Source organism: Microbacterium aoyamense (assembly GCF_023155855.1).
Taxonomy (GTDB): Bacteria; Actinomycetota; Actinomycetes; order Actinomycetales; family Microbacteriaceae; genus Microbacterium; species Microbacterium aoyamense.
Genome location: NZ_JAKNUT010000004.1, coordinates 339,581 through 396,329 on the forward strand (window position 1 = coordinate 339,581; position 56,749 = coordinate 396,329).

The window sequence follows — 56,749 nt, forward strand, 5'->3', positions numbered from 1 at the left end:
ATTCCGGTCGAGACGTTGCCCGAGAGCCTTCGCGGCGAAGGCGGATTCGGCTCGACCGGCTACACGAAGGACGGAATCGTCGCATGACGGATGCCACTCCCACCCCCGCTGCCGGCGTAGAGAAGTCGGCGCTCGAGGACCGCGCGACGGCTGGTCCGTTCGACGAGTCCGAAGCCAACCCCGTTCGCCCGTACATCGACCTCGGCGGCATCAAGATCCTTCCGCGCGAGGGACTGAACCTGCGTCTCGAGGTCGAGGAGCAGACCAAGCGCATCGTCGCTGTGGGCCTGGACTACGCCGACTCCACCCTGCAGGTGCAGCCGTTCGCCGCGCCCCGGACGACCGGCCTGTGGGATGAGACCCGCGAGCAGATCAAGCAGCAGGTGCGCCAGCAGGGCGGCCGCGTCGAGGAGCGGCAGGGTCCGCTCGGCCCCGAGCTTCTCGCCGAGGTCCCCGTCGTGGCAGGTCCCGGCGGCACCGCCGGCAAGCGCCTCGCGCGCTTCGTCGGCGTCGACGGACCGCGCTGGTTCCTGCGAGGCGTCATCGGGGGTGCTGCGACGGCGGACGTGGATGCCGCGGCGAAGGTCGAGGACCTCTTCCGCTCGATCGTCGTCGTGCGCGGCGGAACCCCTATGCCCCCGCGCGATCTCATCCCCCTGAAGATGCCCGCGACACCGGGCACAGCGTGAGCGATCGCCCGGATCTGACGCCGCCCGAACCGGAGCAGCCGTCGGCCTCCGACGTCCTCGGAGCCGCGCTCGGCGGTGCCGCGCGGCGAGCGGGGCTCGATCCCGCGGACGGCAAGAGCACGGGCCGCGTCGTGTGGGCGGCGATCGGGGGAGTCCGCGGCATCCTCGAGTCCGTCCTTCCGGGACTCGTGTTCGTCGTCGCCTGGACGCTCACGTACGACCCCGCGACGAAGGACGCGAACCTGCCGTTGAGCCTCGGGCTGTCGGTCGGTCTCGCCGTCGTCTTCACGGCCGTGCGGCTCATCCAGCGCCAGTCCGCGGCCGCCGCGATCGGCGGTCTGGTCGCGACGGGTGTCGCGGCCGCGCTGTCGCTCCTCACCGGTCGCGGCGAGGACAACTTCATCCCGGGATTCATCACGAACATCGCGTACGGCTCGGCACTGCTCATCTCCGCCGTGATCGGCTGGTCGCTCATCGGCCTGGCCGTGGGCTTCCTCATGGGCGAGGGCACGGCGTGGCGGCGCGACAAGCGCAAGCGTCGCGTCTTCTTCTGGCTCGCGATCGTCTGGGCGGGTCTGTTCGCGGCGCGCCTCATCGTGCAGGTGCCGCTCTACTTCGCGGGCGACGTGACGGCCCTCGGCACGCTGAAGCTCATCATGGGGCTTCCGCTGTTCGCGCCCCTCATCGCCGTCACGTGGCTCGTCGTGCGAGCGCTCTACCCCCGTGCGGCGAAGCCGTCGGAGGCAGCGTCGGAGTGATACGATTTATCTTGACATCAAGATAAATCGCGCCGCATCGGTGGTTAGGTGAACCTCACTAGCCATGCCGCCGATGCAGGGGAAAGATGGGGAATGCGCGCCAGTGCGCTGCGCTCCGCCGCCGACGAAGGAGACACACGTGTCCACGGTTGACAGCTTCGGTGCCAAGAGCACCCTGACGGTCGGCAGCACCGACTACGAGATCTTCCGCATCGACACCGTCGACGGCTACGCCAAGCTCCCGTTCAGCCTCAAGGTGCTGCTCGAGAACCTGCTGCGCACCGAAGACGGGGCGAACGTCACGAAAGAGCAGATCCAGGCCCTCGGCTCGTGGGATCCGGCGGCAGAGCCCGACACCGAGATCCAGTTCACGCCGGCACGCGTGGTGATGCAGGACTTCACCGGTGTCCCCTGCATCGTCGACCTTGCCACGATGCGCGAGGCCGTGACGGCGCTCGGCGGCGACCCCGACAAGATCAACCCGCTCTCGCCTGCCGAGATGGTCATCGACCACTCGGTCATCGCCGACCTCTTCGGCACCGAGAACGCGCTCGAGCGCAACGTCGAGATCGAGTACGAGCGCAACGGTGAGCGCTATCAGTTCCTGCGCTGGGGACAGACCGCCTTCCAGGACTTCAAGGTCGTCCCCCCGGGAACGGGCATCGTGCACCAGGTCAACATCGAGCACCTCGCGAAGGTCATCTACGACAGGCCGGTGAACGGCGTGCTGCGCGCATACCCCGACACCTGTGTCGGCACCGACTCGCACACGACGATGGTCAACGGCCTCGGCGTCCTCGGATGGGGCGTCGGCGGCATCGAGGCAGAGGCCGCGATGCTCGGGCAGCCGGTCTCGATGCTGATCCCGCGCGTGGTCGGCTTCAAGCTGACGGGTGAGATCCCCGCCGGCGTGACCGCGACCGACGTCGTGCTGACGATCACCGACATGCTCCGCAAGCACGGCGTGGTCGGCAAGTTCGTCGAGTTCTACGGCGCGGGAGTGGCATCCGTCCCCCTCGCCAACCGCGCCACGATCGGCAACATGAGCCCGGAGTTCGGCTCGACGGCCGCCATGTTCCCGATCGACGACGTCACGCTCGACTACCTGCGCCTGACAGGCCGCAGCGAGGAGTCGATCGCCCTCGTCGAGCAGTATGCGAAGCTGCAGAAGCTCTGGCACGACCCGTCGCACGAGCCCGCCTTCAGCGAGTACATGGAGCTCGATCTCGCGACCGTGGTGCCCTCGATCGCCGGTCCGAAGCGCCCGCAGGACCGCATCCTGCTGTCGAACGCCAAGACGCAGTTCGAGTCCGACATCCTCAACTACGCCGACGCGACCACGTCGGAGGACATCGTCGACCTCGAGTCGAAGCACTCGTTCCCCGCCTCCGACCCCGGTGCCGCACCCGGTGACGAGCATGAGGAGACGCGCGTCGTGCACATCTCCAGCGGGGGACCTGCCGCAGCATCCAAGCCCGTCAAGGTCACGACCCCCGAGGGCCAGTCGTACATCCTCGACAACGGCGCGGTCACACTGGCCGCGATCACGTCGTGCACCAACACGTCCAACCCGTCGGTCATGCTCGCTGCGGGGCTCCTCGCACGTAACGCGCTGAACAAGGGCCTCAAGCAGAAGCCGTGGGTGAAGACCACGCTCGGCCCGGGCTCGAAGGTCGTGACCGACTACTACGAGAAGTCGGGCCTCGACAAGGCGCTCGAGGGTCTCGGCTTCTTCACGGTCGGCTACGGCTGCACGATCTGCATCGGCAACTCCGGTCCGCTGATCGAAGAGGTCTCGGCCGCGGTCAACGACCATGATCTCGCCGTCACGGCGGTGCTCTCGGGCAACCGCAACTTCGAGGGCCGCATCAGCCCCGACGTGAAGATGAACTACCTCGCGTCGCCGCCGCTCGTCGTCGCCTACGCCCTCGCCGGGTCGATGCACTTCGACTTCGAGACGGATGCCCTGGGCAAGGACCAGGACGGCAACGACGTGTTCCTGCGCGACATCTGGCCCTCGACCGACGAGGTCCAGGCCACGATCGACTCGTCGATCTCGCGCGAGCAGTTCATCAAGCAGTACGCCACCGTGTTCGAGGGCGACGAGCGCTGGAAGAACCTTCCGACGCCCGACGACTCGATCTTCCAGTGGGACGAGAACTCGACCTATGTGCGCAAGGCGCCGTACTTCGAGGGGATGTCGATGGAGCTCACACCCGTCGCCGACATCACGGGCGCGCGCGTCATGGCGTCGCTCGGCGACTCGGTCACGACCGACCACATCTCGCCCGCCGGCAACATCAAGGCGGGGACCCCGGCAGCGCAGTACCTCACGGAGCACGGCGTCGCGCAGAAGGACTTCAACTCCTTCGGCTCGCGCCGCGGCAACCACGAGGTCATGATCCGGGGCACGTTCGCGAACATCCGCCTCAAGAACGAGCTCGTCGCCGCGGTGAACGACGGTCAGATCGTCGAGGGCGGCTTCACCCGCGACTTCACCCTCGAGGGCGGCCCACAGTCGTTCATCTACGACGCGAGCATGAACTACCAGGCCGCGGGAGTCCCGCTCGTGATCTTCGGCGGCAAGGAGTACGGCTCGGGCTCGTCGCGCGACTGGGCGGCCAAGGGCACGAACCTGCTGGGCGTCAAGGCGGTCATCACCGAGAGCTTCGAGCGCATCCACCGCTCGAACCTCATCGGCATGGGCGTCGTCCCGCTGCAGTTCCCGGCGGGGGAGTCGTGGAAGTCGCTGGGCCTTGACGGCACCGAGATCGTCTCGATCACGGGCCTCGAACAGCTCAACGAGGGCGTCACCCCCAAGACCGTGCGCGTGACCGCCGAGCCGAGCGAGTTCTCTCCCGAGGGCAAGCAGACCGTCGAGTTCGACGCGGTCGTGCGCATCGACACACCGGGTGAAGCCGACTACTACCGCAACGGCGGCATCCTGCAGTACGTGCTGCGCTCGCTCGTCTGAGCATCCATCGTCGAGGGGTCCGGGGCATCCGGGCCCCTCGACGTGTGTCCGGCTCCCACGCACACCCCGCGGTTAGGATGAACCCATGTCGCTGCTTCCCTCGATTCGCGAGCCGCGCGACCTCGATGCCCTGTCGGCCGAAGAGCTCGTGCAGCTCGCCGGCGAGATCCGCGACTTCCTCATCGAGAACGTCGCGCGCACCGGCGGTCACCTCGGCCCGAACCTGGGCGTCGTCGAGCTGACGATCGCGATCCACCGCGTCTTCGACTCCCCGAACGACCCCGTCATCTTCGACACCGGACACCAGTCCTACGTGCACAAGCTTCTGACCGGTCGTCAGGACTTCTCGCAGCTCCGTGCGCGCGGCGGCCTCGCCGGCTACCCGCAGCGCTCCGAGAGCGCGCACGACGTCGTGGAGTCGTCGCACGCCTCCAGCTCGCTCAGCTGGGCCGACGGCGTCTCGCGGGCTCTGACGCGCACGGGCCGCAAGGACCGCCATGTCGTGGCCGTCGTCGGCGACGGTGCGCTCACGGGCGGCATGACGTGGGAGGCGCTCAACAATATCTCCGACGACAACGACCGCAACCTCGTCATCGTCGTCAACGACAACGGGCGCTCGTACGCGCCGACGATCGGCGGGATGGCGCGCTATCTCAACCGCGTGCGCACCGCGGACGCGTACCGCAACCTCCACGAGGGCTCCGACAGCCTCTTCCGCAAGCTCGGGCCGGCGGCGCGCGCCGTCTACCGAGGGGTTCGCGGCGGCACGCACGGGTTCCTGTCGCGATTCACGAACAACACCGAGCTGTACTCGAACCTCGACATCAAGTACCTCGGCCCCGTCGACGGCCACGACCTGCCCGCGCTCCTCGAGACGCTCGAGCTCGCGAAGGAGTACGGTGCCCCGGTCATCGTGCACGCGATCACCGAGAAGGGTCGCGGCTACCAGCCGGCGCTCGACGACGAGGCCGACCAGTTCCACGCCGTCGGCAAGATCGACCCGGTCTCGGGCGAGGCGCTCGGCAGCGGCAGCGGGGTCCCTGCGTGGACCGACGTGTTCGCCGAAGAGCTCGTGCGGGTCGGCGAAGCGCGCGACGATGTCATCGCGATGACCGCCGCGATGCTGCGCCCGACGGGCCTGCTGTCGTTCGCGCAGCGGTTCCCCGACCGCGTGTACGACGTCGGCATCGCCGAGCAGCACGCCGTCGCCTCCGCCGCCGGGCTCGCCTTCGGCGGCCTGCATCCGGTTCTCGCGATCTATGCGACGTTCATGAACCGCGCGTTCGACCAGGTGCTCATGGATGTCGCGCTCCACCACGCGGGCGTGACCTTCGTGCTCGACCGCGCGGGGATCACGGGCCCTGACGGCCCGAGTCATCACGGCATCTGGGATCTCGCGATGCTGCAGATCGTGCCGCACATCCGCATCGCGGTGCCCCGAGATGCCGAGCGGCTGCGCGAGGAACTGCGTGAAGCGGTCGCGGTCTCGGACGCGCCGACCGTCATCCGGTTCCCCAAGGGCAGTGTGAGCGCGGACCTCCCCGCGGTCGAGCGGCTGGCGGACGGCGTGGACGTCCTCGTGCGCTCCGAGGCCGAGGATGTGCTCATCGTGGGCATCGGACCCATGGCGCACATCGCCGTGGACGTCGCGGGCAGGCTGCGCGCGCAGGGAATCGGAGCCACTGTCGTCGATCCCCGCTGGGCGATCCCCGTGCAGCCGTCGATCGTCGAGCTCGCGGCATCCCATCGCCTCGTCATCACGATCGAAGACGGTATCCGCGTCGGCGGCGTCGGCACGCGCGTGCGGCAGGTGCTGCGCGAAGCGGGCGTCGACACCGCGGTGGACGAGCTGGGCGTGCCCGACGAGTTCATCGACCACGCGAGCCGCGAGGAGATCCTGGAGGATGCCGGGCTCACGCCGGCGAAGATCGCACAGGACGTCGTCTCTCAGGTGCTCGGCACTCGGATTCCCGTCGCGCGGCCCGCGACGACCGAGCTGCCGATCATCGACCGCGCGCGGCGCTGAATCAGCCGACCGAGGTGAGTCGGCTGGCGAAGACGGTGGGGATCGTCGGATCCCAGTCATCCGGCGTCGTGCCCGTCGTGCCGCCGGGCGTGATCGCCTGCGAGAGCAGGTAGCCGTCGGTGAGGGCGTCGCCGGTCACCATGACGCTCAACAGCTCGATGCCGCAATCGCGCTGCACCTGATCGGCGCACGCGCCGACGATACGAGCCGACAGCTCCGCGTTCGTCGGCAGTGTGCCGCCTTCGAGCCCGTGGACGAGATCTCGCAGGGCCGCGCCGACGATGTTGCCCGAGCGCTCCTTGGGGTTGACGACGTCGAGTTCGAGGACGCGCAGGTCGTGGCCTGAGACGATCGGCCGCCAGTCGTAGGACGCATGCACGAAGTGCTGGTGACCGCCGTCGCCCGTGAGACTGCGCGCGGGCAGGTCGGTCGACCGAGCCCGCACGTCGACCATGCGGTACCAGTTGAAGATCGGGAACGCCGCGTGCGTTCCGGGGCGCAGGACGACCACTTCGCCGCGGTCGTCGGCCGAGCCCTTCACCTTGCGGATGATCGGCTTGCCGTTGCGCGTGCGGATCGCCGCCGACCCCTCGTCGACCGTCACGAGGAAGAGCTTCATGAGCGCCGGGATCACGACGAGCAGCGTCAGAGCCGCTCCGCTCGTCTTGACCAGCACGCTGAGCGCGTTGCCGCTGAACAGGCCCGAGATCATGTCGAACATGGTGACAGGATGCCTCGCCCGCGCGAGCATGGAACGCAGAACGGCGCGCGCGGAACAAGAGTTCACCGACCGTTCGCCGTCACGGGGCCGGAAGGTGAACGAACGACGACGGCCCCGAGCCGGAACTCGGGGCCGTCGTCTTGCCGTTGCGTCAGGAGGCGATGCCCTTGATCACGGGGTGGTGGAACGTATCGCCGAACACGCGCTCGGACGCGCCTTCGCGATCGAGGTACGGCGAGGCGCCGCCGTCGATGAACGGCCAGCCCGCCCCGAGGATGAGGCACAGGTCGATGTCTTCGACCTCGGGCACGACGCCCTCATCGAGCATGAGCTTGATCTCCTGCGCGAGGCCGTCCTGCACGCGCTGCAGGATCTCGGCCTCGGACGCAGGGGTCTTGCCGACTGCGCCGTGGAGCACCTTCTCGGCGGCCTTGGTCCAACCGGTCACACGGCCCGACTTGTCCTTCTCGACGACCTCCGGCAGCTCGGCGAGCTGGTGGAAGTTCTCGTTCGCGTAGAACCGGTCGGGGAACGCGTGCGCCATCGTGTCCTGCACGTGGGCGGCGACCTTCCAGCCCACGAGGTCGATGAGCGCGAACGGCGTCATCGGCAGACCGACGGGGGCGAAAGCCTTCTCGACCGTCAGCAGGGGCGTGCCCTCGTACACGGCTCGCGCCGCCTCGCCCATGACCTTCGCGAGCAGCCGGTTGACGACGAAGCCCGGGGCATCCGCCGTCAGAACGGCGTTCTTGCCCAGGCCCTTCGCGACGACGAACGCCGTCGACAGTGCGGCGTCCGACGTCTGCGGCGTCTTGACGATCTCGATGAGCGGCATGACGGCGACCGGGTTGAAGAAGTGGAATCCGACGAGGCGCTCGGGGTGCTCGAGCTTCTCGCCGATCTCTTCGACCGAGAGCGACGACGTGTTGGTCGCGAGGATCGCGTCCTCGGCGATGATCTTCTCGATCTCGCCGAACACCGTCTGCTTGACCCCTACCTCTTCGAAGACGGCCTCGATGACGAAGTCGCAGTCGGCGTAGAGGCTCTTGTCGGTCGTACCGGTGACGAGCGCGCGGAGCTTGTTGGCGGAGTCGCCGTCGAGGCGACCCTTCGCCTCGAGCTTGCCGATCTCGTCGTGGATGTAGGCGACGCCCTTGTCGACGCGCGCCTGATCCAGGTCGGTGATGAGCACGGGCACCTGCAGCTTGCGCACGAACAGGAGTGCGAACTGGCTCGCCATGAGGCCGGCGCCGATGATGCCGACCTTCGTGACCTTCTTGGCGAGCTCGCGGTCGGGGGCGCCGACGGGTCGCTTGGCGCGCTTCTGGACGAGGTCGAAGGCGTACATGGATGCCGCGAACTGATCGCCCGTGACGAGCTCGGCAAGAGCGTCGTCCTCGCGTGCGAACCCTTCGGCCTTCGTGCCGCTCTTGGCCTTGTCGAGGAGCTCGAGCGCCGCGTACGGCGACTTCGGGACGGTGCCGATGCGCGACTCGAGCATGCCGCGGGCCATCTTGATCGCGATGGGCCACTTGGTCAGTCGCTCGATCTTGCCCGGCTCGTTCTTGCGCTCGACCTTGACCTTGCCCGTCAGGACCGCGTCGGCCCACGCGAGCGAGTTCTCGAGGTAGTTCGCCGCCGGGAAGATCGCATCGACGATCCCGTAGTCGAACGCCTGCTGCGGCTTGAGCATGCGGTTCTGCTTGAGCGGGTTCGAGATGACCACCTCGAGCGCGTTCTCGATGCCGATGAGGTTCGGCAGCAGATACGCGCCGCCCCAGCCGGGGATGATGCCGAGGAAGACCTCGGGCAGCGCGATCGCGGCAGCCGAGGCATCCACCGTCCGGTACGTCGAGTTCAGGGCGATCTCGAGTCCGCCGCCGAGCGCGAGCCCGTTGACGAACGCGAACGTCGGCACCCCGAGGTCTTCGAGCTTGCCGAACACCTTGTGGCCGAGTTGCGCGATGAGCTTGGCGTTGGCCTTGGACCCGACCTTCGAGATGTCCGACAGGTCGGCGCCGGCCGCCAGGATGTACTGCTTGCCGGTGATGCCGACGGCCTGGATCTCGCCCGCCGCCGCACGTGCCTTGAGCGCGTCCAGGGTCTCGCCGAGCTGCGTCATCGTCGCGGGGCCCAGCGTGTTCGGCCGGTTGTGGTCGCGTCCGTTGTCGAGCGTCACGAGGGCGAGCACCTTGCCGGAGGCGAGACGGATGTCGCGCACCGTCGACTTCGTGATCACCTCACCATCGGTGAGAGCCTGAATGGGGGAGAAGTCGACGTCTGCGTACTGTTCGGAAACCGACTTCGCCATCACTTCTTCTTTCCGTTGTAGTGCGGGTTCTCCCAGATGACGGAGCCGCCCTGACCGAGGCCGACGCACATCGCGGTGAGGCCGTAGCGGACGTCGGGGCGCTCGGCGAACTGGGCCGCGAGCTGGATCATGAGTCGCACGCCGGATGCGGCGAGCGGGTGACCGAGCGCGATCGCGCCGCCCCACTGATTCACGCGGGGGTCGTCGTCGGCGATGCCGAAGTGGTCGAGAAGCGAGATCACCTGGATCGCGAAGGCCTCGTTGAGCTCGAAGAGCCCGATGTCGGCGATCGTGAGTCCGGCCTTCTTCAGCGCCTTCTCGGTCGAGGGGATCGGACCGATGCCCATGATCTCGGGCTGCACGCCGGCGAAGGCGAACGAGACGAGCTTCATCTTCGGGGCGAGCCCGAACTCCTTGACGGCACCGCCGCCGGCGAGGATCGACATCGTCGCGCCGTCGGTGAGGGGAGATGACGTGCCGGCGGTCACCCGACCGTGCGGGCGGAACGGCGTCTTGAGGGCCGCGAGGTCCTCCATCGTCGTCTGCGGGCGGCGGCCTTCGTCCTCGGTCGCAAGGCCCCAGGCGCCGTCGGCGTCCTTGACGGCGACCGAGACGAGGTCGGGCTGGATCTTGCCCGCGTCGTAGGCAGCCTGCGCCTTGTGCTGCGACAGCATGCCGAAACGGTCCGAGCGCTCCTTCGTGAGGTGCGGGAAGCGGTCGAAGATGCGCTCAGCCGTCACGCCCATGTTGAGGGCGCCGGGGTCGACCATGCGCTCCGCGACGAAGCGCGGGTTGGGGTCGGTGTTCGCACCGATGGGGTGGTGCCCCATGTGCTCGACGCCGCCGGCCAGGGCGATGTCGTACATGCCGACGCCGATCGAGCCCGCCATGGTCGTGACGCTCGTCATCGCCCCCGCGCACATGCGGTCGATCGCGAAGCCCGGGACCGTCTGCGGAAGACCCGCGAGGATCGCGACCGAACGGCCGAGGGTGAGCCCCTGGTCGCCCGTCTGGCTCGTCGCGGCGATCGCGACGTCGTCGATGCGGTCCGCGGGAACGTCGGGATTGCGCTCCATGAGTCCGATGGTCGCCTTGACGGCGAGGTCATCGGAGCGGGTGTTGAAATACATGCCCTTTTCGCCGGCGCGACCGAAAGGGGTGCGCATGCCGTCGACGAAGAAGACGTCCGAAAGCTCGGCCACTCTGCCTCCATTGTTTGGTATTCATCCAGACTATGGACGCCACGCGGGGGCGAGAAAGCGGGTGGCGGAAACCTACGAACCGCTTTCCGACGCCTCCGAAGCGGCTTGCACGGAACCCACAAACGCATCCGCGATCGTCTGTGCGGTTTCGGCAATCTGCCAGGGTCGTGCGCCGAGTGCGGCGAGCGATGCGGCGATGGATGCGGCATCCATCGTCTCCGGCGGCGTCCACGCGACGCGGCGCAGCGTGTCTGGCGTGAGCAGGTTCTCGGTCGGCATGTGCAGTGCTTCGGCGCGCGCTTCGACGAGCGGGCGGGCAGCCTTCAGGCGCGCGTCGGCCTCGGGGTTGCGGTCGGCCCATGCGCGGGGTGGGGGCAGAGTGTCGCCACCCGACGCGCGTTCGAGGGGGAGGGATGTCTCGGCGCGACCGGCTTCGATCGCCGCCCACCACCGATCGAGCTGCGTCCGGCTCGCGCGGCCGTTGAATTCCTTCACGGCGGCCAGCGCCTGCTTCGTGGAGGGGTTCGCGAGCACGGCGGCGACGAGCGAGCGGTCCGGCACGAGACGCCCGGGCGAGACATCCTGTTCGCGCGCGTAGTCCTCGCGCGCCTGCCACAGCGCGCGCGCCACCGCGAGGGGTTTGCGTCCGCGGACCGTGTGGAGGCCGCTCAGGCGTCGCCACGGCTCCTCGCGGGCGGGCTTGGGCAGACGCTCGAGAGTCGCCTGGAACTCCTCGGCCGCGATCGTCGTCTTGCCCTGCTCGATGATTTCGGCCATGAGGATGTCCCGCACGTCCACGAGATGCTCCACGTCGAGCGCCGCGTACTCGAGCCAGGACTGCGGGAGAGGTCGTGTCGACCAGTCGGCTGCGGAATGCGCCTTCGCCAGCGTGATCCCGAGCGTGTCCTCGACGACGGCGCCGAGCCCCACGCGCTCGTGGCCAAGCAGGCGCGCGGCGAGTTCGGTGTCGAAGAGGGTGGCGGGGAGGAGGTCGAGCTCACGCAGCGAGGGGAGATCCTGGCTCGCGGCGTGCAGCACCCACTCCTCGCCGCCGATCGCCTCCTGCAGAGCGCTGAAATCGCCGATCGGCGGAGGATCGAACAGGAAGACCCCGGCGTCGCGCCGGAAGACCTGGATGAGGTAGGCGCGCTGGGAGTAGCGGAATCCCGAGGCGCGTTCGACGTCGACGGCGACCGGACCGACCCCCGCCGCCAACGCCTCGGCTGCGCGCGCGAGGCCCGCTCCGTCGGCGATGACGTCGTACTCAGTCACGCGTCGACCTGCGAGCTGCGAGCATCGCTATTCCTTCCGATCCGGGCGGCAGCCCTGCGAGCATGCACACGAGCTCCGCCCACGCCTCGACGTGCGCCGTGAGAGCGCCGTCCGGAGACCATGATGCCCGCAGTTCGATCTGTGCGCCGTCACCTTCCGCCGCGAGCGAGCCGAAACCCTTCGAGATCGTCTTCGTCGCCGTCCCGGCCGCGGAGTGGAACGCCGCGTTGCGCGAGGCCAGGGCATCCGTCAACCACGCCCACGCGACGTCGGCGACGAGCGGATCCACGCCGATGTCGTGTTCGAGCGGCGCCTGAGCGAAGCAGACGATGCGCCACGCGCCGCCCCATGCGGTCGGCTCCGACGGGTCGTGCAGCAGGATGAACCGCCCGGTGCCGAAGACGGAGTCCTCGGCGCCGGGCTCCGGGCGCACATCGCCCGCGAGTGCGAGGGAGGCCGGTGCGAGGCCCTCGGGAGCAGGGATCTCTCGCACCGCCAGATCGTCGCGGAACGCAGCAGCGCGCACCTCGTCGGCTGCGAGCGCGAAGGTCGCCGGAAGGGCGGGGGGAGGCATCCTGGCCACGCCGACAGACTAGAGTGATGCCTCGATGCTCCCTCCCAGGCGCGCCGCGAACGCCGGCGCAAATCCCGGTCTCTTCGCCGGCGTCCGGGTCGCGCTCACGCTGCTGAGCGTGGCTCTCGCCGCGGCGCTCGCCCTGCTCGGCCTGACATCCGCGCGGCTGGCGCGCAAGGTGGTGACGCCCGCGCGGCGCGAGACCGATACCCGGATCCTCTCGCTCGACACCTCGGCGCAGACCATCACGCTGACCCGTACTCCCGACACGGTCCTGCCCGGAAGGTACGGGCTGTTCACGACCGGAACCGCGGAGTACATCAAGCTCGGGTCGGTGCTGGCAGAGGACGAGTCCAGCGTCAAGCGCAAGCTGCTGACCCATGTCGGCCCCACGAGCAGTCTGGGTGCCGAGGCGGCGTTCAGCGGGTGGTACTACCAGCGAGCAGACGAACTGCACCTGCCGTTCACGCCCGAGCTCATCGGCTCCGCCGTGGGCCCGTGCCCCGCTTGGCTGTTCCCGGCGGGCGACGGCGATGTGTGGGTCATCCAGGTGCACGGTCGCGGTACGACCCGCTCCGAGTGCCTGCGGGCTGTCCCCGTCTTCACTGCACTCGGCATCACGACGCTCGTCGTGTCGTATCGCAACGACGGCGAGGCGCCGCGGAGCAGGTCCGGCACGTACGGGCTCGGCTCGACGGAATGGCGGGACGTGGATGCCGCGGTCGGCTTCGCCCGCCGTCGCGGCGCGAAGCGCGTCCTGCTCATGGGGTGGTCGATGGGCGGCGCGATCGCCCTGCAGGTGTCGCTCAACTCGGCTCACCGCGACCTCATCGCGGGACTCGTGCTGGAGTCGCCGGTCGTCGACTGGAGGATCGTCCTCGACTACCAGGCCAAGATGATGCACGTGCCGACCGCCGTCACCGACCTCGCGATCGAGGCGCTGCAGCACGACTGGGCGAACCCCGTGACGCGATCGGGTGCGTCCATCCCCTTCGACAGCCTCGACGTCGTCGCACGCGCGGCGGAGCTGCGGCATCCCATGCTCATCCTGCACAGCGACGACGACGGCTTCGTGCCGTCGGACGCTTCGCACGATCTCGTGGTCGCACGCCCGGACCTGGTCGAGCTGCAGGTCTTCGAGGTCGCCCGGCACACGAAGCTCTGGAACTACGATCAGCAGCGCTGGAGCGACAGCATCCGCGCCTGGCTCACGAGCCGCGGCTTCGTGGCGGAAGAAGCCGCGTGAGAGTGCAGGTCGGTAATTGAGCCGCTGCTGATGGCGTCCCACGCACTCTTCGGCGAATCGTGATCCGACGATCTGCCATGCTTGCTCTCGTTGACGGTGAGTCACTGGGGATTACCGCACCTATTCGGTAGCGAGCAGCACTGGAGTATGGCGATGTCCGACGGCATGGTGACCGTAAATCTCGACCCTCGCGCGTCTGCCGGCGCGTCGATCTGGCGGATACCGGAGAAGATCATCGCGATAGCGGCGGGTGGACAACACAATCTGGTGCTCACCGCTGCTGGCCGGGTTCTCGCATCCGGCAGCAATCAGCGAGGTCAGGTAGAGGTTCCACCCGGCCTCAGCGACGTCGTCGCCATTGCTGCGGGATACGCCCACAGTCTTGCTCTGCGTCGCGACGGAACCGTGACCGCGTGGGGTAACAACACCCGCGGCGCAACCGACGTCCCGGAGGGTCTGACCGATGTTGTCGCAATATCGGGGGGTGGGGGCCACTCGCTCGCCGTTCGCCGGGACGGAACGGTCGTCGTCTGGGGTCAACTTGGGCGCGGCGACATCGAACCGCCGGCGGCGACGGGTGCGGCGATCAGCGTATCCTCCGGTTGGGAGTGCTGCTTCGCGATCCAAGAGAACGGTGAGGTCGTTGCGTGGGGTGAGACCCAGTTGGGCTCACCGAGGATGCCCGCAGGACTGACCGGCGTCGTCTCCATCGACGGTGGCGGCGGGCCTGGGCCGGGCTGGGTTGCGGCAAGAGATGACGGCTCGGTTCTTGCTGGAAGTTTGTATGACGACCCCCCCGCGCACCTTCTCTACGACGTCGACGAGGTGTCTGCAGGTGAGATGCACGCGGTAGCCCGCCGGCGAGACGGAACAGTCGTGGGTTGGGGTTCCAGTCCAGTGCGGCACACCGTACCCGCGGGTCTTCGACAAGTCACATCGCTGTCCGCAGGAAACGACCACTCGCTTGCGCTTCGCACAGACGGGACTGTCGTCGCGTGGGGGAAGAATGGATACCAGCAACTTCTGGGCCCACACGGCACCACTGCTGAGTTCGTCGAGTGGAGCACTGACGGCTACTACCTCCCATCAATCGCGGACCCAACTGACCCCTACGCAGCTGAATACGGGGAGCGGAATCCCCGGGGTGGCCACGGCACGCTGGGGAGTTCGCAGGAGAGTTTCGACCAATTCGTTCGTCGACGGCTCAAGGAGCGCCCCCGGCCAGCTGGGCCGGACACGATGACTCCTCGCTATTGGGTGGGCGCGGGCGAGGTGCTTCTCGATCTCCTTCTTGCCGCCACCAACCCGTCGAATAGCGACGAGGTGCTCGCCACGATTCACGCGGCTGTCGAGCGAGGGGATTCGGTCGCTGGGGTGGCCAATCAGGTTCTGGAGTTGTGGGCGTCCAAGGCCGCGAGTGGGGACACCACCAGCCTCAGCGACGTCGTGACAGACGAGTTCGCGCCAATGATCGTCAAGGCGTATCGGCGGCTCACGCTTCTCTATGTGGGAGCCGCGGACGCAGATCGATTCGCAATCCTCGATGCGACTTTGTCCGAGCAGATGGGTGGCGTCGACGACCTCCCCGCGGTGCTGAAGGTCATGCTGACTGCGGGCCTGAAGGACCTCGATGGCGTATCGGACCGTGTCGGCGAAGGCGCCGCCCCCGTCACCGCGACGGCCTCGAAGCCCAGCGGCGGTTGCTACGTGGCTACTGCTGTGTACGGCGCTTACGACTGTCCTGAGGTCTGGGTCCTTCGCCGGTTCCGTGACGGCTGGCTCGCGACCACGTCGTGTGGCCGCTGGTTCATCCGGGTCTACTACAGATCGAGCCCACGCCTGGTTCAGTACATCGGCGGCTATCCGCGGCTCGCACGAGCCATTCGTTCCGTGCTCAACCGTTTCGTCGCAATGTTGCGGCGGGCGGGGTATGAGAACACCCCGTACTCTGACCGGTGACGGCCCCGCGCTGTCCGCTATTCCGCGCGCTTCGCGCGGACCTGGCGCTTGGCGCGGGCGAGCATGCCCGTCATGCCCGAGATGCGCAGCGGCGACACGGCGCGCGTGAGGCCGATGCTCTGCGGGTAGTCGTCGGGGATCGCCAGCACTTCGTCGGCCGTGAGACCGGAGATGCCCTGCACCAGGATGCTGGCGAATCCGCGCGTCGTGGGCGCCTCGGCCGGAGCGGTCGCGTGCATCGCCACGACGTCATCGGCATCGACGTCGACCACGATGTAGACAGGGGACTGGCACTCCACGACACGTTCGCACAGCTCGGGATGCCCCTCGTACTCGGCGGGGATCGCGGGCAGCTCGTGCGAGAACTCGAGCAGCAGCTGCAGCCGGTCGGGTTCGTCGAGCTCGAGGAACTCGTCGCGGATCTCGGCGAGCTTGTCTGGGAGGGTCACCCTGCCGATTCTCCCACGCCGTCAGCGCGCGGGAACCTCGCCCGGCTCGGAGCCGGTCACGATCGGCACGCGCACCGCGCTGCCCCATTCCGTCCACGAGCCGTCGTAGTTGCGGACGTTCTCGAAGCCGAGCAGGTGGTTGAGGACGAACCACGTGTGGCTCGACCGCTCGCCGATGCGGCAGTACGCGATGATCTCGTCGCCGTCCTTCAGGCCCTTCTCTTCGCGGTAGATCGCGTCGAGCTCCGCGCGCGTCTTGAAGCCGCCGTCCTCGGCCACGGCGCGCGCCCACGGCACGCTCTGCGCCGACGGGATGTGCCCTGCACGCAGCGTTCCCTCCTCGGGGTAGGCGGGGGCCGTCGTGCGCTCTCCGCTGTACTCCTCTGGCGAGCGCACGTCGATGAGCGGGTTGCCGAGGTGCGCGAGGACGTCCTCCTTGTACGCACGCAGCACGGTGTCGTCTCGCTCGACGACGGGGTACTCGGTGGATGCCGGGGCCGAAGCATCCGTCGTCAGGGGACGCCCCTCGGCGATCCACTTGTCCCGTCCGCCGTCGAGCAGCCGCACGTCTTCGTGGCCGAAGAGCGAGAAGACCCACAGGGCGTACGCGGCCCACCAGTTGTTCTTGTCGCCGTAGATGACGACCGTGTCGTCGCGCGAGATGCCTTTGCGACTCAGGAGCTTCGCGAAGCCCGCGCCGTCGACGTAGTCGCGCACGACGGGGTCGTTGAGCTCGGTGTGCCAGTCGACCTTGACGGCGCCCGGGATGTGACCCGTCTCGTACAGCAGCACGTCCTCGTCGGATTCCACGACCACCAGACCGGGCTGTCCCAGGCGGGCTTCGAGCCATTCGCCCGTCACGAGCCGGCCGGGCTCGGAGTATTCGGCGAACTTGGGGGACGACGTGTCGAACTCGACGGACATGGATGCTCCTCGGGTCGGGGTGGCATGCGTGACGGCATAGGGTTGTAGCGCTCCTCCGAGCCTAGATTCGTCCGCGGCGGAGGGCGCCGAAACCGTCAGACTGTTACGAGGATCCGCATGGCCCCGACCGGCATCGTCCACCTCGCCGAGCGCGCACCACAGCTCTCCGGCGCCGAGATGGTCGCCGCGCTCGTACCGCCGCCGCAGTTCCGGGACGCGACGTTCGAGACCTATCGGGCGGATGCCGCCTATCCCTCGCAGCAGGCGGCGAAGGACACGCTGATGGCGTTCTGCGGCGTCGGCGCGCCGGCGGCGCGCGGAGGGCTGTTCAAGCGCGCCAAGCGCGGGCCCGAGATCAAGCCGGGCGTCTACCTCGACGGCGGCTTCGGCGTCGGGAAGACCCACCTTCTCGCGTCTGTTTATCACGCACTTCCCGCGCGACGGAAGTACTTCGGCTCGTTCATCGAGTACACGGCGCTCGTGGGTGCGATGGGCTACAAGAACACCGTCGACCTGTTCCGCGGCGCGGACCTCCTCTGCATCGACGAATTCGAGCTCGACGACCCCGGCGACACGATGGTCATGACGCGACTGCTCGCCGAGCTCGTGGCATCCGGCACCCGACTCGCCGCGACATCCAACACTCCGCCCAACGCGCTCGGCGAGGGCCGCTTCGCCGCGCAGGACTTCCTGCGCGAGATCCACGCGATGTCGGCGAGCTTCGAGACGCTCCGCATCGACGGCACCGACTACCGTCAGCGCGCCGTCGACGGGCACGCGGTCTCACTGTCGGTGGCCGAGTACGAAGCGGCGACGGCGGATGCCGCCACAGCGGGCCTCGCATCCGACGACGACTTCGACGCGCTCGTCGCCCATCTCGCGCACGTGCATCCCTCGCGGTACATCCGCCTCATCGAGGGCCTCGCCCAGGTCGGCCTGCGGGATGTGACCGCCTTCACCGATCAGTCGGCAGCCCTGCGCTTCGTCGCGTTCGTCGACCGCGTGTACGACGCACAGCTGCCGATCCGGGCGACCGGCCTGACCCTGGACCGCGTGTTCCCCGACGAGATGCTCGGCGGCGGCTACCGCAAGAAGTACCTGCGCGCCATCTCGCGCCTCGTCGCGTCAACGCTCTCCTGACGGTTGACGGATGCTTCGAGGCATCCCGAAACCTGATGTTTACCTGAGACGGGTCCGTGTAACCGACCCGAAACACGACCCGCACGGCGCTCGAAACCCTCGCTCGCGACACTGGGGACACCCGAGAGAGTCGCACCCGATTCCGATTCCTCGGGACCTTGAGTAACACGACACATGGATGAGGAATCTCATGGATAGCGGAAATCTCGCCTGGTCCGTCGCTGCGACGGCGCTGGTGCTCTTTATGACGCCCGGCGTGGCGTTCTTCTACGGTGGGCTCGTCAAGGCGAAGAGCGTCGTCAGCATGATGATGATGAGCTTCGGCGCGCTCGGGCTCGTCAGCGTTCTGTGGATCCTCTACGGGTTCAACATGAGCGCCGTCGAGTCGCCCTGGGCGTTCGCGGGCAACCCCTTCTCGGACTTCGGCCTCGCCGGCGCCGACAGCGACACGCTGGTCGGTGTCGCCTACGGTGCGACGTTCGCGATCATCACCGTCGCGCTCATCTCGGGTGCGATCGCCGACCGCGCCAAGTTCGGCGCCTGGATGATCTTCGCCGGTCTGTTCGCGACGCTCGTCTACTTCCCCGTCGCTGCGTGGGTCTGGGGTGGCGGCTGGGTCTACAGCCTCGGTGAGACGTTCGGCTTCTCCACCAACGTCATCGACTACGCCGGTGGAACCGCGGTCCACATCAACGCGGGTGCAGCGGCGCTGGCCCTCGCGATCGTCCTCGGCAAGCGCATCGGCTTCCAGAAGGGCGTCCACAAGCCGCACAACGTGCCGCTCGTCCTGCTCGGCGCTGCGATCCTGTGGTTCGGCTGGTTCGGCTTCAACGCCGGCGCAGAGGGCACGTTCGGCCTCCTCGGCACCGAGGACTCGACGGTCGGCCTCATCGTCATCAACACGATCGGCGCGACGGCCGCGGCCATCATCGGCTGGCTCATCATCGAGAAGATCAAGGACGGCAAGGCCACGTCCGTCGGCGCCGCATCGGGTGCCGTCGCCGGTCTCGTCGCGATCACCCCGGCCTGCGCCAACCTGACCCCCGGCTGGTCGCTCCTGCTCGGTGTCGTCGCCGGTGTCGTCTGCGCCCTCGCGGTCGAGCTCAAGTGGAAGCTCGGCTTCGACGACTCGCTCGATGTCGTGGGCGTCCACCTCGTCGGTGGCCTCATCGGTACCCTCTACCTCGGCTTCTTCGCGACGGGCACGGGCCTCTTCCTCGGCGGTGGCTGGGAGCAGATCGTCCTGCAGCTGATCGCCGCGGTCGGCGTCATGGTCTACTCCTTCGTCGTCGCCCTCGTGCTGGGCTTCGCGATCGAGAAGACGATCGGCTTCCGCGTCAAGAACGAGGACGAGATCGCCGGTGTCGACACGGCTGTGCACGGCGAAGAGGGCTATGCCCTCGCAGAGCAGGCCTGACCCGCAGTCATACACACAGCAGCCCGGAGGGGCGTCGCGAGCGATCGCGGCGCCCCTCCGGCGCGTCTGTGGCAGGGTGGCTTCGTGAGCGTTCTGGGAGCCCTGAAGAGCCTGTTCCGACCGACGACGCCCGTCGTGCGCCAAGAACGACCCGGTCAGGCCGGCACGGCCGAGACGATCGAGATCGACCCACCGGGACCCCACGGTCTCAAGATCTCGTATGCGCCGTCGATGGACGGGGATCCGGATGCCGGCGAGGTCGTGTGGACCTGGGTTCCGTATGCCGAGCACGACGGCCGCGGAAAGGACCGCCCCGTGCTCGTGATCGGGCGGGCGTCGGCGGAGCGCGTCTACGTCGTGCGGCTCACGTCGAAGTCGCACGACGGCGACCGCGACTTCCTGTCGATCGGCTCGGGGGAGTGGGATGCCCAGGGCAGGCCGTCGTGGGTCGACATCGAGCAGCTCTACAGCGTGCACGTCGACGGAATGCGCCGTGAGGCATCCGTCCTCGATCTGGAACGCTTCGTCCGTGTGGCCGACGCCCTGCACAAGCGCTACGGGTGGCCCGTCGGCAACTGACCCTCGCGCAGGTCGGCTGGGTCTGCCATCCTGCTGATCAGCACCGCCGTCAGCGAAGGAGCAGTCATGGCCACACGTCGTCCCGCAGGAGTGACCCTCGTCGCCGCGCTCGCGTGGCTGAGCGGACTGCTGCAGATCATCACGGGCATTCTCCTCCTCGCCGGCGTCGGCGCCCGACCTGGTTCGGATCCCATCGCCCCGTGGGCCTCGCTCGTCATCGGCGCCATCACGATCATCGTGTCGCTGGGGCTCTTCCGCGGCTCGAACGGCGCCCGGATCCTCACGGCGATCATCTTCGTGGCCAACATCGCGTCAGCGGTCTACGTCATGTTCGTGCACGGTCTCAATGCGACGGCGCTCATCGGCGGGTTCCTCGCGCTGATCGGACTGATCCTGCTGTTCACGCGCGGCGCGAATGAGTTCTTCCGCGGCGGGTACTGAACGAGTGAAGCCCGCGGCGTTCCGCGGGGCTTCTGTGGTGGGCGATGCCGGACTCGAACCGACGACCTCTTCCGTGTGAAGGAAGCGCGCTACCAACTGCGCCAATCGCCCAAGATCCGTGAGGATCGACTCATGATGCTACCGGATGCCGGTGGCCCGGACTAATCCACGAGCGCGACACGCTCGGGCCCGCGCTGGTTTGGCGCGATCCGAATCATCGGCTAAAGTCGTACGAGTTGCCGGAGTGATCCGGAAACGCGGATGTAGCGCAGTTGGTAGCGCACAACCTTGCCAAGGTTGGGGTCGCGAGTTCGAGTCTCGTCATCCGCTCGAGTGCAAAGGAGTCTCCTTCGGGAGGCTCTCAGCACGTGGGGTCAATCCACACGGTGGCGTGGCCGAGCGGCTAGGCACCGGCCTGCAAAGCCGTTTACACGGGTTCGAATCCCGTCGCCACCTCGCCGAAAACTGAACAGCCCATACGGGCGCGATTGGCGCAGCGGTAGCGCGCTTCCCTGACACGGAAGAGGTCACTGGTTCGATCCCAGTATCGCGCACAGACAAAAACCCCTGATGATTCAGGGGTTTTGTCATTTTGACACGACGACGAGCGCGATCGCTACCAGGCCACGACGCCGTTCCACAGCTGTGCAGCCCACGCGATGCGGTCGCCCGTGCACTGACCGGCATGCCCGTGGTTGGTGTATCCGCGGGCCGACGCCATGCAATTGGCGAGCAGTTCGGGGTCGGAGCCGAAGAGCTGCGCGTAGCCCGCCGAGGCCGCGACGGCACTCCATCGGCTGAAGTGCACGGTGTGGGCGAGTTCGTGGACCATCGCCCAGTTCTTGCGCGCCGAGGACCACGATGCGATCGCCGGTGCGACGCGGATGCCCCCCGTCGAGTACGCGCAGGCGACAGACTGCACACCACCGCACGAGCCGTCGAACTGCCGAAGCTCGATGTGACCCCCGCCGACGTTCGTGAGTCGTTGCCGCATGTCGGCGAACCAGTCGCCGGCTCCGGCGCCCTCACCTGTCCACACTGCGCCGTCGTAGCTACGCGACTCTCGCGCCACAGCGGCTGCGGCACGCGCAGCGGCCTCCGCAGCCACCCGTTCGTCGAAGGCCTTCACTTCGGCCGTCACCGTCGACGCGATGGCGGTCACAGCGTCCGACTGCTCTTGCACGAGTTTCGCATCGGTCGTCGTCGCGCGGACGACATCCTGTGCCGTGACGACCGCGGCTCGGTGCCCCGACACGTCCACCTTGTCCTTCGCCGAGGCGAACGCGGTCGTCGCCGCGGCGACGGCGGCGACGAACGCCGGCCGCGCCTCGAGCACTGCCTGACGGGCCGCGTAGGAGCTCTCGAGGACCGCCTCGACCGTCTCCGCATCGAGGCGCACGCTCTCGGCGGCGGAGAGATCCAGCTGAGCTGGGGTGACCTGAGCCTGCCGCTCATCGATCTGAATGTCGGTGGAGAACGACTGAACGAGGGCGCTGGTGGCCGAAAGCGAGCACAGCGTCACACCGATGACTGCGACGACCACGGCCGCCTTCGACACCGCGATCATTCGATGAAACCCGTCGTGTCGGCGAAGAGTGCGTCCTGTTCTGCGATGAGCGCGCGGAGATCGGCCGCACGTGCGTTCGTGCGTTCCGTCGCCGACCTCGTGTCGGTCATGTGCTGGCGCAGGCCGGCGAGTTGCCCATCCAGTTCACCCAAGTGCGTCATCCGGTGGGGCTGAGCCTCTGTCTGGGCGACATTGATCGCGACGGTGCCCGCGAGTGCTGCGGAGGCGACGCAGAACAGAAGGATCGTCTTCGACAGTCGCGGTAGCCCACGTGCCCGCAGGGGAGCGACGCGGAGTCGGGAGACGACTGATGGGTGGGGGAGCGTGACCATGACCTACTGTTCGCGGCAGACCGCGCTGTCGTAACCGCGGTCATCCCGCTACGAGGCTCGAGATCCCCCAGACGACGAGCCCGATGACGCCCCAGATGGGGAGCGTGAAGAGCACGCAGAAGAATGCACCGCGCAGCACGTTGCCGTCCTCGTGCGGGAACTGCTCGTCGAGCATCCGCGCAAGGTCGTCGCTGTCCACAGGGACGCGAGCCGACGCGTCCGTGGGGGTGCTCGTCATTTCGCCTGCCTGCGCGGCGGGACCGGGGAGAGACCGCCTCCATCACTATCGGGACGCGTCGCGTGTCCGTAACCGAGTCCGAAGGGCAGAACGTGCCTCCTCGCGGCCGACTCGACGAGCCTGTCTCTTCGACCCGCTAGGCTCTCGGGGCGGCCCACCCCGGGCCGTTTCGATTGAGACTCCGTCGCGTGCGTCGGAGGTGGGGGGACCACATTGCGCAAGATGAAGACTCTCTCAGCTATCGTGCTGGCGGTCGGCCTGGGCGTCGTCGCGCTCACGGGCTGTGGCGGCGGATCGGCGCCTGCGTCGTCCTCGGGCACGTCGAGCCAGGAGGCCGACCCGGGCGGGGCGAACGAGGGATCGACGGATCAGACGGTCGCCGAGGCCTGCGCCACCGCGAGCGCGGCCGGGGCCGAGGCCCAGACGCTGCAGGCGGACATGCAAGAGGATCTGACGGCCGGCAACTTCGCTGCCATCGCCGAGACGATGGGTGCCTACAAGGGCACGCTCGAAGACACCGCGAACGAGATCGGCAATCCCGAGGTCAAGAGTGCGGTGTCCGACCTCGCGACCGCGTTCGGCGACTTCGGCGCGATCTTCGAGGGTGTGCCGGACGGCGACATGACCGCACTCACTGACAAGGTGGCCGAGGTGACGGCGGTGTCGGAGGACATCGCGGCGGCCGGTCAGGCTCTCATCGACGCCTGCAGCTGAGGCTGATGATCGAGACGGAGGGTGGGGCGCGTCACGCGCCCCACCCTCCGTCGTCCGTGCGCGGTTGCGCTAGCGTGCACGACGTGAGCGACCTCGTCCTGCAGATCCGGGCCGGCCTTCGCGATGCCGCAGATTCCGCGCTCGCGCCGGGTCAGCAGGCGTACATGAAGTCGGCGATGCCGTTCCTCGGCGTGCGGGTGCCCGAGGCACGCCGCGTCGCGCGTGCGGCTGGACGGGATGCGACGCCCGCCGAACTGCTGGAGACAGCGATCGTGCTGTGGGACGAGGCATCCCATCGCGAAGAGCGTTACGCGGCGATGGCGCTCCTCGGCCTGCGGAGTGTGAAGGCGGATGCCGTCATCGTGCCGATCGTCGACCACATGGTCCGCACGGGGCAATGGTGGGACTACACCGACGAGCTCGCACATCGGCTCGCCGAGCTGCACGATGCGCACGGCCCCGAGACGGCGGCGCTCGTGCGGGAGTGGAGCATCGACGACGATCTGTGGATCCGGCGCATCGCGATCATCTCGCAGCTCGGTCGCCGTGATCGCGTCGACTCCGGCCTGCTCGCCGACGTGATCGAACCGAACCGCTCCCACCGGGAGTTCTTCATCCGGAAGGCGATCGGCTGGGCACTGCGCGAGTACGCCCGGGTATCACCGGACTGGGTGCGGACCTACGTGGACACGCATGAGCTCAGCCCACTGAGCCGACGCGAGGCGCTCAAGCACCTCTGAACGTGCGGCTTCCGGCATCCCATCCGGATCAGCGGCGTACACTGACGTCATGGAACTGCGCCGGACTCTTGCGACCGTCTTCGTCGCGCCGGCATCCACGCGAACGCGTCACGCCTGAGCGGGCGGGGCGCTGCGTGCGCCCGAAGCTGAGCGTCCACGCTGCACGAGACGGCCGTCTGCCGCCGGGTAGCCTTGATCCAAGCCTTCCACTGGAGTTCCTCTTGTCTGACCAGACCTATCCCGCCGACGGATTCGCCCTCTTCCCGGATCGCTCCGTCGTCGCCCTCCGCGTCAACGGCGAACTGAAAGACCTCGCCACCGTCGTGAACGAGACCGATGCCGTCGAGCCGGTCTCCGTCGAGAGCCCCGAAGGGCTCAGCATCCTCCGCCATTCCACCGCCCACGTGCTCGCGCAGGCCGTGCAGCGCATCAAGCCGCAGGCGAATCTCGGCATCGGCCCGCCGATCGAGAACGGGTTCTACTACGACTTCGGCATCGCCGAGCCCTTCACGCCCGAAGACCTGAAGGCGATCAAGAAGGAGATGGAGCGGATCGTCCGCGAGAACCAGCGGTTCGTCCGTCGCGTCGTGAGCGATGACGAGGCACGGGCCGAGCTCGCCGACGAGCCGTTCAAGCTCGAGCTCATCGGTCTCAAGGGTGGGGCCGACAAGACCGAAGGCGCTTCGGTCGAGGTCGGGGCCGGCGAGCTCACGATCTACGACAACGTGAACCGCGACGGCGAGACCGTGTGGAAGGACCTCTGCCGCGGCCCGCACGTGCCCGGCACCCGCTACGTCGGCAACGGCTGGGATCTCACCCGCATCGCCGGTGCGTACTGGCGGGGGAGTGAGAAGAATCCGCAGCTGCAGCGCATCTACGGCACTGCGTGGCCGACCAAGGACGAACTGCGCGCCTACCAGGAGCGTCTCGCCGAGGCCGCGAAGCGCGACCACCGCAAGCTCGGCAAGGAGCTCGATCTCTTCTCGTTCCCGGACGAGATCGGCTCGGGCCTGTCGGTGTGGCACCCCAAGGGGGGCATCGTGCGCGGCGAGATGGAACAGCACGCCCGCAAGCGCCACATCGGCGGCGGCTACACCTACGTCTACACCCCGCACATCACCAAGGCCGACCTCTTCATCCAGTCGAACCACCTCGTGACCTACAAGGAGGGGATGTTCCCGCCGATCGTCATGGACGAGGAGCGCGATGACGAGGGCAACGTCACCAAGCAGGGCCAGGACTATTACCTCAAGCCCATGAACTGCCCGATGCACATCCTGATCTACAAGGAGCGCGCGCGCAGCTACCGCGACCTGCCGATGCGCCTCGCCGAGAACGGCACCGTGTATCGCAACGAGCTCTCGGGCGCGCTGCACGGACTCACTCGCGTGCGGGGCTTCACTCAGGACGACTCGCACCTGTTCGTGACTCCGGAGCAGCTCGAGTCCGAGACCACCCGGGTGCTCGAGTTCGTCATCTCGATGCTGCGCGACTTCGGTCTGACCGACTTCGAGCTCGAGCTGTCGATGCGCGACGACGAGAAGGAGAAGTGGATCGGCTCGGACGAGTTCTGGGACTACTCGACCAACGCCCTCCGGAACGTCGCGCAGGCGTCCGGCCTCAAGGTCACCGAAGTGCCCGGCGAGGCCGCGTTCTACGGCCCGAAGATCGACCTCAAGACCAAGGACGCGATCGGTCGCACCTGGCAGCTGTCGACCGTCCAGGTCGACGTCAATCTGCCCGAGCGGTTCGAGCTCGAGTTCACCGACCGTGACGGGCAGAAGAAGCGCCCGATCATGATCCACCGCGCGCTGTTCGGCTCGATCGAGCGGTTCTTCGCGATCCTGCTCGAGCACTACGCGGGCGCGTTCCCCGTGTGGCTCGCACCCGTGCAGGTCGTGGGCATCCCCGTCGCCGAGGAGTTCGCCGACTACCTCGAAGAGGTCGTCGCGCAGCTCGCGTCCGAGGGCGTGCGCGCCGAGATCGACCGCAGCGACGAGCGTATGCAGAAGAAGATTCGCAACCACACGACCCTGAAGGTGCCGATCCAGCTCATCGCCGGGGCACAGGATCGGGATGCCGGAACCGTGTCGTTCCGGTTCCGCGACGGGTCGCAGCAGAACGGTGTGCCGATCGCGGATGCGGTGCGTCGCATCCAGCAGGCCATCGCTTCGCACGCCCTCGTCAACACCGCGGAAGACCTGGCATGAGCGACGCCGTGGGGGATGCCGAGCTGACCGCCGCGAGCGAGTTCGCCGGCGTCCCCGACGGCTTCCAGCGCCTGTGGACGCCGCACCGCATGGCGTACATCAACGCCGGGCCGCAGGTGCTCCGGGACGCGTGCCCGTTCTGCGCTGCACCCGGCAAGTCCGACGAGGACGGACTCATCGTCGCGCGCGGTGAGACGGCCTACGTGCTGCTGAACCTGTTCCCGTACAACTCCGGACACCTGCTCGTCTGCCCGTACCGCCACGTCGCGTCCTACGACCAGGCGACGGCGGAAGAGGTCGCCGAGATCGGTGCGCTGACGCAGCAGGGGATGCGGGTGCTCCGCCGCGTCTCGCGGTGCGACGGATTCAACATCGGCATGAACCAGGGCGCGGTCGCGGGCGCGGGCGTCGACGAGCACCTGCACCAGCATGTTGTGCCCCGGTGGAGCGCGGACGCCAACTTCTTCCCGATCATCGCCCGCACGAAGGCGCTGCCGCAGCTGCTGGGCGAGGTGCGCCAGGCCGTCGCCGACGCCTGGAACGACTGACCGCTTCGCGCACGGCCACATGCTCGGCGTGCAGATCGGCGGGAGCTTTCCCCGACACGCCGGCCACGGCCGTGCTCCGTCGGCGCGTCGGCAGGAACTCCCGCCGATCTGCACGCCCGGGCGAGCATCGCTCGTCGAGGCGATCGCGAGCGCAACGAGCGAGAAGAATCGCCTGTGTCAGCGCGCGAGCGCGTCCCAGTCCACCTCGACGGCATCGGGATGGCTCCGCGAGATCCGCGCCGGCAGCACTGTGCCTGCGGGAGGCAGCGCTCGGGTGTCGAAGACGACCGCCATGCCGATCGTGCGAGCGTCGACGCCGGATGCCTCGGCCCGCAGTTCGATGGAACACTCTCGGTACCGCCCGCGGCCGTCGGGGGCCGCGACCGACAGGATCGTCACCCTGCCCGGCACGGCATCCGCCATCGGATCGCGCGTGATGCGATCGAGCGCCTCTGCCGCATCCTGAATCCAGGGCTCCTCCATCAGCGCACCCGACGGGCGGTGAACTGCATCCGCGGGTGCGCGTATGCCTCCTGCGATTCGACGAGCTGCAGTTCGCGCGCGCCGGAGGCGTGCGTGTTCGACAGCAGATCGAAGACGCTCGACGCTGTGCGTTCGAGAGCGAGCGCGGCATCCTTCGTCTCGAGATAGTGCGCCGTGAAGAGCGCGGCGGTGACATCGCCCGAGCCGTTGGCCTTCATGGGCAGCAAGGGTGTCTGCACGATCCACGCGCCCGAATCGTCGGCGACGAGCATCTCGATGGTGCCTTCTTCGCGATCGGGACGCTCGACGCTCGTCACGAGCACCGTGGACGGACCCATCGCACGCGCGAGATCGACGGCCTCGAGCGTCGAGGGGATCGTGTCGGGCTCGGTGCCGGTGAGGAAGCCCAGCTCGAACTGGTTCGGTGTGATGATGTCGGCCACCGGAACGACCTTCTCGCGCAGCAGCACGGGGATCGCCGGGGCGACGAAGCATCCCGACTTCGCATTGCCCATCACCGGATCGCACGCGTACACCGCGTTCGGGTTCGCGGCTTTCACGCGTGCGACGGCGTCGATGATGACGTCGCCGATGCCCTCGCCGCCCTGGTAGCCCGACAGCACGGCATCGATGTGCGGGAACGCGCCGCGCTCCTCGATCCCCGTGATCACGTCGGCGACGTCGGCCGGGGCGATGAGCGGGCCACGCCACGCGCCGTAGCCGGTGTGGTTGGAGAAGTTCACCGTGTAGACGGGGAGGACCTCGACGCCGATGCGCTGCAGGGGGAAGACGGCCGCGGAGTTGCCGACGTGACCGTACGCGACGGCGGACTGGATCGAGAGGATCTTCACCGCTCGATCATCCCACTTCGCGCATCGCGGCTTGTCCTCGCGCGGCGGCGACCGAGGCCACGAGGTCGTCGGCGAGCTGATCCGCGTCGTCGTCGTCGAGATCGTGCACCGTGAGTCGCAGGCGTCGGGATGCCTCGAGATCGGCGATCACGAAGTCGTCGCCGCTCCGCGCGAGCCAGCCGCGGCGCATGAGCTGCTCGGACACCGCTCGCGCCGGCGCGGGCAGCGGCACCCAGAGCGAGAGTCCGTCCGCCGGCTCCACAATGAGCCCGCGCCCCACGAGGCGCGCGGCGAAGGCCGCATTGCGATCGGCGTAGTGCACACCGGCCGAGGCGACGGCATCCATCACCTTCTCGTCCGAGACCAGGGCGTACACGAGGCGTTGGAGGAGGTGGCTGACCCACGTCGTGCCGGGGGTGAGGCGCATCGCGAGGCGGTCGGCGGTCTCGGGATCGGATGCCGTCACGGCGACGCCCATGTCGGGCCCGAGGAACTTCGACACCGACCGGATGACCGCCCACCGGCGCTGCGCCGGACCGATGAGCGAATGGTACGGCCGCTGAGACAGCAGCGAGAAGTGGTCGTCTTCGATGACGAGGACGTAGGGATGCTCGGCGAGCACCGCCCGCAGCTCGCGGGCTCGACGCTCGGTGAGGCTCGCACCCGTGGGATTCTGCGCGCGCGGGGTGGCGACGACCGCCCGAACACCCTGATCGAGAGCTGTCCGAAGCCCGTCGACCGTCATTCCCTCGGCATCGACCGGCACCGGCACGGCTCGGTATCCGCCGAGCCGCACCGTGTGGATGCTCGTGAGGAAGCAGGGGTCCTCGAGGGCGACCGCGTCATCGCGCGTGAGCGCCTGCGCGAGCAGTCGCTCGACGGCATCGGCCGCGCCGCTCGTGATCGTGATGCGCCGCTCTGCCGCAGGCACGTCCGACATCCACTCCTGGGCCCACGCCTCGAGACCGCGGTCGATGACGGGTTCGCCGTAGAGCACGGGCCGCCCTCCCATCCGGGCGAGCGCAGCCGAGGGATCGGGGATGCGAGTCGGGTCGGGGTTGCCCGTGCCGACGTCGCGCAGCACGGAACCCTGCGCGAAGCCCTCCTGGGCGACGGGGGAGCGTCCCGCGACGCGCGTGCCGCCGCGTCCCCGCGTCTCGACGATCCCGGCCTGCGTGAGCTGGCGGTACGCGGCGACGGCCGTGTTGCGGTTGACGCCGAGGTCGTCGGCCAGCGCCCGCACCGAGGGCAGGGCATCGCCCGGACGCGCATCGCCGCGCTCGATCGATCCGCGGATGCTGTCGGCGATCTCGGCGGCCGAGGTCCCGGTGATGTGCATGGCGCCTCCCTCGCTCAGCCTATGACTCAGCACATGCTATCTTTTGGCCTAGGCCAAACTGGATGCCTGCCGCGGCATCCGTCGAAAGGAACCGTCGTGACCACTCCCGACACCGGAACCAGCCGCGTCAAGCGCGGACTCGCCGAGATGCTGAAGGGCGGCGTCATCATGGACGTCGTCACGGTCGAGCAGGCGAAGATCGCGGAGGATGCCGGCGCCGTCGCCGTCATGGCACTCGAGCGGGTTCCCGCCGACATCCGCGCCCAGGGCGGGGTCTCGCGCATGAGCGACCCCGACATGATCGACGGCATCATCGAGGCCGTCTCGATCCCCGTCATGGCCAAGGCCCGCATCGGCCACTTCGTCGAGGCGCAGGTGCTGCAGGAGCTCGGCGTCGACTACATCGACGAGTCCGAAGTGCTCTCGCCCGCCGACTACGTCAACCACATCGACAAGTGGAACTTCACCGTTCCCTTCGTATGCGGTGCCACCAACCTCGGCGAGGCGCTCCGCCGCATCAACGAGGGCGCCGCGATGATCCGCTCGAAGGGCGAAGCCGGTACGGGCGACGTGTCCGAGGCCACGAAGCACATCCGCAAGATCAAGAGCGAGATCAACGTGCTCCGCTCGATGTCGAAGGACGAGCTGTACGTCGCCGCCAAGGAGCTCCAGGCGCCGTACGACCTCGTCGCCGAGGTCGCCGAGACCGGCGCGCTCCCCGTCGTCCTGTTCGTCGCGGGCGGTGTCGCGACGCCCGCTGACGCCGCGATGATGATGCAGATGGGCGCCGACGGCGTCTTCGTCGGCTCGGGCATCTTCAAGTCGGGAAACCCCGCTCAGCGCGCCGCGGCGATCGTCAAGGCGACGACGTTCTACGACGACGCCAAGGTCATCGCCGACGTCTCGCGGGGCCTCGGTGAAGCCATGGTCGGCATCAACGTCTCCGACCTGCCGGCGCCGCACCGCCTCGCAGAGCGCGGCTGGTGACCACACCCACTCGAGTCGGCGTCCTCGCCCTGCAGGGCGACGTGCGCGAGCATGCGCGCGTGCTGAGCGGGCTCGGAGCGGAGGCCGTGCTCGTGCGGCGTCCGTCCGAGCTCGCCGAGGTCGACGGTCTGGTGCTGCCGGGCGGCGAGTCGAGCGTCATCGACAAGCTGTCGCGCGCGTTCGGGATGCAGCAGCCCATCCGCGATGCGATCGCGGGGGGCCTTCCCGTCTACGGCACATGTGCGGGGCTCATCCTGCTCGCCGACCGCATCACGGACGGCATCGCGGGGCAGCAGACGTTCGGCGGGCTGGACGTGACCGTCCGCCGCAACGCGTTCGGCAGCCAGGTCGACTCGTTCGAGACCGACCTCGACGTCCCGGCGCTCGGCGCACCGCCCGTGCACGCGGTGTTCATCCGCGCACCGCTTGTCGAAGCATCCGGACCCGATGTCGAGACGCTCGCGTCCCTCGACGACGGACGCATCGTCGCGGTTCGGCAGGGCAACCTGATCGGCACGGCGTTCCATCCCGAGGTCACCGGCGAGCACCGGTTCCACGAGCTGTTCCTGCGGGTCGTCGAGAGCGTCCGACGATGACTGCCTGGGTGGCCCTCCTCCGCGGCGTCAACGTGGGCGGCATCACGATCAAGAGCGCCGATCTCGCCCGCGTGTTCCGCGATCTCGGCTTCGACGACGTGCGCACCGTGCTCGCGAGCGGCAACGTCGCGTTCGAGGCAGCCGGATCCCGTGCCGCGCTGAAGGCGTCGATCGAAAGGGCGTTGCGCGACGAGTTCTCGTACGACGCGTGGATCCTGCTCGTCACGGCGAAGGAGCTGAAGGCGGCGATCGACGGATTCCCGTTCGACGAGACGGATGCCACGCGCCAGCCGTGGGTGATCTTCTGCGTCGACGCCGAGACCCGCGACGAACTGGCCGCGGCATCCGTCGATGCTGATCTCGACCCCGTCGCTCCCGGACCCGGCGTCGTCTACTGGAACCCGCCGAAAGGCTCGTCGACCGACACCCCGTTCGCGAAGCTGCTCGCGAAGGCGACCTACAAGCCGCGCACGACCAACCGCAATCTTCGGACGCTGATCAAGATCCTGGGCTGACGAGCCGCGCGATCGCTCCGAGGGTCGCGTCGACGTCGGCCTCGGTCGTCGCCCACGACGACATCGAGCAGCGCAGTGCGGCTCTGCCGTCCCATTCGGCACCCGTGAGCGCGGCGGTGCCGTCGCGCAGGATGGATGCCCCGAGCGCGCGTGTCGCGTCGTCGTCGCCGAGGCGGAACATCACCTGCGTGTACGGGACCTCGTTGATGACCTCGATTCCCGGAATCGTGCGCAAGCCCGCCTCGAGCCGGAGGGCGTTGTCGTGCATGCGCTCGACGAGAGCCGCGACACCGCCGCGGCCGAGGCTGCGCAGCGCCGCCCACGCCGGCACGCCACGGCCGCGGCGCGAGAGCTCGGGAGTGACGTCCCACGGATCGAGCCCGGTGTACATGAGGTAGTCGCCGCCCGTGCGGAACATCGCGATCGAGTCCGCCGGGTCCCGCACGATCGCCATGCCGCAGTCGTAGGGCACGTTGAGCGTCTTGTGGGCGTCGGTCGTCCACGAATCGGCGTCCGCAGCGCCGTCGAGCAGGTGCCGCAGGCGCTGCGAGGCTCCGGCCCAGAGTCCGAAGGCGCCGTCGACGTGGATCCACGCGCCGTGCGCCCGTGCGATCGGCGTGAGCTCGGTGAACGGATCGAACGCCCCCGTGTGCACCTCGCCGGCCTGCAGACACACGATCGTGGGCCCTGACGGTGTGCCGTCGAGCGTCGCGGCTAGGGCATCCGGGATCATCCGTCCTTCGCCATCGGTCGGCACGATGACGAGCTCGTCCGTTCCGATGCCGATGAAGCGCGCGGCGCGGTCGATGGATCCGTGCCGGTGCTCCCCGACGACGAACCGGAGCGGCGGAGCTCCGCGCAGTCCCTGCGTCGTGAGGTCCCAGCCGGCACGGCGCATGACGGCGTGCTGTGCCACGGCGAGGCACGTGAAGTTCGACACCTGCGCACCCGTGACGAATCCGACGGATGCCGCCGCCGGCAGCCCCAGCAGGTCGCACACCCAGGCGCCCGCGATGCGCTCGAGCGCGACCGTGGTCGGGGTGAGCGTGCTCGACCCGGAGTTCTGGTCCCACGCCGACACGAGCCAGTCGGTCGCGAGCGCGGCGGGCAGTGTGCCGCCGATGACGAAGCCGAAGAACCGCCCCCCGGGGATCGCCACCAGGCCGGGCTCGGCGCGTTCGGCGAGGTCGGCCACGACGGCAGCGGCATCCATCCCCTCATCGGGCAGCTCCCCGCCGAACACGTCGAGCATCTCGGCGAGATCGGCGCGCGGCCAGACCGGTCGATCTTCGAGGGACTCGAGGAAGGCCGTCGCACCGCGGTGCGCGGCGTCGAGGGCGCGCTGACGTTCGTCCATGTAGAGGAGTGTTCTCGCCTGCGCGCGGTGATACAAGGATCCGCGCGTTTAGAATGGAAAGCATGTCCGGCCACTCCAAGTGGGCGACCACGAAGCACAAGAAGGCCGTCATCGACGCGCGTCGTGCCAAGTCGTTCGCCAAGCTCATCAAGAACATCGAAGTCGCCGCGAAGCTCGGCGGCGCCGACCTCGCAGGCAACCCGACTCTGTACGACGCCGTGCAGAAGGCGAAGAAGACCTCGGTCCCCAACGACAACATCGACCGCGCGATCAAGCGCGGCGCGGGGATCTCAGGCGAGTCGATCGAGTACCTCAACATCATGTACGAGGGCTACGGTCCGGGCGGCGTCGCCCTCATGATCGAGTGCCTCACCGACAACAAGAACCGTGCCGCCGCTGAGGTGCGCACAGCGCTCAGCCGCAACGGCGCGACCTTGGCGGATCCGGGCAGCGTCGCGTACAACTTCAGCCGCAAGGGCGTCATCGTCGTCGGCGGCGAGTCCACGACAGAGGACGACATCATGATGGCCGTGCTCGAGGCCGGGGCCGACGACGTCGAGCCCCACGCGCAGGGCTTCGAGGTCATCACCGAAGCGCACGACCTCGTGACCGTGCGCACGGCGCTGCAGGATGCCGGGATCGACTACGAGTCCGCCGACGTCGAGTTCGTGCCGAATCTCAAGGTCGAAGTGGATGCCGAGACCGCGCGGAAGATCTTCCGCATCATCGATGCACTCGAGGACAGCGACGACGTCCAGAACGTCTACTCGAACTTCGACCTGACCCCCGAGGTGCAGGCCGAGCTCGAAGCCGACGACTGAGCCGTTCCGTCCTCCCCGCCCCTCGTCCAGAGCGAGCGCGGCGGGACGAAACGCGTCGCGCCTCCCCGGCTGAGGCGCGTCGCCCGCATAGCGTGGGGGAGTGACCCGTCGCCCCCCTCTGCGCGTGCTCGGCATCGATCCCGGGCTGACCCGCTGCGGTGTCGGGATCGTGGATGTCGCGCCCGACCGCTCCGCGACGCTCGTCTACGTCGGGGTCGTGCGGTCGGACGCCGGCGCGCGGATCGAGGAGCGCCTCGCGGCGATCGCGTCGGGGCTCCGCGCCCTGATCGACGAGCATCGGCCTACCGTCGTCGCGGTGGAGCGCGTGTTCGCGCAGCACAATCGCCAGACCGTCATGGGCACGGCGCAGGCGAGCGGCATCGCGCTGCTCGTCGCGGGGGAGCGCGGGCTCCCCGCCGCGACCCACACCCCGACCGAGGTCAAGGCCGCCGTCACGGGGTACGGATCCGCCGACAAGCTGCAGGTGCAGGCGATGGTCGCCCGCATCCTGCGGCTGGACGAGCTGCCGAAACCGGCCGACGCGGCCGACGCCCTCGCGATCGCGCTCTGCCACGCGTGGCGCGGTGGAGCGGCGGCGGCTCCGGCATCCGGAACCCTCACTCCCGCGCAGCGCGCGTGGGCCGACGCCGAGCGCCTCGCGCGCCGCTGAGCGTGTCGGTCGAACAAACGTCCGAACCGCGCCGTAGGCTCGGAGCATGATCTCCTCGCTCCGCGGCACGGTCGCGCACGTCGATGCGGACTCGATCGTCATCGAGGTCGGTGGTGTCGGCCTGACGGTCGCCATCGCACCACAGGTGTCGCACGCGGCGCATGTCGGCGACACCCTGCACCTGCACACGACCCTCATCGTGCGCGAGGACGCGCTGTCGCTCTTCGGGTTCGAGAGCCGCGAAGAGCTGACGGTGTTCACGCAGCTGCTCGGCGTGACAGGTGTCGGGCCGAAGTCGGCGCTGGGCATCCTCGCGACGCTGACCGTGCCGCAGATCGCCGATGCCGTCGCATCCGACGACGACGCTCCGTTCCGCCGCGTCTCGGGCATCGGGCCCAAGACCGCGAAGCTCATCGTCGTCCAGCTCGCGGGCAAGATCGTCGCCTCCGCCACCGGCCCCGCCCGCGCATCCGGCTCGGCCGGCATCGCACCGCAGGTCGTGCAGGCGCTCGTCGGGCTCGGATGGTCGGAGCGCACGGCGACCGAAGCCGTGGCATCCGTCGTCGACGACGCGACCGCCGCCGACCTCGCGTCCGTGGCGGCGCTTCTGCGTCTCACGCTCTCGACGCTGGGTCCCGCGCGCAAGGAGTCCGTCGGTGGATGACTTCCGCGATCCCGCCGAGCCCGTCGACGAGACCGAGCTCGCGATCGAGGGCGCCCTGCGCCCCGCATCCCTCGCCGAGTTCGTCGGCCAGCAGAAGGTCCGTGGGCAGCTGCAGCTGCTGCTGGATGCCGCGCGCCTGCAGCAGCGTCCGGCCGATCACATCCTGCTGTCGGGGCCTCCAGGACTCGGCAAGACGACGCTCGCGATGATCGTCGCCCACGAGAGCGGGCGCCCGCTGCGGCTGTCGAGCGGTCCGGCGATCCAGCACGCCGGCGACCTGGCCGCCCTGCTGTCGAGCCTCACACCGGGCGAAGTGCTCTTCATCGACGAGATCCACCGCATGGCGCGCTCCGCGGAAGAGATGCTGTACCTCGCCATGGAGGACTTCCGCATCGACATCATGGTCGGCAAGGGAGCGGGAGCGACCAGCATCCCGCTCGATCTCGCACCCTTCACCCTCGTCGGGGCGACGACCCGCTCGGGCCTGCTGCCCAATCCGCTCCGCGACCGCTTCGGCTTCACGGGCCACCTCGAGTTCTACGAGCCGCATGAGCTCGAACGCGTCATCGAGCGCTCGGCCGTCATGCTCGGCGTCACCGTGCCGGCGACGGCCCGCGAAGAGATCGCTCGCCGTTCGCGCGGCACACCGCGCATCGCGAACCGGCTGCTGCGTCGCGTCCGCGACTACGCGATCGTCCACGGCGCCGGTTCTGCGGCCACCACCGACGACGTGCACGCGGCCCTCGACCTCTACGACGTCGACTCGATCGGCCTCGACCGCCTCGATCGCGCAGTGCTCGAGGCTCTCGTCAAACGATTCCGCGGCGGTCCGGTGGGACTCAGCACGCTCGCGGTCGCGGTCGGCGAAGAGCCCGAGACGATCGAATCCGTCGTCGAGCCGTATCTCGTGCGCATCGGTTTCATGGGCCGCACACCACGCGGGCGGATCGCCACACCGCCCGCCTACGCGCACGTCGGCGTCCAGCCCGTCGATTCGGTGCTCGGATTCGATGACCTATAATCGCTGAAGGCTTTCGCCCACCCCCTCTCTCAGGCAGCGCCGCCGTCGCGCGTGCCTCACCCGAAAGGTGATCCCACCTCCATGGACTTCACAGCCTTCTTCTCCAACTACGGGCTCATCATCCTGCTCGTACTGCTGCTCGTGTTCATGTTCTGGAGCTCGCGCCGTCGCATGCAGAAGCAGAAGGCCGAGCAGGAGGCCAAGGCGCGCCAGACCGTCCCGGGAGCCGAGGTGCTGCTGCAGGGTGGTCTCTACGGCACCGTCGTCGCGTACGACGCCGACAACCTCGACCAGCCCGCCGTCGTCGAGATCGCGCCCGGCGTCGAGATCAAGGTGCACAGCCAGGCGATCCTGCGCGTCGTCGAGCCCACGACGGGCTTCGTGACCGAAGACGACTTCATCGAGGCCGAGGAATCGCACGACGAGTACGTCGCGGGCGTCGCGAACGGCGACATCACGTCGATCAGCGACGACCACGCTCGCGCGGCGGCCGATGAGGCGACCGAGCCGGAGAACAAGAAGCCCGAAGCCTGATCCGGTCCTGTACGACCGCCTGAAGAGAAGCTGACCCACTGTGGCGACATCCACCCCTGTCCGGCATGCCTGGCGTGCGCTGCTCGGACTCCTCGTGATCACTGCGGTGCTCTTCGGGATCAACGCGCTCGGCGTCTTCGTCTTCAAAGACGCGAACGGCAACGGCCAGAGCTCCTGGGCACCTGAGCTCGCGCTCGACCTGCAGGGCGGCACGCAGATCATCCTCGAGGCGAAGACGACCGACGGCGTCGCGCCCACGCAGGAGCAGATGAACCAGGCCGTCACGATCATCCGCCAGCGCGTAGATGCCTCGGGCGTCGGCGAAGCCGATGTCACGACCGAGGGCGGCAGCAACATCGTCGTGCAGATCCCCGGCGAGGCCGACGAGGCGACCCGCAACCGCATCGAGTCCGCCGCGCAGCTCCAGCTGCGCGCCGTCCTCTTCACGGGTTCGCCCGCGACGTCGTTCGTCGGCGACGACGGGAACGAGACGCCGTACCCCACGCCCGACCCGACGCTCGAGTCCACGCCGACGGCAGCGCCGACGAACGGCAGCGACCCGTCGTGGATCACTCCCGCTCTGCAGGCGGAGTACCTCGCCTACGACTGCGCGAGCCCCGACAACGACCCGGCGAACGCACCGGCGGACGAACCGCTCATCACGTGCGATCCCGACGGGACGGTCAAGTACATCCTCGGCCAGGTCGAGATCGACGGCTCGTCGATCTCGGATGCGACGTTCGGCCTCGAGCAGCAGACCAACCGCTGGGCCGTCAACCTCGTCTTCGACAGCGAGGGCACCGAGGTCTTCGGCGACATCAGCCAGCGCCTGTACGGTGCGACGCCGCCACTGAACCAGTTCGCGTTCGTGCTCGACGGCTACGTCCTGTCGGCGCCGAGCATGAACGGCGTCATCCTCGACGGCAAGCCCAGCATCACGGGCAGCTTCACGCAGGAGACCGCGAAGACCCTCGCCGACCAGCTCAAGTACGGTGCCCTGCCGCTGAGCTTCGAGGTCGTGAGCTCCAACACCATCTCGGCGACGCTCGGTTCGCAGCAGCTGCAGATCGGGCTCATCGCCGGTCTCATCGGCCTCGTGCTCGTCGCGCTGTACTCGCTCATCGTCTACCGCGCGCTCGGCTTCGTCATCATCGCTTCGCTCATCGTGATGGGTGTGCTCACGTACATCACGCTGTGCATCCTGGCCTGGCGCATGGGCTTCCGCCTGTCGCTCGCGGGCGTCGCCGGTGTCATCGTGTCGATCGGCTTCACCGCCGACTCGTTCATCATCTACTTCGAACGAATACGAGACGAACTGCGCGACGGCAAGTCGATCACGGCGTCCGTCGAAGACGGCTGGGGCCGCGCCAAGCGCACGATCTACATCTCCAAGTCGATCAACATCCTCGCCGCCGTCGTGCTGTACATCCTGGCCGACGCGACGGTGAAGGGCTTCGCCTTCACCCTCGGTCTCACGACCGTGATCGACGTCGTCATCTTCATCCTGTTCACCCACCCGGTCATGCAGCTGCTGGCTCGCACGCGGTTCTTCGGTTCGGGGCATCCGCTGTCCGGACTCGACCCCGAATCGCTCGGTGCCGTCTATCGCGGTCGCGCGCAGTTCCGTGCTCCCGTGACCGACAAGGCCACGACCAGCGCCGGCCGCCGCGCCACGAAGTCGCGGAGTGAGGCGGAGCGTCGGCAGACGATCGCGGAACGCAAGCAGGCGGAGCTCAACGCCGCGAATGCGTCGGACAACGGCAAGAAGGCGAACGACTGATGCGCTCCATGAGCCAGCTCGGCAACGATCTCTACACGGGCAAGACGTCCTTCCCCTTCGTCGGCCGTCGCCGTCTGTGGTTCCTCATCGCGGCGATCCTCGTGATCGGGGCTGCCCTCGTGCCGCTCTTCCGCCCCATCCAGTTCTCGATCGAGTTCACCGGCGGGTCGCAGTTCGTCGTGTCGGGTGTCGCCGACCCCGACCAGTCCACGGCCACCGAGGCCGTGCAGTCCGTCGTCCCCGACGCCACCACCAAGGTCGCCACGGTCGGCACCGACACGATCCGCGTGCAGACCGACCAGCTGACGGATGCCGAGACCCGCGAGGTCACGACGGCTCTCGCCGACGCGTACGACGTGGACGTCTCGGAAGTCACCTACTCGTTCATCGGCCCCAGCTGGGGAGCAGACGTCACGCGCCAGTCGCTGTGGGGCCTCGCGATCTTCCTCGCGCTGACCTTCATCATCCTGGCGCTGTACTTCCGCACGTGGAAGATGTCGGTCGCCGCCATCATCGGCCTCGTCGACGTCCTCGTCGTCTCGATCGGCATCTACGCCCTCTTCGGCTTCGAGATCTCACCGGCGGCCGTCATCGGCTTCCTGACGATCCTCTCGTACGCCCTGTACGACACGACGGTCGTGTTCGACAAGATCCGAGAGAACACGCACGAAGACGGCGAAGTATCGGGCCGCACGTTCGGCGAATCGGTCAACCTGGCCGTCAACCAGACGCTCGTGCGCTCGATCAACACGACGGTCGTCGCGATCCTGCCGACCGGAGCGATCCTGTTCATCGGTGCACTGTGGCTGGGTGCCCAGACGCTGACCGACATCTCGCTGTCGATCTTCGTCGGCACGATCGTGGCCGCGTACTCGACGATCTTCGTCGCCGCGCCGCTCTACTCGCTCCTGCGCGAGAACGAGCCGGGCATCAAGGCACGCGACGCGCGCGTGCTCGCTGCGCGCGAACGGGCCGGCATCCCGGCCTGAGGCCCTCCGCTGCGGGCGTAGGATCTCCGGGAGGGGAGGCGATCGGATGACAGAGACCGTCCCCCCTGCCCAGTCCTCCTCGCTGCGGCGACTCGTGCCGCGGATCTTCTCGCGCTCCGTCCGCCGCGACGGGGTCGAGCAGCTGCTGCGGACCGTGCGCACGCATCACCCCAAGGGCGATCTCGCGATCGTCGAGCGCGCGTACGGCGTCGCGGAGGCGGCGCACCAGGGACAGACGCGGCAGAGCGGCGAGCCCTACATCACGCACCCGCTCGCGGTCGCGCAGATCCTCGCCGACCTCGGCCTCGGACCCAAGGCGATCGCCGCCGCGCTGCTCCACGACACGGTGGAGGACACCGGCTACGGTCTCGACACGCTCACGGGCGAGTTCGGCGACGAGGTCGCGATGCTCGTCGACGGCGTGACCAAGCTCGACAAGGTCAAGTACGGCGAGAGCGCGCAGGCGGAGACGGTCCGCAAGATGATCGTCGCGATGTCGCGCGACATCCGCGTCCTCCTCATCAAGCTCGCGGATCGCCTCCACAACGCGCGCACGTGGGGCTTCGTCCCTCCTGAGAAGGCGAAGAAGAAGGCGACCGAGACCCTCGAGATCTACGCTCCGCTCGCGCATCGGCTCGGCATCCAGGCCATCAAATCGGAGCTCGAGGACCTCTCTTTCGCCGTGCTGCACCCGAAGCTCTATGCCGAGATCGACAGCCTCGTGAAGCAGCGGACACCGCAGCGCGAACAGTATGTGCAGAGCGTGATCGACGCGGTCGACGGCGACCTGCGCGATCTCAGGATCCGCGGCAAGGTCATGGGCCGGCCCAAACAGCTCTACTCCGTGTACCAGAAGATGGTCGTGCGGGGTCGCGAGTTCGACGACATCTACGACCTCATCGGCATCCGCATCATGGTCGGCAGCGTCCGTGACTGCTACGCCGTGCTCGGCGCGATCCATGCCCGGTGGACCCCGCTGCCCGGGCGTTTCAAGGACTACATCGCCACCCCGAAGTTCAACCTGTACCAGTCGCTGCACACGACCGTCATCGGCCCCGGCGGGCGCACGGTCGAGATCCAGATCCGTACCAACGAGATGCACCAGCAGGCGGAGTACGGCGTCGCGGCGCACTGGAAGTACAAAGAGCGGATGAACGGCGGCAAGACCGACGCCAAGTCGGTCGACACCGACATGGCGTGGCTCGCCCACATCTCGGACTGGCAGGCCGAGACCGCTGATCCCGGTGAGTTCCTCGACTCGCTGCGATTCGAGATCGGCGCGAAGGAGGTCTACGTCTTCACGCCCAAGGGGCGCGTCGTCGGCCTTCCGACCGGCGCGACACCCGTCGACTTCGCCTACGCCGTGCACACCGAGATCGGTCACCGCACGATGGGCGCGAAGGTCAACGGGCGCCTCGTGCCGCTCGAGTCCGAGTTGCAGAGCGGCGACGTCGTCGAGGTGTTCACGTCGAAGAATCCGGATGCCGGTCCCAGCCAGGACTGGATGTCGTTCGTCAAGAGCACCCGTGCGCGCAACAAGATCCGCGGCTGGTTCACGAAGGAGCGCCGCGAAGAGGCGATCGAGCAGGGCAAGGAGGCCATCGCCCGCGCGATGCGCCGCCAGAACCTGCCGCTGCAGCGCCTCATGAGCCAGGACTCGTTCACCGAGGTCGCGCAGCAGCTGCGCTACGAGGACGTCTCCGCGCTGTACGCCGCCGTCGGCGAGGGTCACGTCTCGACGCAATCGGTGATCGAGAAGGTCACGGCGCTCGTGAGCACGACCGAGACGTCGACGGGACCCATCGATCTGCCCCAGATCGGGCGCTCGCGCGCACCCCGCGGCGGCGACTCGGGCGTTCTCGTGCGCGGAGCTCCCGACATCCTCGTCAAGCTCGCGAAGTGCTGCACGCCCGTGCCCGGCGACGAGATCATGGGGTTCGTCACGCGAGGGAGCGGGGTCTCGGTGCACCGGACCGACTGCACGAACGTGAAATCCCTCATGGACGACACCGAGAGACTCATCGAGGTCGAGTGGGCCCCCACGACCAAGAGCGTCTTCCTCGTGCAGATCCAGATCGAGGCGCTCGACCGCTCGGGTCTGCTCAGCGACGTGACCCGGGTCCTCAGCGAGCATCACGTGAACATCCTGTCGGCGACGGTGTCGACCACGAACGACCGGCTCGCGCTCAGCCGGTTCGTGTTCGAGATGGGCGACATCGTGCATCTCGAGCGCGTGCTCAACGCGGTCCGGCGCATCGACGCCGTCTACGACGTGTATCGCGTCACGTCATCCTGACCGGGCTCGGCCGGCGAGTTCGATCAGTCGCTGCCGCGCGCGCCGCTTGTGCGGAAGCGAGGGGTGGTCGTCGAGCCACGTGACGGCGCGCAGAGCGAGTCCGTCGTTCTCGGCCGCGAGCAGAGCCGCCGCGTGCTCGTGCGCGGGATCGGCCACCCGGGCGAGATCGGCGAGCGTGCGCACGGGGGACGTGACCCGGACGCCACCGAGCCGCACGAGGTCCGCCTCGTCGATCGCGAGATCGCGGTAGACGAGGCGGGGCGCGAGCGGCGGATGCACGCGTCGGGTCACAGCGCGTTGCACGGTGTGTCGAGCGGGGGGCTCGCCCAACGCCCCGTGGATCCACGCCGCGCTCAGGTGCGTCGCTGCCAGCGTGTCGCCGAGGAGTCCCCGCAGGGATTCCGCGCGCAGCGACGCCGTCTCGACCGCGTCGGCGGGAAGATAGGCGTCGCCCAGACCCACGAGGTGGCCATCGAGGCACGCGGCCGACAGCTCGGCGGGGGAGAGCCGGTCATCGGCGAAGTACAGGAACGGAGACGCCACACAAGAAGTCTGCGGTGCCGCACGGCCGTCGCAGACGCCGATCGGCCGGATTGTGGACAACCCGGCCGATCAGAGGAGAGGGAAGGAGCCGGTGTCAGAACCCGAGGGCCTTCAGCCACCCGCGGCGTGCCTCGAGCGCCTCCTGCGCCTGCGCGATCGCGCGCTTGTCGCCCGACTTCTCGGCGGCTGCGAGCTCGCTCTCGAGCTTGTCGATCGCCTCGGTGAGCTGACGCGTCATGTCGTTGGCACGCGCCTTCGTCTCGGGATTGTTCCGCTTCCAGTCCACGTCTTCACGGGATCGCAGAGCCTGTTCGATCTTGCGCAGATCGTCGTCGAGCGCGCGCTCGGCGTCGCGGGGGAAGATCCGGCCGATCTCGTCCCACTTGCGCTGGATGCCGGTCAGCAGCGTGCGCGCCTTCGCGATCTGCGGCTCGTCGGCGACGGCCTTCGCCTCTTCGAGCAGGACCTTCTTCTCGGCGATCTTCTCGCGGGATGCCTCGGCATCCGCCGCCTCGCGTTCCCCACGAGCGGAGTACAGCGCGTCGCCGGCAGCCTTGAACTTGGCCCAGAGGGCGTCGTCGGCCTTCTTGCCGGCACGGCCGGCGGTCTTCCACTGGTCGAGGAGCTCTCGGTACGCGCCGATTCCGTCCTCGCCCTTGGGTGCGAGCGCTTCGGCCTTCGCAACGAGGGCCGACTTGCGGTCGCGGACGCCCTTGTGAGCCTCATCGAGCTCCGAGTAGAACTCGCGGCGGTGCTTGTCGACGATCGAACGCGCATCGCGGAATCGCTTCCACAACTGCTGCGCCGTCGACTTGGGCAGGCGCGGCCCGTTCTGCTGCTGCAGCTGCCACTGGTCGAACAGCGACGACAGCTCGGCCGATGCCTGCTTCCACTGCACCGTCTTGGGGTCGCGCGCGGCCAGAGCCTCAGCGGCCTCCACCAGGACGGTCCGCTCCTTGACGGCATCGTCGACGGCTTCGCGGGCCGCGGCGGCTTCGGCAGCCGAGGACTCGGTGAGCTCACCCGTCAGGGCCGCGACGCGGGCGTCGAGACTCGCCAGATCACCGACGGCTGCCGCATCGGTCAGCTTGTCCTGCACGAGGCGCGCCGCGCCCCGCAGATCGGAGGCGGATGCGCCGCCCCGGCGGTGGCGCACTTCGAGCAGCGTGACCTCGCTCGCGAGGTCGGCGTACTTGCGCTCGAAGTAGGCGAGCGCCTCTTCGGGAGTGCCGTCGGGATACTGGCCCACGACGCGCCAGCCGGCAGCCTCGCGCACCGACACGGTGCCGTCGTCATCGACCTTGCCCCACGGTTCCGCGGGTGCGGACGCGGCAGGGCGCGCGGGGACCGCACCCTGGGGTGCGGAGGGGCGGGGGCCGGGGCGCGGCGCGGGAACCGGGGCGCTGGGCACGACCGCCGGCTTCGCTTCGGTGGATGCCGTGGGCGCCGCGGGAGCGGACGATTCGGCCGAGTCACCGTCGTCGGTCGCAACGGCTTCGATCTCGGCCTCGACGCTCTCGTCGACGACGACCTCTTCGGTCATGGTCGCGTCGGCGGTCTCTGCGGTCTCCGCCTCGACGGCGATGTCGTCAGCGGGGGAGTCGGGCGTGGAGTCTTCGTGAGTGGTCACGGGATGCACCTCATCGCGGCCTGCGCCGCCTGTGGGGAGTGGGACCCGTCAAGCCTAGTACGGCGGGGCGGCCGGCTCAGGGAGTCGTCGTGGGCTCGGGCGTCGGGCTCACGGACGGTTCGACCGAGGGCGTCGTCGTCGAGGTCGGCGTCGGCGTCGGCACGGGAGCGCCGGGGCCGGTCGTGAAGTAGAGCGTCTGAGCGGCCGCGATGGCGACGATGATCACTCCACCCGCGATGCCGGCGATCAGGTTGTCGCGGGAACGGCGGCGCGCCTGCCCTTCGTGCAACGCCCGGCGGGCGTCATACAGACGAGCGCGCTCCCGCGCCTCGCGGCTGGTGCGATCCTTGCCTCCGCCGGACACGGAACCTCCCTCGTCCGGGCGCGTCCCGGAACGGGGTTGATCATATGCGCGCGTCCGGCCGCACCCCAAACCCGCCTCCGGACGTCGTCCACCACGATTAGCCTGGACACGTGCCGAACCCGACATCCATCGCGAGCGCGGGCGCGTGACCGCGCTCTTCCAGGGCCAGACGCCGCTCGCGGTGCGCATGCGCCCCACGTCGCTCGACGAGGTCGCGGGGCAAGGGCACCTCCTCCGCGCCGGCTCGCCGCTCGTGACGTTGGCGGATCCTCAGGCATCCACTCGCGCCGCCGCCTCCGTCATCCTCTGGGGTCCCCCGGGAACCGGCAAGACGACCCTCGCCCAGGCGATCGCGCGCTCGTCGGGGCGCCGCTTCGTCGAGCTCTCGGCGGTGACCGCCGGCGTGAAGGACGTCCGCGAGGTGATGCAGGAGGCCCTGACGCAGCGCGACCTCTACGGGCAGTCGACGATCCTCTTCCTCGACGAGATCCACCGCTTCACGAAAGCCCAGCAGGATGCCCTCCTGCCGGGCGTCGAGAACGGCTGGGTGGTGCTCATCGCAGCCACGACCGAGAATCCCTCCTTCTCGGTCATCTCTCCGCTGCTCTCGCGGTCGCTCCTGCTCACCCTCGTCGCGCTCACGGACGACGACCTCGGCGTCCTCCTGGACCGTGCGGTGGCCGACGCGCGTGGGTTCGACGGCGACGTGATCCTGAGCGACGAGGCGAAAGCGGCGATCGTGCAGCTCGCCTCCGGAGATGCGCGCAGAGCCCTCACGACGCTCGAGGCCGCGGCATCCCTCGCCGTCGAGACGGCGAAGAAGGGCAAGACGCCGCAGATCACGCCCGACCACGTCTCGCAGGCCGTCGACCGTGCCCTGCTGCGGTACGACCGTCAAGGCGACGAGCACCACGACGTCATCAGCGCGTTCATCAAGTCCATCCGCGGATCCGATGTGGATGCCGCGATGCACTATCTCGCCCGCATGATCGAGGCGGGCGAGGACCCGCGCTTCATCGCGCGGCGCCTCATCATCTCGGCAGCCGAGGACATCGGCCTGGCCGACCCCCAAGCGCTCCCGCTCGCGGTCGCCGCGGCCGATGCCGTGCAGTTCATCGGCATGCCCGAGGGCCGCATCCCGCTCGCCGAAGCGACGGCCTACCTCGCGACCACGGCCAAGTCGAACGCCGCATACCTCGCGATCGACAAGGCGATCGCCGACGTCCGCGCGGGCGGGTTCGGCCGCGTTCCCGCGCCGCTGCGCGATGCGCACTACCCGGGTGCGAAGCGGCTCGGGCACGGCAAGGGGTACAAGTATCCGCACGACACCGAGATCGGCGTCGTCGCGCAGCAGCATCTGCCCGACGAACTGCGCGGACGCCGCTACTACGAGCCCACGAACCACGGGCAGGAGCGCGACGTGCAGGCGCGCCTCGAGAAGATCCGCCGCATCGTGGCCGGCGAATAAGCCCCTCACCTGGGCTCTGATAGACTTGACCGGCTCGAAACCGAGTTTTCGGGCATCCCCTTTCTTCTTCACCTACCTACCGGCATGCCCCGGCGTGCGTTCCGGACAGGGCGAGGAGAGGCGATACGTCCGCGAGTCGTGAAAGACACGACCGCGTCATCGGAAGGATCCTTCGTGGCAACGAAGTCCCAGGACCGCCGCAAGGTGCGCCTCTCGCGCGCTCTCGGCGTCGCTCTGACCCCCAAGGCCGCCCGCTACCTCGAGAAGCGTCCCTACGCTCCGGGTGAGCACGGCCGCACCAAGCGCAAGCAGGACAGCGACTTCGCCGTCCGTCTCCGCGAGAAGCAGCGTCTGCGCGAGCAGTACGGCATCCGCGAGAAGCAGATGCGCAACACCTTCAACGAGGCACGTCGCAAGGACGGCCTGACGGGTGAGAACCTCGTCGAGCTGCTCGAGATGCGTCTCGACGCGCTCGTCCTCCGCTCGGGCTTCGCCCGCACCACGGCGCAGGCGCGCCAGCTCGTCGTGCACCGCCACATCCTGGTCGACGGCCAGCTCGTGGACCGCCCGTCGTTCCGCGTCAAGCCGGGCCAGCTCATCCACGTCAAGGCCAAGTCCGAGGGCACCGAGCCCTTCCAGGTCGCAGCTGCCGGCGGTCACGCCGACGTCCTGCCCCCGGTCCCGGGCTACCTCGAGGTCGAGCTCGACAAGCTCCAGTCGCGTCTCGTGCGTCGCCCCAAGCGAGCCGAGGTTCCCGTGGTCTGCGACGTTCAGCTCGTCGTCGAGTACTACGCCGCGCGCTGAGCGGGGCGTAGTACCGGAGCGCAGCGACCGGCAGCACAGCTACGCCGCGCGCTAAGACTCAGCAGTCGCACGAAGGGCGTCGGGGAAACCCGGCGCCCTTCGTCGTCTCCTCCATCGCCGACCCGTTTCCGCATACGATGGATGGATGCCGCGTCGGGCGGCGAGTGGCGAGGAGTGGTGTCATGAAGAACGTGCTGTGGTTCGTGTTCGGCATCGCCGGCGGATTCGTCCTCGCACACCTGATGAACAAGGATCCGCGGGGGCACGAACTGCTCGCCGATGTCGATGCGCGCATCACCGAGTTCACCGACCGCATGAGCGATGCCTACCGTGAGCAGGAATCCCGATTCTCGGGCCTCGTGGACGAAGTGAAGGATGCCGCGGCCGGCGCAGCCAGCGCGGCCAAGAGCGCAGCTTCCGACGCCCTGGGCTCGGCAGCCGATGCCGCCGCCGACGCCGTCGACAAGGCGCAGGACGCCGTCTCGGACGCTGCGGACAAGACGCAGGACGCCGTCGCAGACGTCGCGGACAAGGCGAAGACCGCCGCCGGCAAGGCGAAGTCCGCCGCAAAGAAGCTCGCCGACTGACTCCCTTTCCGCGCCCGCCCGAAGAGGCCGGGCGCATACCCGCACGACCCGAGGAATCCCCACGCATGAAGACCGCTGAGATCGCCCAGCGCTATCTGGACTACTTCGAGAAGAACGGTCACACCATCGTGCCGAGCGCATCGCTCGTCACGGACGACCCCGCGCTGCTGTTCACGGTCGCGGGCATGGTGCCGTTCATCCCGTATCTCTCGGGCGATGTGCCCGCGCCCTACCCGCGCGCGGCCGACGTGCAGAAGTGCATCCGCACGCTCGACATCGAAGAGGTCGGGCACACACCGCGCCACGGCACGTTCTTCCAGATGCTCGGCAACTGGTCGTTCGGCGACTACTTCAAAGAGGGCGCGATCCGCTTCGCATGGGAGCTCCTCACGACGCCGGACGCCGACGGCGGCCTCGGATTCGATCCGAAGGACCTGTGGGTCACGGTCTACGAAGAGGATGACGAAGCCCACGACCTCTGGCTGACGCTCACGGATCTGCCCGAAGAGCGCATCCAGCGCCTGGGCAAGGACACGAACTACTGGTCCACGGGCCTTCCCGGGCCCGCGGGGCCCTGCTCCGAGATCTTCTTCGACCGCGGGCCCGCCTACGGGATCGACGGCGGCCCTGCGACCGACGACGACCGCTACGTCGAGATCTGGAACCTCGTGTTCATGCAGTACGAGATCACGAACGTCCAGTCCAAGTACGACTTCGACATCGTCGGCGAACTGCCACACAAGAACATCGACACCGGCATGGGCCTGGAGCGCGTCGCGTTCATCAAGCAGGGCGTCGACAACATGTACGAGACCGACCAGGTGCGGCCGGTCCTCGACAAGGCGGTCGAGCTGTCGGGCCGCACGTACGGCGCCGACCACCAGGACGACATCCGGTTCCGTGTCGTGGCCGACCACGTGCGTTCCTCGCTCATGCTGCTGTCGGACGGCGTGACGCCCTCCAACGACGGGCGCGGCTACATCCTGCGACGCCTCATGCGCCGTGCGATCCGGTCGATGCGCCTGCTCGGGGTCGAGGGCGCGACCTTCAAGGAGCTCTTCGCGGCATCCCGCGACGCCATGAAGGACGCCTACCCGATCGTCGAGACCGACTATCCCCGCATGGAGCAGTACGCCCTGGCCGAAGAGGCGACGTTCCTGCGCACGCTCGCGTCCGGCTCGAACCTGCTCGACGAGACGATCGTGCAGACGAAGGGCGCCGGTGGTTCGAGTGTCTCGGGCTCCGAGGCGTTCCTGCTGCACGACACGTACGGCTTCCCGATCGACCTGACGCTCGAGATCGCCGAGGAGGCGGGGCTCACGGTCGACCGCGCCGCGTTCGACGCCCTCATGCACGAGCAGCGGACTCGCGCCAAGACCGACGCGAAGGCACGCAAGCGCCAACTCGCCGACACGAGCGTCTACCGCGATCTGCGGGCGCTCGGCGAGACGTCGTTCACGGGCTACACCGATCTCGAGACCGCATCGACCGTGCTCGGCATCCTCGTCGACGGTGTCTCCACGGATCGTGCGGCGACGGGTCAGATCGCCGAGGTGATCCTCGCCGAGACCGCTCTCTACGCCGAGTCGGGCGGCCAGGTCGCCGACAAAGGCGTCATCGTCGGCCCCGGGTACGAGCTCGATGTCCTCGACGTGCAGCGACCCGTACCGGGCCTCATCAGTCACACGGTCGAGGTGACGACGGGTGAGGTCGGCGTGGGCCAGCCCGCGACGACGGTGGTGGATGCCGTCAACCGCCGCGCGGCGCAGCAGGCGCACTCCGCGACCCACCTGATCCACGCGGCACTGCGCGACACGCTGGGCTCTTCCGCGACGCAGACGGGCTCGCTCAACCGCGCCGGCTACATGCGCTTCGACTTCGCGTGGGGTCAGGCGCTGTCGGACGACACCAAGTCCGAGATCGAAGAGATCGCCAACAACGCCGTGCGCGACAACCTCGAGGTGACGACGCGCGTGCTCGCGCTCGACGAGGCCAAGGCACTCGGTGCGCAGGCGCTCTTCGGCGAGAAGTACGGCGATGTCGTGCGGATGGTCGACATCGGCGGCCCGTGGTCGCGCGAGCTCTGCGGTGGCACCCATGTCGCGACGAGCGCCGAGATCGGCCTCATCAACCTCGTCGGCGAGCAGTCCGTCGGCGCCTCGAACCGCCGCGTCGAGGCCCTCGTCGGACTCGACGCCTTCCGTTCGCTCGCGGCCGAGCGCGCACTCGTCTCGCAGCTCACCTCGACGCTCAAGACGCCGAAAGAACAGCTGCCGGCACGCATCGCCGAGCTCACGGCGAGCCTCAAGGCGGCCGAGAAGAAGATCGCCGCCTTCGAGGCGAAGGCGCTCGGAGACCGCGCGCCGGGTCTCGCCGAGGCGGCGCGGGCCGTCGGTCCGTACCGCCTCGTCGCCGCGAACGTCGGCACGGCGTCCTCGGGCGATGACCTCCGCACGCTGGCCCTGCAGGTGCGCGATCGCCTCGGCGCCGATGCGGCCGTCGTCGCACTGGGCGCTCAGGTGGGGAATCGCCCCGTCGTGATCGTCGCGACCAACGAGGCCGCACGCTCCGCCGGCGCCAAGGCCGGGGCGCTCGCGAAGCGCGCGGCGGGGGTGCTCGGCGGTGGCGGTGGTGGCCGCGACGACGTCGCGCAGGGCGGCGGGACGGATGCCTCGGCACTTCCCGCGGCGCTCGACGCGGTCGCGTCGGACCTCGGAGCCGCGTGACGGGGTTCCGCAGGGGCGCGCGCCTCGGCGTCGACGTCGGACAGGCCCGTGTCGGCGTCGCGAAGTGCGATCCCGACGGGCTGCTCGCGACCCCGGTCGAGACCGTGCCGCGCGACGACCACGCCGTCGCGCGGGTCGCGTCCCTCGGCGAAGAGCACTCCGTGCTCGAGATCCTGGTCGGGCTGCCGCTGAACCTGAAAGGCGAGGACACCGCCTCGACGATGGATGCCCGAGACTTCGCAGCCGCGGTGGCCGCGGCATCCGGAATCCCCGTCCGCCTCGTCGACGAACGGCTGTCGACCGTGTCCGCCCATGCGGCGCTGCGTCAGTCCGGGCGATCCCAGCGTTCGTCGCGTACCATCGTGGATCAGGTCGCGGCAGTCGTCCTCTTGCAGCAAGCACTCGATGTCGAGAAGAGCACAGGCCGCCCCGCCGGTACCCCGATCTCCCAGGAGCCCGCCTGAGATGCCCGATCCCCGAAACGACGATCCTTTCGCCGATCTGTTCGGCAAGCTGCCCGACCCCCGGGCCCGGCGGATCGACGGAGACTCCGGTACCTCCGAGCCGGTGACCCCCACCGGTGCGACGCCGCCGCTGTCCCGCCGCGAAGCGCGGGAAGCCGCAGCCCGCGCGGCCACGGGGGAGCAGGCCGTCACGCCCTCCGCTGCAGAGCCCGCACCGACGCCCTCCGCGCCCGAGACCGAGTCATCGGCCGTTCCGGACTCGGGCGGGGCCGAGTCCGCGCCCGTCGCGCTGCGGTCCTCGTCGACGCCGGCTGCGGTGCCCCTCGAGTCGGCGCCCGTCACGGCATCCGCCCTCGACGACACGGACTGGCTGCTCGCCGCGAGCGGTCGTGACGCAACGGCTGCCGCTGCGGGAAGCGGCTACGCGCGCTCGAGCACGACGGCCACGATCCCCGCCGCGGAACCCGATCTCGAGGACCTCTTCACCGGCGCCCGCTCGACCGACGAGCTCGGGAGGGAACCCGTGCCGAAGAACAAGAAGCGCCGACGTATCGGCGGGTGGATCGCCCTCGGTGTCGTCCTCGTGATCCTCGGTGGTCTCACTGCCGGCGGCTTGTACGTGTGGAACACGTACGAAGACAAGATCCGGGAGGTCATGGGCTGGGAAGAGCCCAAGGACTACGAGGACGGACTCGCGAACGGCGAGGCGATGGTCACGATCGCCTCGGGCGACGTGACGACCACCATCTCGAACTCGCTGTACGAGGCCGGCGTGACGAAGACGCCCGAGGCCTTCTACGACTACCTCATCGAGGAAGAGCTCAATCCGACGTTCTACCCGGGCGTCTACAAGATGCAGCTGCAGATGACGTCGGCAGCCGCCCTAGCCGCGCTCGAGGACCCGGCGAACAAGATGGAGAACACCGCGCAGCTGCGCGAGGGGCTCACCGTCGCGCAGTCGCTGCCGCTGCTGGCGGAGGGCACCGGCATCCCGCTCGAGGAGTTCCAGGCGGCCGTCGCCGATCCCACGGTGTACGGCGTGCCGTTGGACCCCGCGGTCGCCGCGGCGGGCGGTCAGCCGCTCGAGGGCTGGCTGTTCCCGGCGACGTACACGTTCGACCCCGGCGTCACGGCGCAGGATGTCGTCCAGACGCTCGTGAACCGCACGATCCAGTCGCTCGACAGCGCGGGCGTGCCTGAGGCCGACCGCCAGCGCGTGCTCACCGAAGCATCCATCATCCAGCGCGAAGCGCGCACCGAGACCGATATGAAGAAGGTCGCGACGGTCATCAACAACCGCATGGACCCCGGAAATCAGGAGACCTTCGGGCTCCTGCAGATGGACTCGACGGCCCAGTACGGGTACGGAGAGATGCACGACGGCACCGTGAGCTCGTCCGAAGAAGCCCTGAACGACCCCAACCCGTGGAACACCTACGTCAACACGGGGCTGCCCGTCGGGCCCATCGCCAACCCGGGCGACGTCGCCATCCAAGCGGTGATGAACCCCGAGCCCGGTCCCTGGTTCTACTTCGTGACGGTGAATCTCAACACGGGCGAAACGGTGTTCTCGGCCACTGTCGATGAGCACAACCAGGCGGTCGCGCAGTGGATCGAGTGGTGCAAGGCCAACCCGGACGCCGGGTGCTGACACCCGCGCGGCATCGCCTGGCGGTGTGGGGCGACCCGATCGCGCACAGCCGTTCCCCGCGCCTGCACGGAGCCGCCTACGGCGTGCTCGGGCTCGATTGGGAGTACGACCGACGGCAGGTGTCGGAAGCCCGCTTCGACACCGCCCTGCGCGGTCTCGACGGGTCGTGGCGCGGACTGTCGCTCACGTTCCCGCTCAAGGGTGCGGCGTTCCGCGCCGCAGCGACCCTCGATCGGCGCGCCGAACTCACGGGCGCCGTGAACACGCTCCTGCTGCAGGACGACGGCGCGCACGGCTTCAACACCGACATCGGCGGTATCGTCGCGTCGCTCCGCGACGAGGGCATCACCGCGGTCGTCCGCGCACGCATCGTCGGCGCGGGGGCCACGGCGACCTCCGCGCTCGTCGCCCTCGCCGAACTCGGGGCGACCTGGATCGAGATCGCCGCGCGCCGCCCCGAGGCCGTCGCGCCCCTGGTCGATCTCGGCGCGTCGCTGGGGGTCGCGGTGGCCGCGGCATCCTTCGACGCGCCTTCCTTCGCCCCCGTCGACGTGACGATCGCGACGCTGCCGGGCGATGCGCCGGTCGCGGATGCCGCGGCCGACGCCCTCGCACAGGCCGGCGGATTCCTGCTCGACGTCGTCTACGGGCATTGGCCGACAGCGCTCGCGAGCGCGTGGGAGCGCGCCGATGCGCCGTCGACGTGGGGGCTCGGAATGCTTCTGCACCAGGCCGTGCTGCAGGTGCGGATCTTCGTCTCAGGGCAGGTGGAGGTTCCCCTGGATGACGAGGGAGCGGTGCTGGCCGCGATGCGCCTCGCGGTCGTGGAAGACTAGACCAATGCTCCGCGTGCTCACGGCCGGCGAATCGCACGGCCCCGAACTCGTCGCCATCATGGAGGGCCTGCCCTCCGGCATCCCGATCTCGCGCGCCGCCATCCAGGCGGATCTCGCGCGTCGCAAGCTCGGCTACGGCCGCGGCTCGCGCATGAAGTTCGAAGAGGACGAACTGTCGATCTCGTCGGGCGTCGTGCACGGCTGCACGCTCGGCAGCCCGATCGCGCTGCGCATCGGCAACACCGAATGGCCCAAGTGGGTCGAGGTCATGAGCCCCGAGCCCGTGGACCTCACCGACAAGTCGCGGGGCCGCGGGGCGGCGCTCACGCGTCCGCGCCCGGGCCATGCCGATCTCGTGGGTATGCAGAAGTACGGCTTCGACGAGGCACGGCCGATCCTCGAGCGCGCGTCGGCACGCGAAACCGCCGCGCGCGTCGCGCTCGGAGCGCTCGCCCGCGCGTTCCTGACCGAGCTCGGCATCCGTCTCGTCTCGCACACGCTCTCGATCGGCCCCGTACAGGTTCCCGAGGGCGCCGCGCTGCCGACACCCGACGACGTCGACGCGCTCGACGCCGATCCGCTGCGGTGCTTCGACGCGGCCACGTCCGCCGCGATGGTCGCCGAGGTCGACGACGCCCGCAAGGACGGCGACACGCTGGGCGGGATCGTCGAGGTGCTCGCCTACGGCCTGCCGCCGGGGCTCGGCTCGCACGTGCACTGGGACCGCCGCCTCGACGCGAAGCTCGCAGAGGCGCTCATGAGCATCCAGGCGATCAAGGGCGTCGAGGTCGGCGACGGCTTCGAGACGACGCGCCGCCGCGGCTCCGCCGCCCATGACGAGCTTTTCGTGACGGATGACGGCATCACGCGGTCCTCCGACAAGGCGGGCGGCACCGAGGGCGGCATGTCGACAGGCACCGTGCTGCGCGTGCGCGCCGGCATGAAGCCCATCGCGACCGTGCCGAAGGCGCTGCGGACGGTGGATGTCGCGACCGGCGAGACCGCGTCGGCGCACCACCAGCGCTCCGACGTGTGCGCGGTCCCGGCAGCCGGGGTCGTCGCCGAGGCCATGGTCGCGATCACCCTCGCGGGCGTCGTGCTCGAGAAGTTCGGCGGCGACAGCGTCGCCGAGACGCGGCGCAACCTCGAGGGCTACCTCGCGGCGATCCCCGAGACGCTGCGCAGCGCCGCCGCCGCGGACCATGAGCTCGCGCTCTGACGCGGTCGTGCTGATCGGCCCCATGGGCGCGGGCAAGACGAGCGTCGGCCGTCGGGTCGCGAAGGCCCTCGGCAGGCCGTTCTACGACACCGATATCGCGGTCAAGCGCGAGCACGGGCCGATCGAGGAGCTCTTCGAGACCCACGGCGAGCCGTACTTCCGCACCCTCGAGCGCGCGGCGGTGCGCGACGGTCTCGACACCCGCGGGATCGTGTCGCTGGGCGGGGGAGCGGTGCTGGATGCCGGAACCCGCGCCGATCTTGCCCGGCATCGCGTCGCGCTGCTCACGGTCGAGCCGCGTGTCGTGATCGCGCGCGTGAGGGATTCGAAGCGACCGCTGCTGCAGGGCGACGACGCCGGCGCACGGTGGAACGAGATCTACCAGGCCCGCAAGCCGGTCTACGAGCAGCTCGCGACCGAGGTGTTCGACACATCGTCCGGCCCCCTGCAGGACGTCGTCGACGCCGTGGTCGCGTGGATCCGAGCGACAGAGGAGGAATCGTGAGCGACACGACCACGATCAGCGTGACCGGAGACGCCGCCTACGACATCACGGTGGGCCGCGGCATCCTGTCGTCGCTCTCGTCGTACCTGCCCGAGAACGCACGCAAGGTGCTCATCGTGCACCCGCCGACGCTCGCCGCGCAGGCCGAGGCGCTGCGCACCTCCCTGCTGGAGGAGCGCGAGGTCATCCTCGCCGAGATCCCCGACGCCGAAGCCGGCAAGCGCATCGAGGTCGCCGCGTTCTGCTGGCAGGTCATGGGCAAGGCCGACTTCACCCGCACCGATGCCGTCATCGGGTTCGGCGGGGGAGCGGTCACCGATCTCGCCGGCTTCGTCGCGGCCACCTGGCTGCGCGGGGTCGCGGTCGTGCAGGTGCCGACGACGGTGCTGGGAATGGTGGATGCCGCGGTCGGCGGCAAGACGGGCGTCAACACCGCGGAGGGGAAGAACCTCGTCGGCGCGTTCTGGCCGCCGTACGCCGTCGTGTGCGACCTCGATCTGCTCGACTCGCTGTCGCGCAACGAGCTCGTCGCCGGCTACGCCGAAGTCGTGAAGGCCGGCTTCATCTGGGCGCCCGAGATCCTCGACCTCATCGAGGCGGACCCCGCGCTCGCGACCGATCCGCACAGCGCCGAGTTCCGCCGCACGATCGAGCTCGCGATCGACATGAAGGCACGCGTCGTGAGCGAGGACTTCCGCGAGGCGGGGCTGCGCGAGATCCTCAACTACGGCCATACCCTCGGACACGCGATCGAACACGCCGAGCGCTACCGCTGGCGCCACGGCGCCGCGATCTCGGTGGGCATGGTCTTCGCCGCCGAGCTCTCCCGGCTGGCGGGACGACTGCCAGATGCCGCGGCCCAGCGCCACCGCGACATCCTGACGCTCCTGGGACTCCCCACGAGCTACCGAGCCGGAGCCTGGCCCCAGCTCAAGGCCACGATGCAGCGCGACAAGAAGAGCCGCGGCGGGATGCTGCGCTTCATCGTCCTCGACGACGTCGCCCGCCCCACGACGCTGCAGGCCCCCGACGAGTCGCTGCTGTTCGCCGCCTACCAGGAGGTCGGCGCGTAGCGCGGCATTGGTCCGGACCCGAGCATCCACCTCGACCACTCCCTTGGTCGGAGAATGTCACCGACGTCGGAGAATTCGCGGCGATGGCCGCCGACATGCGTGACAATCTCCGACCGGAGGGACGCGCGGGCGGGCTCCTCGTGGGTCGGCCGGGCTAGGGTGTTCGCGTGACCGAACGCCGCCTGCTGCTCGTCAACGGACCGAACCTCAACCTGCTGGGCAGCCGTGAGCCCGAGGTGTACGGCACGTCGACCCTCGACGACGTCGTGCGGATCGCGATGGATGCCGCGGCCGCGCGCGGCTTCGAGATCCGGGCGGTCCAGAGCAATCACGAGGGCGTCCTGCTCGATGCGATCCACGACGCGCGCGCCGACTGCGCGGGGATCGTGATCAATCCCGGGGGGCTCACGCACACGTCCGTCGTGCTGCGCGACGCGCTCTCGGGCGTGAACCTGCCGATCGCCGAGGTGCACATCTCGAACGTGTACGAACGCGAGGCGTTCCGCCACCATTCGTATGTCGCCGACGTCGCCGCCGTGCACGTCATCGGCGAGGGCGTCGAGGGCTATGCCACAGCAGTACGGAGGCTCATCGACGTCATCGCGGGCGTCGCGGAAGGCTGATCGGGGCGCAGCACCCGTCATCCCGTAGAATCGAACGTCGGCGCGCTCCGCGCGCCCCACTGACACGGAACGGACACTCTTCACTCATGGCATCCACCGCAGACATCAAGAACGGCGTCGTCCTCTCGATCGACGGGCAGCTCTGGAACGTCATCGAGTTCCAGCACGTCAAGCCGGGCAAGGGTGGAGCGTTCGTCCGCACGAAGCTCAAGAACGTCCTCTCGGGCAAGGTCGTCGACCGCACGTACAACGCCGGCGCCAAGATCGACATCGAGAACGTCGACCGCCGCGACTTCACGTACCTGTACAACGACGGCGACAA

Annotated in this window: 55 protein-coding genes and 4 tRNA genes (2 of these 59 cut by a window edge); 41 read left to right on the forward strand and 18 right to left on the reverse strand. The window is 68.8% G+C overall.

Annotated features, from left to right (window positions below; all coding sequences use genetic code 11):
- The 5 genes from dut to dxs all read left to right on the forward strand — a co-directional run.
- Positions 1-87 carry the 3' portion of a dUTP diphosphatase gene (dut, locus tag MA876_RS12920; RefSeq protein WP_248149835.1) on the forward strand. 366 nt of this gene lie to the left of the window's left edge, so 87 of the gene's 453 nt are visible here — the last part of the coding sequence; its start codon lies beyond the left edge, outside the window; it ends in the stop codon at positions 85-87.
- On the forward strand, positions 84-689 hold the full coding sequence (locus MA876_RS12925) for a DUF3710 domain-containing protein (protein ID WP_248149837.1): 606 nt from the start codon (positions 84-86) through the stop codon (positions 687-689). Before dut ends, MA876_RS12925 begins: the two co-directional genes overlap by 4 nt.
- On the forward strand, positions 686-1,447 hold the full coding sequence (locus tag MA876_RS12930; protein WP_248149839.1) for a DUF3159 domain-containing protein: 762 nt from the start codon (positions 686-688) through the stop codon (positions 1,445-1,447). The genes MA876_RS12925 and MA876_RS12930 overlap by 4 nt, the downstream gene beginning before the upstream one ends.
- A gap of 139 nt (positions 1,448-1,586) precedes the next feature.
- Positions 1,587-4,421 (forward strand): aconitate hydratase, encoded by a 2,835-nt coding sequence (locus tag MA876_RS12935; RefSeq protein ID WP_248149842.1) that lies wholly within the window; start codon positions 1,587-1,589, stop codon positions 4,419-4,421.
- Between the two features lie 85 nt (positions 4,422-4,506).
- On the forward strand, positions 4,507-6,447 hold the full coding sequence (gene dxs / locus MA876_RS12940) for a 1-deoxy-D-xylulose-5-phosphate synthase (protein WP_248149845.1): 1,941 nt from the start codon (positions 4,507-4,509) through the stop codon (positions 6,445-6,447).
- A 1-nt stretch (position 6,448) separates the two neighbouring features.
- Here the strand turns inward: dxs and MA876_RS12945 are convergent, their stop codons facing one another.
- From MA876_RS12945 to MA876_RS12965, 5 genes are all read right to left on the reverse strand, one after another.
- Entirely contained in the window at positions 6,449-7,168 is a 720-nt protein-coding gene (locus MA876_RS12945; protein WP_248149848.1) for an SPFH domain-containing protein, read from the reverse strand.
- Positions 7,169-7,319: 151 nt separating this feature from the next.
- On the reverse strand, positions 7,320-9,479 hold the full coding sequence (locus MA876_RS12950; RefSeq protein ID WP_248149864.1) for a 3-hydroxyacyl-CoA dehydrogenase NAD-binding domain-containing protein: 2,160 nt from the start codon (positions 9,477-9,479) through the stop codon (positions 7,320-7,322).
- A complete protein-coding gene (locus MA876_RS12955) occupies positions 9,479-10,681 on the reverse strand; it encodes a thiolase family protein (protein WP_248149867.1) in 1,203 nt (400 codons plus the stop codon). The genes MA876_RS12950 and MA876_RS12955 overlap by 1 nt, the downstream gene beginning before the upstream one ends.
- Positions 10,682-10,753: 72 nt before the next feature.
- A complete protein-coding gene (locus MA876_RS12960) occupies positions 10,754-11,953 on the reverse strand; it encodes a ribonuclease D (protein WP_248149870.1) in 1,200 nt (399 codons plus the stop codon).
- Positions 11,946-12,527 (reverse strand): DUF3000 domain-containing protein, encoded by a 582-nt coding sequence (locus MA876_RS12965; protein ID WP_248150158.1) that lies wholly within the window; start codon positions 12,525-12,527, stop codon positions 11,946-11,948. The genes MA876_RS12960 and MA876_RS12965 overlap by 8 nt, the downstream gene beginning before the upstream one ends.
- A gap of 34 nt (positions 12,528-12,561) precedes the next feature.
- On the opposite strand from MA876_RS12965, the gene MA876_RS12970 reads away from it, so the two are divergent.
- Positions 12,562-13,773 (forward strand): alpha/beta hydrolase family protein, encoded by a 1,212-nt coding sequence (locus tag MA876_RS12970; protein ID WP_248149873.1) that lies wholly within the window; start codon positions 12,562-12,564, stop codon positions 13,771-13,773.
- Between the two features lie 153 nt (positions 13,774-13,926).
- The gene (locus tag MA876_RS12975; RefSeq protein WP_248149876.1) at positions 13,927-15,732 is read left to right on the forward strand and encodes an RCC1 domain-containing protein; all 1,806 of its coding nucleotides are present in this window, start codon (positions 13,927-13,929) and stop codon (positions 15,730-15,732) included.
- Positions 15,733-15,749: 17 nt separating this feature from the next.
- Here MA876_RS12975 and MA876_RS12980 read toward each other — a convergent pair whose 3' ends face one another.
- The gene (locus MA876_RS12980) at positions 15,750-16,190 is read right to left on the reverse strand and encodes a SufE family protein (protein ID WP_372491531.1); all 441 of its coding nucleotides are present in this window, start codon (positions 16,188-16,190) and stop codon (positions 15,750-15,752) included.
- Positions 16,191-16,202: 12 nt separating this feature from the next.
- On the reverse strand, positions 16,203-17,105 hold the full coding sequence (locus MA876_RS12985; protein WP_248149881.1) for a sulfurtransferase: 903 nt from the start codon (positions 17,103-17,105) through the stop codon (positions 16,203-16,205).
- Positions 17,106-17,222: 117 nt separating this feature from the next.
- Between MA876_RS12985 and zapE the strand changes: the two genes are divergently transcribed.
- The 4 genes from zapE (at position 17,223) to MA876_RS13005 (ending at position 20,682) form a co-directional block, all read left to right on the forward strand.
- Positions 17,223-18,245 carry a cell division protein ZapE gene (gene zapE, locus MA876_RS12990; protein WP_248149884.1) on the forward strand — a complete coding sequence of 341 codons (1,023 nt, stop codon included), beginning with the start codon at positions 17,223-17,225 and terminating at the stop codon, positions 18,243-18,245.
- Positions 18,246-18,435: 190 nt separating this feature from the next.
- On the forward strand, positions 18,436-19,662 hold the full coding sequence (locus tag MA876_RS12995) for an ammonium transporter (protein ID WP_248149886.1): 1,227 nt from the start codon (positions 18,436-18,438) through the stop codon (positions 19,660-19,662).
- An 84-nt stretch (positions 19,663-19,746) separates the two neighbouring features.
- Complete coding sequence (locus MA876_RS13000; RefSeq protein ID WP_372491528.1) at positions 19,747-20,241, forward strand: type II toxin-antitoxin system PemK/MazF family toxin; 495 nt, start codon at positions 19,747-19,749, stop codon at positions 20,239-20,241.
- Between the two features lie 66 nt (positions 20,242-20,307).
- Positions 20,308-20,682, forward strand: a complete 375-nt coding sequence (locus tag MA876_RS13005) for a hypothetical protein (RefSeq protein WP_248149889.1) — start codon at positions 20,308-20,310, stop codon at positions 20,680-20,682.
- Positions 20,683-20,717: 35 nt separating this feature from the next.
- Here MA876_RS13005 and MA876_RS13010 read toward each other — a convergent pair.
- Positions 20,718-20,793, reverse strand: a tRNA-Val gene (locus MA876_RS13010).
- A gap of 146 nt (positions 20,794-20,939) precedes the next feature.
- On the opposite strand from MA876_RS13010, the gene MA876_RS13015 reads away from it, so the two are divergent.
- From MA876_RS13015 to MA876_RS13025, 3 genes are all read left to right on the forward strand, one after another.
- Positions 20,940-21,012: transfer RNA gene (locus tag MA876_RS13015), tRNA-Gly, on the forward strand.
- A gap of 55 nt (positions 21,013-21,067) precedes the next feature.
- Positions 21,068-21,138, forward strand: a tRNA-Cys gene (locus tag MA876_RS13020).
- Between the two features lie 26 nt (positions 21,139-21,164).
- Positions 21,165-21,236, forward strand: a tRNA-Val gene (locus tag MA876_RS13025).
- Between the two features lie 62 nt (positions 21,237-21,298).
- Here the strand turns inward: MA876_RS13025 and MA876_RS13030 are convergent.
- The 3 genes from MA876_RS13030 to MA876_RS13040 are packed head-to-tail and all read right to left on the reverse strand — an operon-like array spanning position 21,299 to position 22,819.
- A complete protein-coding gene (locus MA876_RS13030; RefSeq protein WP_248149891.1) occupies positions 21,299-22,240 on the reverse strand; it encodes a hypothetical protein in 942 nt (313 codons plus the stop codon).
- Positions 22,241-22,245: 5 nt separating this feature from the next.
- Positions 22,246-22,581: a hypothetical protein gene (locus MA876_RS13035; protein WP_248149893.1), complete on the reverse strand. Its 336-nt coding sequence runs from the start codon at positions 22,579-22,581 to the stop codon at positions 22,246-22,248.
- Positions 22,582-22,621: 40 nt separating this feature from the next.
- A complete protein-coding gene (locus tag MA876_RS13040; protein WP_248149905.1) occupies positions 22,622-22,819 on the reverse strand; it encodes a hypothetical protein in 198 nt (65 codons plus the stop codon).
- 222 nt (positions 22,820-23,041) lie between these two features.
- Between MA876_RS13040 and MA876_RS13045 the strand changes: the two genes are divergently transcribed.
- The 4 genes from MA876_RS13045 to MA876_RS13060 all read left to right on the forward strand — a co-directional run bounded on the left by MA876_RS13045 (position 23,042) and on the right by MA876_RS13060 (position 27,031).
- Positions 23,042-23,533, forward strand: coding sequence for a hypothetical protein (locus MA876_RS13045; protein ID WP_248149907.1), 492 nt, complete (start codon positions 23,042-23,044; stop codon positions 23,531-23,533).
- Between the two features lie 83 nt (positions 23,534-23,616).
- The gene (locus MA876_RS13050) at positions 23,617-24,273 is read left to right on the forward strand and encodes a DNA alkylation repair protein (protein ID WP_248149909.1); all 657 of its coding nucleotides are present in this window, start codon (positions 23,617-23,619) and stop codon (positions 24,271-24,273) included.
- A gap of 221 nt (positions 24,274-24,494) precedes the next feature.
- The gene (gene thrS, locus MA876_RS13055) at positions 24,495-26,483 is read left to right on the forward strand and encodes a threonine--tRNA ligase (RefSeq protein ID WP_248149912.1); all 1,989 of its coding nucleotides are present in this window, start codon (positions 24,495-24,497) and stop codon (positions 26,481-26,483) included.
- Entirely contained in the window at positions 26,480-27,031 is a 552-nt protein-coding gene (locus MA876_RS13060; protein WP_248149915.1) for an HIT family protein, read from the forward strand. The genes thrS and MA876_RS13060 overlap by 4 nt, the downstream gene beginning before the upstream one ends.
- A gap of 177 nt (positions 27,032-27,208) precedes the next feature.
- On the opposite strand, the gene MA876_RS13065 is transcribed toward MA876_RS13060, so the two are convergent.
- Genes MA876_RS13065 through MA876_RS13075 form a run of 3 tightly spaced genes read right to left on the reverse strand, consistent with a single transcriptional unit; the run spans position 27,209 to position 29,704 of the window.
- Positions 27,209-27,514: a hypothetical protein gene (locus MA876_RS13065; RefSeq protein ID WP_248149929.1), complete on the reverse strand. Its 306-nt coding sequence runs from the start codon at positions 27,512-27,514 to the stop codon at positions 27,209-27,211.
- Entirely contained in the window at positions 27,514-28,365 is an 852-nt protein-coding gene (pdxY, locus tag MA876_RS13070) for a pyridoxal kinase PdxY (RefSeq protein ID WP_248149932.1), read from the reverse strand. The genes MA876_RS13065 and pdxY overlap by 1 nt, the downstream gene beginning before the upstream one ends.
- Before the next feature lie 7 nt (positions 28,366-28,372).
- On the reverse strand, positions 28,373-29,704 hold the full coding sequence (locus MA876_RS13075; protein WP_248149934.1) for an aminotransferase class I/II-fold pyridoxal phosphate-dependent enzyme: 1,332 nt from the start codon (positions 29,702-29,704) through the stop codon (positions 28,373-28,375).
- A gap of 96 nt (positions 29,705-29,800) precedes the next feature.
- Here MA876_RS13075 and pdxS point away from each other — a divergent pair, with 96 nt between their 5' ends.
- Genes pdxS through MA876_RS13090 form a run of 3 tightly spaced genes read left to right on the forward strand, consistent with a single transcriptional unit; the run spans position 29,801 to position 31,802 of the window.
- Positions 29,801-30,691, forward strand: coding sequence for a pyridoxal 5'-phosphate synthase lyase subunit PdxS (gene pdxS, locus MA876_RS13080; RefSeq protein ID WP_308221658.1), 891 nt, complete (start codon positions 29,801-29,803; stop codon positions 30,689-30,691).
- Complete coding sequence (gene pdxT / locus MA876_RS13085) at positions 30,685-31,287, forward strand: pyridoxal 5'-phosphate synthase glutaminase subunit PdxT (protein ID WP_248150169.1); 603 nt, start codon at positions 30,685-30,687, stop codon at positions 31,285-31,287. The genes pdxS and pdxT overlap by 7 nt, the downstream gene beginning before the upstream one ends.
- Positions 31,284-31,802 (forward strand): DUF1697 domain-containing protein, encoded by a 519-nt coding sequence (locus MA876_RS13090; RefSeq protein WP_248149936.1) that lies wholly within the window; start codon positions 31,284-31,286, stop codon positions 31,800-31,802. Before pdxT ends, MA876_RS13090 begins: the two co-directional genes overlap by 4 nt.
- On the opposite strand, the gene MA876_RS13095 is transcribed toward MA876_RS13090, so the two are convergent.
- Complete coding sequence (locus MA876_RS13095; RefSeq protein WP_248149938.1) at positions 31,786-33,159, reverse strand: pyridoxal phosphate-dependent decarboxylase family protein; 1,374 nt, start codon at positions 33,157-33,159, stop codon at positions 31,786-31,788. The genes MA876_RS13090 and MA876_RS13095 overlap by 17 nt on opposite strands.
- A 62-nt stretch (positions 33,160-33,221) precedes the next feature.
- On the opposite strand from MA876_RS13095, the gene MA876_RS13100 reads away from it, so the two are divergent.
- From MA876_RS13100 to MA876_RS13135, 8 genes are all read left to right on the forward strand, one after another.
- Positions 33,222-33,980 carry a YebC/PmpR family DNA-binding transcriptional regulator gene (locus tag MA876_RS13100; protein WP_248149940.1) on the forward strand — a complete coding sequence of 253 codons (759 nt, stop codon included), beginning with the start codon at positions 33,222-33,224 and terminating at the stop codon, positions 33,978-33,980.
- Positions 33,981-34,080: 100 nt separating this feature from the next.
- Positions 34,081-34,650 carry a crossover junction endodeoxyribonuclease RuvC gene (gene ruvC, locus MA876_RS13105; RefSeq protein WP_248149942.1) on the forward strand — a complete coding sequence of 190 codons (570 nt, stop codon included), beginning with the start codon at positions 34,081-34,083 and terminating at the stop codon, positions 34,648-34,650.
- A gap of 46 nt (positions 34,651-34,696) precedes the next feature.
- The gene (ruvA, locus tag MA876_RS13110) at positions 34,697-35,314 is read left to right on the forward strand and encodes a Holliday junction branch migration protein RuvA (protein ID WP_248149945.1); all 618 of its coding nucleotides are present in this window, start codon (positions 34,697-34,699) and stop codon (positions 35,312-35,314) included.
- Complete coding sequence (gene ruvB, locus MA876_RS13115) at positions 35,307-36,335, forward strand: Holliday junction branch migration DNA helicase RuvB (protein ID WP_248149947.1); 1,029 nt, start codon at positions 35,307-35,309, stop codon at positions 36,333-36,335. The genes ruvA and ruvB overlap by 8 nt, the downstream gene beginning before the upstream one ends.
- Before the next feature lie 81 nt (positions 36,336-36,416).
- The gene (locus MA876_RS13120) at positions 36,417-36,869 is read left to right on the forward strand and encodes a preprotein translocase subunit YajC (protein ID WP_248149949.1); all 453 of its coding nucleotides are present in this window, start codon (positions 36,417-36,419) and stop codon (positions 36,867-36,869) included.
- A 40-nt stretch (positions 36,870-36,909) separates the two neighbouring features.
- Complete coding sequence (gene secD, locus MA876_RS13125) at positions 36,910-38,649, forward strand: protein translocase subunit SecD (RefSeq protein ID WP_248149961.1); 1,740 nt, start codon at positions 36,910-36,912, stop codon at positions 38,647-38,649.
- Positions 38,649-39,638, forward strand: a complete 990-nt coding sequence (gene secF / locus MA876_RS13130) for a protein translocase subunit SecF (RefSeq protein ID WP_248149964.1) — start codon at positions 38,649-38,651, stop codon at positions 39,636-39,638. Before secD ends, secF begins: the two co-directional genes overlap by 1 nt.
- Positions 39,639-39,684: 46 nt before the next feature.
- The gene (locus MA876_RS13135) at positions 39,685-41,934 is read left to right on the forward strand and encodes a RelA/SpoT family protein (protein WP_248149967.1); all 2,250 of its coding nucleotides are present in this window, start codon (positions 39,685-39,687) and stop codon (positions 41,932-41,934) included.
- On the opposite strand, the gene MA876_RS13140 is transcribed toward MA876_RS13135, so the two are convergent.
- The 3 genes from MA876_RS13140 to MA876_RS13150 form a co-directional block, all read right to left on the reverse strand.
- Positions 41,926-42,477, reverse strand: coding sequence for a type IV toxin-antitoxin system AbiEi family antitoxin (locus tag MA876_RS13140; RefSeq protein WP_248149970.1), 552 nt, complete (start codon positions 42,475-42,477; stop codon positions 41,926-41,928). The genes MA876_RS13135 and MA876_RS13140 overlap by 9 nt on opposite strands.
- Positions 42,478-42,571: 94 nt before the next feature.
- On the reverse strand, positions 42,572-44,107 hold the full coding sequence (locus MA876_RS13145) for a DUF349 domain-containing protein (protein ID WP_372491529.1): 1,536 nt from the start codon (positions 44,105-44,107) through the stop codon (positions 42,572-42,574).
- Between the two features lie 76 nt (positions 44,108-44,183).
- Entirely contained in the window at positions 44,184-44,471 is a 288-nt protein-coding gene (locus MA876_RS13150; RefSeq protein ID WP_248149973.1) for a dioxygenase, read from the reverse strand.
- Positions 44,472-44,658: 187 nt separating this feature from the next.
- Here MA876_RS13150 and MA876_RS13155 point away from each other — a divergent pair, with 187 nt between their 5' ends.
- The 12 genes from MA876_RS13155 to efp all read left to right on the forward strand — a co-directional run.
- Positions 44,659-45,939: a replication-associated recombination protein A gene (locus MA876_RS13155; RefSeq protein WP_248150175.1), complete on the forward strand. Its 1,281-nt coding sequence runs from the start codon at positions 44,659-44,661 to the stop codon at positions 45,937-45,939.
- Positions 45,940-46,113: 174 nt separating this feature from the next.
- Positions 46,114-46,743, forward strand: a complete 630-nt coding sequence (rpsD, locus tag MA876_RS13160; RefSeq protein WP_248149976.1) for a 30S ribosomal protein S4 — start codon at positions 46,114-46,116, stop codon at positions 46,741-46,743.
- Between the two features lie 182 nt (positions 46,744-46,925).
- Positions 46,926-47,330, forward strand: a complete 405-nt coding sequence (locus MA876_RS13165) for an ATPase (RefSeq protein ID WP_248149978.1) — start codon at positions 46,926-46,928, stop codon at positions 47,328-47,330.
- A 65-nt stretch (positions 47,331-47,395) separates the two neighbouring features.
- The gene (alaS, locus tag MA876_RS13170) at positions 47,396-50,056 is read left to right on the forward strand and encodes an alanine--tRNA ligase (protein ID WP_248149989.1); all 2,661 of its coding nucleotides are present in this window, start codon (positions 47,396-47,398) and stop codon (positions 50,054-50,056) included.
- Positions 50,053-50,520: a Holliday junction resolvase RuvX gene (gene ruvX / locus MA876_RS13175; RefSeq protein WP_248149992.1), complete on the forward strand. Its 468-nt coding sequence runs from the start codon at positions 50,053-50,055 to the stop codon at positions 50,518-50,520. The genes alaS and ruvX overlap by 4 nt, the downstream gene beginning before the upstream one ends.
- A 1-nt stretch (position 50,521) precedes the next feature.
- Positions 50,522-52,171 carry an endolytic transglycosylase MltG gene (gene mltG / locus MA876_RS13180; RefSeq protein WP_248149995.1) on the forward strand — a complete coding sequence of 550 codons (1,650 nt, stop codon included), beginning with the start codon at positions 50,522-50,524 and terminating at the stop codon, positions 52,169-52,171.
- The gene (locus tag MA876_RS13185) at positions 52,141-53,007 is read left to right on the forward strand and encodes a shikimate dehydrogenase (RefSeq protein ID WP_308221659.1); all 867 of its coding nucleotides are present in this window, start codon (positions 52,141-52,143) and stop codon (positions 53,005-53,007) included. Before mltG ends, MA876_RS13185 begins: the two co-directional genes overlap by 31 nt.
- A gap of 4 nt (positions 53,008-53,011) precedes the next feature.
- Positions 53,012-54,226 carry a chorismate synthase gene (aroC, locus tag MA876_RS13190; protein WP_248150002.1) on the forward strand — a complete coding sequence of 405 codons (1,215 nt, stop codon included), beginning with the start codon at positions 53,012-53,014 and terminating at the stop codon, positions 54,224-54,226.
- On the forward strand, positions 54,210-54,731 hold the full coding sequence (locus MA876_RS13195) for a shikimate kinase (RefSeq protein WP_248150004.1): 522 nt from the start codon (positions 54,210-54,212) through the stop codon (positions 54,729-54,731). The genes aroC and MA876_RS13195 overlap by 17 nt, the downstream gene beginning before the upstream one ends.
- Positions 54,728-55,804, forward strand: a complete 1,077-nt coding sequence (aroB, locus tag MA876_RS13200; RefSeq protein ID WP_248150007.1) for a 3-dehydroquinate synthase — start codon at positions 54,728-54,730, stop codon at positions 55,802-55,804. Before MA876_RS13195 ends, aroB begins: the two co-directional genes overlap by 4 nt.
- Positions 55,805-55,971: 167 nt before the next feature.
- Complete coding sequence (gene aroQ / locus MA876_RS13205; RefSeq protein WP_248150010.1) at positions 55,972-56,427, forward strand: type II 3-dehydroquinate dehydratase; 456 nt, start codon at positions 55,972-55,974, stop codon at positions 56,425-56,427.
- A gap of 86 nt (positions 56,428-56,513) precedes the next feature.
- Positions 56,514-56,749, forward strand: partial view of an elongation factor P gene (gene efp, locus MA876_RS13210; protein WP_248150012.1) — the 5' portion only. Its footprint extends 325 nt past the window's final position; 236 of the gene's 561 nt are visible here — the first part of the coding sequence; it begins with the start codon at positions 56,514-56,516; its stop codon lies beyond the right edge, outside the window.

What these genes read in the sequence shown, in the direction of transcription:
- MA876_RS12925 (WP_248149837.1), top strand. Translation starts at nt 84, where the DNA reads ATGACGGATGCCACTCCCACCCCCGCTGCCGGCGTAGAGAAGTCGGCG.
- dxs (WP_248149845.1), top strand. Translation starts at nt 4,507, where the DNA reads ATGTCGCTGCTTCCCTCGATTCGCGAGCCGCGCGACCTCGATGCCCTG.
- MA876_RS12945 (WP_248149848.1), bottom strand. Translation starts at nt 7,168, where the DNA reads ATGTTCGACATGATCTCGGGCCTGTTCAGCGGCAACGCGCTCAGCGTG.
- MA876_RS12950 (WP_248149864.1), bottom strand. Translation starts at nt 9,479, where the DNA reads ATGGCGAAGTCGGTTTCCGAACAGTACGCAGACGTCGACTTCTCCCCC.
- MA876_RS12965 (WP_248150158.1), bottom strand. Translation starts at nt 12,527, where the DNA reads ATGCCTCCCCCCGCCCTTCCGGCGACCTTCGCGCTCGCAGCCGACGAG.
- MA876_RS12970 (WP_248149873.1), top strand. Translation starts at nt 12,562, where the DNA reads ATGCTCCCTCCCAGGCGCGCCGCGAACGCCGGCGCAAATCCCGGTCTC.
- MA876_RS12975 (WP_248149876.1), top strand. Translation starts at nt 13,927, where the DNA reads ATGTCCGACGGCATGGTGACCGTAAATCTCGACCCTCGCGCGTCTGCC.
- MA876_RS12985 (WP_248149881.1), bottom strand. Translation starts at nt 17,105, where the DNA reads ATGTCCGTCGAGTTCGACACGTCGTCCCCCAAGTTCGCCGAATACTCC.
- zapE (WP_248149884.1), top strand. Translation starts at nt 17,223, where the DNA reads ATGGCCCCGACCGGCATCGTCCACCTCGCCGAGCGCGCACCACAGCTC.
- MA876_RS12995 (WP_248149886.1), top strand. Translation starts at nt 18,436, where the DNA reads ATGGATAGCGGAAATCTCGCCTGGTCCGTCGCTGCGACGGCGCTGGTG.
- MA876_RS13005 (WP_248149889.1), top strand. Translation starts at nt 20,308, where the DNA reads ATGGCCACACGTCGTCCCGCAGGAGTGACCCTCGTCGCCGCGCTCGCG.
- MA876_RS13035 (WP_248149893.1), bottom strand. Translation starts at nt 22,581, where the DNA reads ATGGTCACGCTCCCCCACCCATCAGTCGTCTCCCGACTCCGCGTCGCT.
- MA876_RS13040 (WP_248149905.1), bottom strand. Translation starts at nt 22,819, where the DNA reads ATGACGAGCACCCCCACGGACGCGTCGGCTCGCGTCCCTGTGGACAGC.
- MA876_RS13045 (WP_248149907.1), top strand. Translation starts at nt 23,042, where the DNA reads ATGAAGACTCTCTCAGCTATCGTGCTGGCGGTCGGCCTGGGCGTCGTC.
- MA876_RS13060 (WP_248149915.1), top strand. Translation starts at nt 26,480, where the DNA reads ATGAGCGACGCCGTGGGGGATGCCGAGCTGACCGCCGCGAGCGAGTTC.
- MA876_RS13065 (WP_248149929.1), bottom strand. Translation starts at nt 27,514, where the DNA reads ATGGAGGAGCCCTGGATTCAGGATGCGGCAGAGGCGCTCGATCGCATC.
- MA876_RS13075 (WP_248149934.1), bottom strand. Translation starts at nt 29,704, where the DNA reads ATGCACATCACCGGGACCTCGGCCGCCGAGATCGCCGACAGCATCCGC.
- MA876_RS13090 (WP_248149936.1), top strand. Translation starts at nt 31,284, where the DNA reads ATGACTGCCTGGGTGGCCCTCCTCCGCGGCGTCAACGTGGGCGGCATC.
- MA876_RS13095 (WP_248149938.1), bottom strand. Translation starts at nt 33,159, where the DNA reads ATGGACGAACGTCAGCGCGCCCTCGACGCCGCGCACCGCGGTGCGACG.
- MA876_RS13100 (WP_248149940.1), top strand. Translation starts at nt 33,222, where the DNA reads ATGTCCGGCCACTCCAAGTGGGCGACCACGAAGCACAAGAAGGCCGTC.
- ruvA (WP_248149945.1), top strand. Translation starts at nt 34,697, where the DNA reads ATGATCTCCTCGCTCCGCGGCACGGTCGCGCACGTCGATGCGGACTCG.
- MA876_RS13120 (WP_248149949.1), top strand. Translation starts at nt 36,417, where the DNA reads ATGGACTTCACAGCCTTCTTCTCCAACTACGGGCTCATCATCCTGCTC.
- secF (WP_248149964.1), top strand. Translation starts at nt 38,649, where the DNA reads ATGCGCTCCATGAGCCAGCTCGGCAACGATCTCTACACGGGCAAGACG.
- MA876_RS13135 (WP_248149967.1), top strand. Translation starts at nt 39,685, where the DNA reads ATGACAGAGACCGTCCCCCCTGCCCAGTCCTCCTCGCTGCGGCGACTC.
- MA876_RS13155 (WP_248150175.1), top strand. Translation starts at nt 44,659, where the DNA reads ATGCGCCCCACGTCGCTCGACGAGGTCGCGGGGCAAGGGCACCTCCTC.
- MA876_RS13165 (WP_248149978.1), top strand. Translation starts at nt 46,926, where the DNA reads ATGAAGAACGTGCTGTGGTTCGTGTTCGGCATCGCCGGCGGATTCGTC.
- alaS (WP_248149989.1), top strand. Translation starts at nt 47,396, where the DNA reads ATGAAGACCGCTGAGATCGCCCAGCGCTATCTGGACTACTTCGAGAAG.
- mltG (WP_248149995.1), top strand. Translation starts at nt 50,522, where the DNA reads ATGCCCGATCCCCGAAACGACGATCCTTTCGCCGATCTGTTCGGCAAG.
- aroC (WP_248150002.1), top strand. Translation starts at nt 53,012, where the DNA reads ATGCTCCGCGTGCTCACGGCCGGCGAATCGCACGGCCCCGAACTCGTC.
- MA876_RS13195 (WP_248150004.1), top strand. Translation starts at nt 54,210, where the DNA reads ATGAGCTCGCGCTCTGACGCGGTCGTGCTGATCGGCCCCATGGGCGCG.